Origin of the sequence: uncultured Acidovorax sp., assembly GCF_964021665.1 — a bacterium.
GTDB lineage: Bacteria > Pseudomonadota > Gammaproteobacteria > Burkholderiales > Burkholderiaceae_C > Acidovorax > Acidovorax temperans.
In genome coordinates this window covers 1-56260 of record NZ_CAXIAK010000014.1, presented here as the reverse complement: position 1 = coordinate 56260, position 56260 = coordinate 1, and the positions used below count along the sequence as shown (strand labels likewise).

The 56260-nt window shown below is 62.3% G+C and carries 52 protein-coding genes and 1 tRNA gene (1 of these 53 cut by a window edge); 22 read left to right on the top strand and 31 right to left on the bottom strand.

All coding sequences use genetic code 11. From position 1 onward, the window contains the following. The 4 genes from AADJ04_RS05240 to AADJ04_RS05225 all read right to left on the bottom strand — a co-directional run. Positions 1-539, bottom strand: partial view of an N-6 DNA methylase gene (locus AADJ04_RS05240; protein WP_341238976.1) — the start only. 922 nt of this gene lie to the left of the window's left edge; 539 of the gene's 1461 nt are visible here — the first part of the coding sequence; the start codon lies at positions 537-539; the stop codon falls past the left edge of the window. Between the two features lie 6 nt (positions 540-545). Then, complete coding sequence (locus AADJ04_RS05235; protein ID WP_341238975.1) at positions 546-1805, bottom strand: ATP-binding protein; 1260 nt, start codon at positions 1803-1805, stop codon at positions 546-548. A gap of 141 nt (positions 1806-1946) precedes the next feature. Beyond that, positions 1947-5435, bottom strand: a complete 3489-nt coding sequence (gene hsdR, locus AADJ04_RS05230; RefSeq protein WP_341238974.1) for a type I restriction-modification system endonuclease — start codon at positions 5433-5435, stop codon at positions 1947-1949. Positions 5436-5547: 112 nt separating this feature from the next. Beyond that, positions 5548-8031, bottom strand: a complete 2484-nt coding sequence (locus tag AADJ04_RS05225) for a UvrD-helicase domain-containing protein (protein ID WP_341238973.1) — start codon at positions 8029-8031, stop codon at positions 5548-5550. 29 nt (positions 8032-8060) lie between these two features. Here AADJ04_RS05225 and AADJ04_RS05220 point away from each other — a divergent pair, with 29 nt between their 5' ends. Together AADJ04_RS05220 and AADJ04_RS05215 are read left to right on the top strand one after the other, a co-directional pair. Further along, positions 8061-8774: a hypothetical protein gene (locus tag AADJ04_RS05220; protein WP_207373936.1), complete on the top strand. Its 714-nt coding sequence runs from the start codon at positions 8061-8063 to the stop codon at positions 8772-8774. A gap of 214 nt (positions 8775-8988) precedes the next feature. Continuing rightward, positions 8989-9966, top strand: a complete 978-nt coding sequence (locus AADJ04_RS05215) for a GMP reductase (RefSeq protein WP_044395995.1) — start codon at positions 8989-8991, stop codon at positions 9964-9966. 55 nt (positions 9967-10021) lie between these two features. On the opposite strand, the gene AADJ04_RS05210 is transcribed toward AADJ04_RS05215, so the two are convergent. Further along, positions 10022-10903, bottom strand: coding sequence for an alpha/beta hydrolase (locus AADJ04_RS05210; protein WP_142083895.1), 882 nt, complete (start codon positions 10901-10903; stop codon positions 10022-10024). A gap of 135 nt (positions 10904-11038) precedes the next feature. Between AADJ04_RS05210 and AADJ04_RS05205 the strand changes: the two genes are divergently transcribed. The 3 genes from AADJ04_RS05205 (at position 11039) to AADJ04_RS05195 (ending at position 13437) form a co-directional block, all read left to right on the top strand. Further along, positions 11039-11923 (top strand): NAD(P)-dependent oxidoreductase, encoded by an 885-nt coding sequence (locus tag AADJ04_RS05205; protein WP_341238972.1) that lies wholly within the window; start codon positions 11039-11041, stop codon positions 11921-11923. Positions 11924-12005: 82 nt separating this feature from the next. Next, positions 12006-12081: transfer RNA gene (locus tag AADJ04_RS05200), tRNA-Lys, on the top strand. 105 nt (positions 12082-12186) lie between these two features. Beyond that, positions 12187-13437 carry a multidrug effflux MFS transporter gene (locus AADJ04_RS05195; protein ID WP_341238971.1) on the top strand — a complete coding sequence of 417 codons (1251 nt, stop codon included), beginning with the start codon at positions 12187-12189 and terminating at the stop codon, positions 13435-13437. Between the two features lie 42 nt (positions 13438-13479). Here the strand turns inward: AADJ04_RS05195 and AADJ04_RS05190 are convergent, their stop codons facing one another. The 3 genes from AADJ04_RS05190 to orn all read right to left on the bottom strand — a co-directional run bounded on the left by AADJ04_RS05190 (position 13480) and on the right by orn (position 17851). Then, positions 13480-14940 carry a sensor domain-containing diguanylate cyclase gene (locus AADJ04_RS05190; protein WP_341238970.1) on the bottom strand — a complete coding sequence of 487 codons (1461 nt, stop codon included), beginning with the start codon at positions 14938-14940 and terminating at the stop codon, positions 13480-13482. Positions 14941-15096: 156 nt separating this feature from the next. Then, on the bottom strand, positions 15097-16938 hold the full coding sequence (locus AADJ04_RS05185; protein ID WP_341238969.1) for a DEAD/DEAH box helicase: 1842 nt from the start codon (positions 16936-16938) through the stop codon (positions 15097-15099). Between the two features lie 334 nt (positions 16939-17272). Beyond that, entirely contained in the window at positions 17273-17851 is a 579-nt protein-coding gene (orn, locus tag AADJ04_RS05180; RefSeq protein WP_066783520.1) for an oligoribonuclease, read from the bottom strand. Between the two features lie 37 nt (positions 17852-17888). Here orn and AADJ04_RS05175 point away from each other — a divergent pair, with 37 nt between their 5' ends. From AADJ04_RS05175 to rsgA, 3 genes are read left to right on the top strand one after another with little or no spacing between them, the layout of a single operon-like run. Next, entirely contained in the window at positions 17889-19190 is a 1302-nt protein-coding gene (locus AADJ04_RS05175) for a M48 family metallopeptidase (RefSeq protein WP_341238968.1), read from the top strand. A 3-nt stretch (positions 19191-19193) separates the two neighbouring features. After that, the gene (locus tag AADJ04_RS05170; protein WP_312783942.1) at positions 19194-19535 is read left to right on the top strand and encodes a 4a-hydroxytetrahydrobiopterin dehydratase; all 342 of its coding nucleotides are present in this window, start codon (positions 19194-19196) and stop codon (positions 19533-19535) included. 18 nt (positions 19536-19553) lie between these two features. Continuing rightward, the gene (rsgA, locus tag AADJ04_RS05165) at positions 19554-20501 is read left to right on the top strand and encodes a ribosome small subunit-dependent GTPase A (protein WP_044395983.1); all 948 of its coding nucleotides are present in this window, start codon (positions 19554-19556) and stop codon (positions 20499-20501) included. 62 nt (positions 20502-20563) lie between these two features. Here the strand turns inward: rsgA and AADJ04_RS05160 are convergent, their stop codons facing one another. The 6 genes from AADJ04_RS05160 to rpsP form a co-directional block, all read right to left on the bottom strand. Beyond that, positions 20564-21553 carry a CobD/CbiB family protein gene (locus AADJ04_RS05160; RefSeq protein ID WP_341238967.1) on the bottom strand — a complete coding sequence of 330 codons (990 nt, stop codon included), beginning with the start codon at positions 21551-21553 and terminating at the stop codon, positions 20564-20566. Positions 21554-21623: 70 nt separating this feature from the next. Then, the gene (locus AADJ04_RS05155; RefSeq protein ID WP_341238966.1) at positions 21624-22340 is read right to left on the bottom strand and encodes a CoA pyrophosphatase; all 717 of its coding nucleotides are present in this window, start codon (positions 22338-22340) and stop codon (positions 21624-21626) included. Positions 22341-22505: 165 nt separating this feature from the next. Continuing rightward, positions 22506-22889, bottom strand: a complete 384-nt coding sequence (gene rplS / locus AADJ04_RS05150) for a 50S ribosomal protein L19 (RefSeq protein WP_044395977.1) — start codon at positions 22887-22889, stop codon at positions 22506-22508. Positions 22890-23016: 127 nt separating this feature from the next. Next, entirely contained in the window at positions 23017-23775 is a 759-nt protein-coding gene (gene trmD / locus AADJ04_RS05145; protein WP_341238965.1) for a tRNA (guanosine(37)-N1)-methyltransferase TrmD, read from the bottom strand. A 23-nt stretch (positions 23776-23798) separates the two neighbouring features. Next, positions 23799-24368, bottom strand: a complete 570-nt coding sequence (rimM, locus tag AADJ04_RS05140) for a ribosome maturation factor RimM (RefSeq protein WP_341238964.1) — start codon at positions 24366-24368, stop codon at positions 23799-23801. Between the two features lie 73 nt (positions 24369-24441). After that, positions 24442-24693, bottom strand: a complete 252-nt coding sequence (gene rpsP / locus AADJ04_RS05135; RefSeq protein WP_010463504.1) for a 30S ribosomal protein S16 — start codon at positions 24691-24693, stop codon at positions 24442-24444. Positions 24694-24828: 135 nt separating this feature from the next. Here rpsP and AADJ04_RS05130 point away from each other — a divergent pair, with 135 nt between their 5' ends. Together AADJ04_RS05130 and AADJ04_RS05125 are read left to right on the top strand one after the other, a co-directional pair. Next, entirely contained in the window at positions 24829-25350 is a 522-nt protein-coding gene (locus tag AADJ04_RS05130) for an N-acetyltransferase family protein (RefSeq protein WP_341238963.1), read from the top strand. Between the two features lie 9 nt (positions 25351-25359). Then, on the top strand, positions 25360-25806 hold the full coding sequence (locus tag AADJ04_RS05125) for a hypothetical protein (RefSeq protein WP_207373921.1): 447 nt from the start codon (positions 25360-25362) through the stop codon (positions 25804-25806). 86 nt (positions 25807-25892) lie between these two features. On the opposite strand, the gene AADJ04_RS05120 is transcribed toward AADJ04_RS05125, so the two are convergent. The 3 genes from AADJ04_RS05120 to AADJ04_RS05110 form a co-directional block, all read right to left on the bottom strand. Beyond that, positions 25893-26903, bottom strand: a complete 1011-nt coding sequence (locus tag AADJ04_RS05120) for an inorganic phosphate transporter (RefSeq protein ID WP_341238962.1) — start codon at positions 26901-26903, stop codon at positions 25893-25895. An 18-nt stretch (positions 26904-26921) separates the two neighbouring features. Further along, the gene (locus tag AADJ04_RS05115; protein ID WP_044395966.1) at positions 26922-27569 is read right to left on the bottom strand and encodes a DUF47 domain-containing protein; all 648 of its coding nucleotides are present in this window, start codon (positions 27567-27569) and stop codon (positions 26922-26924) included. Positions 27570-27749: 180 nt separating this feature from the next. Next, the gene (locus AADJ04_RS05110; protein ID WP_044395963.1) at positions 27750-28112 is read right to left on the bottom strand and encodes a DMT family protein; all 363 of its coding nucleotides are present in this window, start codon (positions 28110-28112) and stop codon (positions 27750-27752) included. 294 nt (positions 28113-28406) lie between these two features. Here AADJ04_RS05110 and AADJ04_RS05105 point away from each other — a divergent pair, with 294 nt between their 5' ends. Then, positions 28407-29018: an outer membrane beta-barrel protein gene (locus tag AADJ04_RS05105; protein ID WP_341238961.1), complete on the top strand. Its 612-nt coding sequence runs from the start codon at positions 28407-28409 to the stop codon at positions 29016-29018. A 99-nt stretch (positions 29019-29117) separates the two neighbouring features. Here the strand turns inward: AADJ04_RS05105 and AADJ04_RS05100 are convergent, their stop codons facing one another. From AADJ04_RS05100 to AADJ04_RS05065, 8 genes are all read right to left on the bottom strand, one after another. Beyond that, positions 29118-29846 (bottom strand): ABC transporter ATP-binding protein, encoded by a 729-nt coding sequence (locus AADJ04_RS05100; RefSeq protein WP_066690892.1) that lies wholly within the window; start codon positions 29844-29846, stop codon positions 29118-29120. A gap of 2 nt (positions 29847-29848) precedes the next feature. Further along, positions 29849-30631, bottom strand: coding sequence for an ABC transporter ATP-binding protein (locus AADJ04_RS05095; RefSeq protein ID WP_341238960.1), 783 nt, complete (start codon positions 30629-30631; stop codon positions 29849-29851). Positions 30632-30653: 22 nt separating this feature from the next. After that, positions 30654-31730: an ABC transporter ATP-binding protein gene (locus tag AADJ04_RS05090; protein ID WP_341238959.1), complete on the bottom strand. Its 1077-nt coding sequence runs from the start codon at positions 31728-31730 to the stop codon at positions 30654-30656. 13 nt (positions 31731-31743) lie between these two features. Further along, a complete protein-coding gene (locus AADJ04_RS05085; protein WP_044395959.1) occupies positions 31744-32673 on the bottom strand; it encodes a branched-chain amino acid ABC transporter permease in 930 nt (309 codons plus the stop codon). Positions 32674-32983: 310 nt separating this feature from the next. Beyond that, positions 32984-34327 carry a replication-associated recombination protein A gene (locus tag AADJ04_RS05080; protein WP_341238958.1) on the bottom strand — a complete coding sequence of 448 codons (1344 nt, stop codon included), beginning with the start codon at positions 34325-34327 and terminating at the stop codon, positions 32984-32986. Positions 34328-34494: 167 nt separating this feature from the next. Beyond that, positions 34495-35127 (bottom strand): outer membrane lipoprotein chaperone LolA, encoded by a 633-nt coding sequence (gene lolA, locus AADJ04_RS05075; RefSeq protein WP_066690902.1) that lies wholly within the window; start codon positions 35125-35127, stop codon positions 34495-34497. A 90-nt stretch (positions 35128-35217) separates the two neighbouring features. After that, on the bottom strand, positions 35218-37536 hold the full coding sequence (locus tag AADJ04_RS05070; protein ID WP_341238957.1) for a DNA translocase FtsK 4TM domain-containing protein: 2319 nt from the start codon (positions 37534-37536) through the stop codon (positions 35218-35220). Positions 37537-37603: 67 nt separating this feature from the next. Beyond that, entirely contained in the window at positions 37604-38281 is a 678-nt protein-coding gene (locus AADJ04_RS05065; RefSeq protein ID WP_066690907.1) for a Crp/Fnr family transcriptional regulator, read from the bottom strand. Positions 38282-38474: 193 nt separating this feature from the next. On the opposite strand from AADJ04_RS05065, the gene trxB reads away from it, so the two are divergent. From trxB to rpmG, 3 genes are all read left to right on the top strand, one after another. Then, entirely contained in the window at positions 38475-39428 is a 954-nt protein-coding gene (trxB, locus tag AADJ04_RS05060; RefSeq protein WP_044395953.1) for a thioredoxin-disulfide reductase, read from the top strand. Between the two features lie 185 nt (positions 39429-39613). Beyond that, entirely contained in the window at positions 39614-39847 is a 234-nt protein-coding gene (gene rpmB / locus AADJ04_RS05055; RefSeq protein WP_015013086.1) for a 50S ribosomal protein L28, read from the top strand. Positions 39848-39858: 11 nt separating this feature from the next. Beyond that, a complete protein-coding gene (gene rpmG, locus AADJ04_RS05050; protein ID WP_008904999.1) occupies positions 39859-40029 on the top strand; it encodes a 50S ribosomal protein L33 in 171 nt (56 codons plus the stop codon). Between the two features lie 238 nt (positions 40030-40267). Here the strand turns inward: rpmG and AADJ04_RS05045 are convergent, their stop codons facing one another. The 3 genes from AADJ04_RS05045 to AADJ04_RS05035 form a co-directional block, all read right to left on the bottom strand. Further along, on the bottom strand, positions 40268-41482 hold the full coding sequence (locus AADJ04_RS05045) for a fatty acid desaturase (RefSeq protein WP_207373915.1): 1215 nt from the start codon (positions 41480-41482) through the stop codon (positions 40268-40270). 135 nt (positions 41483-41617) lie between these two features. Next, the gene (locus AADJ04_RS05040) at positions 41618-42892 is read right to left on the bottom strand and encodes an RsmB/NOP family class I SAM-dependent RNA methyltransferase (protein WP_341238956.1); all 1275 of its coding nucleotides are present in this window, start codon (positions 42890-42892) and stop codon (positions 41618-41620) included. Positions 42893-42985: 93 nt separating this feature from the next. Beyond that, complete coding sequence (locus AADJ04_RS05035) at positions 42986-44836, bottom strand: M48 family metalloprotease (protein WP_341238955.1); 1851 nt, start codon at positions 44834-44836, stop codon at positions 42986-42988. Positions 44837-44915: 79 nt separating this feature from the next. On the opposite strand from AADJ04_RS05035, the gene AADJ04_RS05030 reads away from it, so the two are divergent. Beyond that, positions 44916-45179, top strand: coding sequence for a DUF1653 domain-containing protein (locus AADJ04_RS05030; RefSeq protein WP_341238954.1), 264 nt, complete (start codon positions 44916-44918; stop codon positions 45177-45179). A 363-nt stretch (positions 45180-45542) separates the two neighbouring features. Continuing rightward, complete coding sequence (locus AADJ04_RS05025) at positions 45543-46097, top strand: hypothetical protein (RefSeq protein WP_341238953.1); 555 nt, start codon at positions 45543-45545, stop codon at positions 46095-46097. A gap of 41 nt (positions 46098-46138) precedes the next feature. Here the strand turns inward: AADJ04_RS05025 and purN are convergent, their stop codons facing one another. Next, positions 46139-46720: a phosphoribosylglycinamide formyltransferase gene (gene purN, locus AADJ04_RS05020; protein ID WP_341238952.1), complete on the bottom strand. Its 582-nt coding sequence runs from the start codon at positions 46718-46720 to the stop codon at positions 46139-46141. Positions 46721-46741: 21 nt separating this feature from the next. Between purN and AADJ04_RS05015 the strand changes: the two genes are divergently transcribed. From AADJ04_RS05015 to AADJ04_RS05005, 3 genes are read left to right on the top strand one after another with little or no spacing between them, the layout of a single operon-like run. Further along, positions 46742-47455, top strand: coding sequence for a YceH family protein (locus AADJ04_RS05015; protein WP_341238951.1), 714 nt, complete (start codon positions 46742-46744; stop codon positions 47453-47455). Between the two features lie 47 nt (positions 47456-47502). Further along, positions 47503-48705 (top strand): acyl-CoA dehydrogenase family protein, encoded by a 1203-nt coding sequence (locus AADJ04_RS05010; RefSeq protein ID WP_198845406.1) that lies wholly within the window; start codon positions 47503-47505, stop codon positions 48703-48705. 24 nt (positions 48706-48729) lie between these two features. Further along, complete coding sequence (locus tag AADJ04_RS05005) at positions 48730-49845, top strand: acyl-CoA dehydrogenase family protein (protein WP_341238950.1); 1116 nt, start codon at positions 48730-48732, stop codon at positions 49843-49845. Positions 49846-49953: 108 nt separating this feature from the next. On the opposite strand, the gene AADJ04_RS05000 is transcribed toward AADJ04_RS05005, so the two are convergent. Both AADJ04_RS05000 and AADJ04_RS04995 read right to left on the bottom strand, forming a co-directional pair. Then, positions 49954-50895, bottom strand: a complete 942-nt coding sequence (locus AADJ04_RS05000) for a bestrophin family ion channel (protein WP_341238949.1) — start codon at positions 50893-50895, stop codon at positions 49954-49956. 72 nt (positions 50896-50967) lie between these two features. Then, positions 50968-51525 carry an HNH endonuclease gene (locus AADJ04_RS04995; RefSeq protein WP_341238948.1) on the bottom strand — a complete coding sequence of 186 codons (558 nt, stop codon included), beginning with the start codon at positions 51523-51525 and terminating at the stop codon, positions 50968-50970. A 222-nt stretch (positions 51526-51747) separates the two neighbouring features. On the opposite strand from AADJ04_RS04995, the gene AADJ04_RS04990 reads away from it, so the two are divergent. The 3 genes from AADJ04_RS04990 to lspA form a co-directional block, all read left to right on the top strand. Further along, complete coding sequence (locus AADJ04_RS04990) at positions 51748-52797, top strand: bifunctional riboflavin kinase/FAD synthetase (RefSeq protein ID WP_066785322.1); 1050 nt, start codon at positions 51748-51750, stop codon at positions 52795-52797. 110 nt (positions 52798-52907) lie between these two features. Continuing rightward, positions 52908-55784 (top strand): isoleucine--tRNA ligase, encoded by a 2877-nt coding sequence (gene ileS / locus AADJ04_RS04985; protein ID WP_341238947.1) that lies wholly within the window; start codon positions 52908-52910, stop codon positions 55782-55784. Then, positions 55785-56260 (top strand): signal peptidase II (lspA, locus tag AADJ04_RS04980; protein ID WP_341238946.1); only part of this gene is annotated, 476 nt, incomplete at its 3' end.

Here is a 56260-nt window from a genome sequence, read left to right as displayed (position 1 = left end):
CCACCGGTGCCTGCGGCGGGGTCTTGCACGGTTTCGCCCGCCTGGGGCTTGATGACCTGGATGATGGTGTCAATGAGCGGGCGCGGGGTGAAGTATTGGCCTGCGCCGCTTTTGGTTTCGCTGGCGTTTTTCTCCAGCAGGCCTTCGTACAAATCGCCCAGGCCGTCGCGCTCGGCGCTGAACCAGTCAATGCCGTCCAGGCTTTTGACAAGCTGCTCGAGGTGGCGCGGTTCCTTCAGGCTGGTTTGCGCGTCGGCGTAGATGGCGGCAATGAGGGGGTCGGTGCTTTGGCTGAGCTTGAGCAGCGCTTCTTTGTAGTACAGCAGCAAGTCCATGCCACTGCGCCGCGTGAACTCGCCCCAGCGGGCGTAGTCGGGCAGCTTGTGCTTGTGCAGCACGCCGCTTTCGGTGCTTTCGTGCTCCATTTTGATGAAGAGCAGCAGCACCAGCTCGGTGACGTAGTCGCTGTAGTTGATGCCGTCGTCGCGCAGCACGTCGCACAGGTTCCAGAGCTTCTGGACGATGTCTTGGGTGGTCATGGTTTTTTAGAGTGCAGAGAGGGGAATGGCCCACAGGCCGTTGCCAAATGGCAGGGCATGGGTGCCGTCGTACAGCACGATGCCGGTGATGAAGTCGCTGCCCGCCAGCGCTTGCAAGCGTTTGAGGCCTTTGAAGTCTTGTGGGTTGACCTGTGCGGCAGCCTTGACTTCGACGCCGATGACCTGGCGCAGCGAGTCTTCCAGCACAAAGTCCACCTCCACTTGGTCTTTGTCGCGGTAATGTGAAAGGAACCACATGTCGGCACTGAGGGCGATGGCTTTGCGCAACTCGGCATACACCCACGTTTCGAGGGTTGCGCCCCAGCGATCGCGCTGCGTGAGCAAAAGATCTGGGGAAAGGCGTTGCAGCGTTGCCTGGAGCCCGGCATCCAGAAAGTGCAGCTTGGGCGTTTTGATGAGGCGGTTGCCTTCGTGGCGGCTCCACGCGGGCAGACGCTGAATCAGAAACAGGCGTTCAAGGATGGTGATGTATTTGTCCAGCGTTCGCGTGTTGAGCCCGAGTTGCGCGCCAGTTTGTGTGGCATTCAGGAGTTGACCGCATTGGGTGGCCAGAACGCTCAGCAGCCGTGGCATTTGGCTCAGGTGCTCAATGTGTGCGATGTCGCGCACGTCGCGCTCCACCAAGGTGGTGATGTAGTCACGCGCCCAGGACTGGCGCCTTGCGCTGGTGGCCCGGCGCCGCATTTCCGGGTAGCCGCCCGCGAGTGCATGCTCCACCATGTTGGCTTTGCCAGCAACGGGGGGGATGGCCCAGTCGGCATGGGTGATGGGCCAGTCTTGCTGTTGTGCGCGTTGCAAAAAGTCGTTGGGGCGCCGTTGCAGTTCTGCCTGCGACAGGGGGAGCAGGGTGTGGACCTCCATGCGCCCCGCCAAGCTGTCGGCCATTTGCGGCAAGGCCAGTACGTTGGCGGACCCTGTCAGCAGGAAACGACCTGGGCGCTGGTCTTCATCGACAGCCATTTTCAAGGCCAGCATGAGCTGCGGTGCTCGCTGCACCTCATCGATGATGGCCCTGTCCAGTTGGCGAATCAGCCCCACCGGGTCTTGCTGCGCAAGAGCGGCCATGTTGGGGTCGTCCAGCGTGATGTAGCGCATGTCGCCCCCGAGCTGGCGTACCAGGGTGGTCTTGCCACATTGGCGTGGGCCATTGACCAGCACCACCCGCGTGTCCAGCAAGGATTCCTGAACGTTGTGGGTGAGGTGGCGCGGTATCCAGTCAGCCGAAGGGGATGGAGGGGTGTTCATGGGGGCTGGTTGCTGGGTATTGGTGCTCGTCCAATTGAGCATTGGCAATGCATCCAATGTTGTATTGGTGTTGCGTCCAATTATGCAGTAGACATGCGTCCAATCTGGTATTTAGGCCGTCTGCGGTCAAAAATAAGATTCTCACGCCGCCCTCGGCCACAGCGATTCGGCCAGCTGGTTCATCACGCCATCAAGCTGGCCGCCCAGCAGTTTGTCGAGCTGTTTGGCGCCGCCATCGGTGGCGAAGGCGTCGTTGACGAAGGCGTGGTCCAGCACCAGTTCGTGGCGCAGTTGTTTGCCCAGGCGGTCCAGCCAGCGCAGTTGCACGGGCGTCCAGGCGCGGGACTGGCGGATGGTTTGCATGGCGGCTTGCACGCGCTGGTCAAACGGCACCAGCGCCTCGCCCAGGGCGGCCTGGCGGATGTAGGCCATGATGCCGGCGGCAATGTCCTGGTTGCTTTGGTTGCGCCAGGCGGCTTTGAGCTTGGCTTCGGTGTAGCCCGCTTCGTCCAGCAGCAGGCGCACTTCTTTGAGCTGTGCGCGGGTGAGGTCTTTGGGGCGGTTGACCACCACCGACAGCGCGGCCGACTGGTTGAGCTGCTGGCGCACAAAGGCGGTGAAGCTGTCCAGGTAGTCCGCTGGCTTGGTGTAGCTGCCCCAGCTTTGCTCGCGGGCCACCAGTTCGTCGGTGTGGCCTGAGAGCACGGGCATGTAGGCGGTGCCCAGCAGTTGGCGCACTTCGGCCAGTTGCTGCACCAGGCGGGTGTTGCGGCGCAAAAAGTCTGCCGCTGCGGCGGTGCCTTGTTCTTTGCCCAGCTGGTGCAGGTGGCGGTGCAGTTGCGCGGGGGGCACGCCCCACTGCTCTTGCAGCTGGGCCAGGCGCTCGCGCAGGGCGGGCTTTTTGTCGGCCTTGTGCTCGGCGTCGCGCAGCACGCGCATCACTTTTTGGCCGAGCTGATCGAGCACGTCATCCGCATGGGTGCGGCCGGGGCCGCTGCCGGGGGTGGTGTACGCAGTGGGGTGGTTGAGCTCGTCCAGCAGTTGCTCTACCGTGACCTTCGGGTCTTTGACCAGGGGCTGCATGGTGTTGACGGCCTGCAGCGTGGCGTACAAGTCCACGGGGTCATAGATCTTGAATACGGTTTTGCCGATGGCGTCACACCGGCGGGTGGCGCGGCCAATCATTTGCTCGTACAGGATGCGCGACTTGACGCGGCGCATGAACACGAGGTGGCTGATGGCGGGCACGTCGATGCCGGTGGTGAGCAGATCGACGGTGATGGCGATGCTGGGAAAGCGCTCGTTTTTGTAGCGGCGGATGAGCTGATCGACCTTGTCTGAGGCGCCGGTGATTTTCTCGACCGCCGCCTGGTTGTAGCTGTCGCCGTACAGGTCGGCAAAGGCCTGGCCCAGCAGGCGTTTGACCATGTCGGCGTGGGCGTCGGTGGCACAAAAAATCAGTGTCTTTTCCTCGCCCATCGGGTCCAGCTCTTGCGCGAGCTGCTGGCAGATGACGCGGTTGAAGTCTTCGTTGATGACGCGGCGGTTGAAGGATTCGAGCTCGAAGTGCAGCTCGTCTTCCAGCTCGGCGGATTCGACTTCGCCGGTGGAGAGGTTCAGCGCCTCAACCTGCTGGCCTTTGTCGAAGTGGATGCCGTGGCGGCTGAGCAGGGTTTCGTAGCGAATGGGCGGCTCGTGGTCGATGAGCCAGTCGTCTGCCACGGCCTCGCGGTAGCTGTAGGTGTAGACGGGTTTGCCGAAGATATCGGTGGTGTGCTTGGCGGGGGTGGCCGTGAGGCCAATCTTGACGGCGTCGAAGTAGTCGAGCACGCGGCGGTAGCTGCTGAGGTACTGGGCCGGGTCGCGCAGGGCTTGCTCGCCTTCGGTCATGTCCTGGTCGAGCGTGTAGCCCCGGTGGGCTTCGTCCACGATGATGCAGTCGAACGCATCGAGCGGGGGCGGTGCATCGCTGGCAAAAATGCGGCGCACCATGGCCTGCACGGTGGCCACCTGCACGCGGGTTTCGGCCTCGGCGGCCATGTCGCCCAGCTCGGCCACGTTGTAGATTTTGGACAGGGGCATGCCGCCTTCGAGCGGGGCTTCGTTGAAGGCGTCTTGCGCCTGGTCGCCCAGCGCGGTGCGGTCTACCAAAAACAGGATGCGGCGAAAGCGCTCGGCCTTCAAAAACCGGTACATCAGGCCAATGATGGTGCGCGTTTTGCCCGTGCCGGTGGCCATGGCCAGCAGGCATTGCGACTGGCCTGCGGCCAGGGCGTGCTCCACTGCCGCAATCGCGTGCTGCTGGTAGTCGCGCAGGCGCAGGTAGGCATAGCCTTCTTGCTGAAGCTTGGCCTCGGCCGTGGCGCGGCTGCGCCGCAGCAGGTCAAGCAGGCCATCGGGCGTGTGAAAGCCTTGCAGCGGGCGGGCCAGTTGCGCGGGGTGGCGCAGGTCACGAAACCAGGTGCCGCTGGCCTCGGGGCTTTGGCGGGCGAAGGGGCGGCCGTTGCACGAGTAGGCAAACGGCAACGCAAAGTGCTGGCCCGCGCCATCGGGCCAGGGCTGGTCGCGGCCTTCGGCAACCCAGGGGGCGGCCCATTCGACATCCATGGACAGGCCGCGGGCGTAGCGTTCGGCCTGGGCCATCTTGCCCGCCACGTTCACGTTCAGGCGCTTGGCCTCTACGGCGGCCACGGGCGTGAGGCCCGCAAACAGCACGTAGTCGGCACTTTGGCGGCCCTGGGTGGGCCATTCGGCAATGGCGAGGTGGCGGTGGCGCTCCGGCCGCGTGCCCTGGGCGTGGGTCAGGCGGGCGCTGTCGGCCTCCCAGCCTGCGTCGCGCAGCATCTGGTCGATGAGCAGGCGGGTGGAGGCTTCGTCCATGGCCACCTGCTGGGCGGCCTGGGCCGATCGCTCGGCCCACAGGCGCAGGGCGGCGGCGTCGCCCTTGGCAGGGTCGGCATCGGGCGGGGGGTGCGGGCGCTCGTCCAGCGCCTTTTGCAGCTCGGCCAGGCGCTGGCTGGCTTCTTCGGCCAGTTGCTCGTAAATGGCGCGCTCTTCCTGCGCACGCAGGGCCATGTCGCGCTCTTGCGCGGCCTGGGCTTCAAGCAGTTGGGCGATTTCTGCCTGCGCGGCCTGGGCGGTTTGGGTTTGTTGGAGTTGGCCTTGCAATGCGGCGATTTGCTGCTGCAGGGTGACGAGCTTTTGGCTGGGGTCGTCGGGCAACACAAACGGGCCAGGCTTGAACTGCGGCGCGTTGCCAAAGGTGCGGTGAAACCACAGGGCCAGCTCGCGGGCCAGCTTGATGGATTCGAGCCCCTCGCGGTAGCCAATGCGGTGGTTGACCTGGTGCGCCGCCTCGTTGCCGCGCTGGCGCAGCGCGTGCAATATTTGGCGCACTTGCGGGTCCAGCCCCAGGCGCTGGTCCACGGCGCGCAGCAGCTCGGCCTGGGTGCTTTGGCCCACTGTGAGGCCAATGCGGTCTGCCACCTCTTGCGTGAGGCTTTCGGCCAGCAGGCGCAGTTTGAGGACGCAACTGGCGGGGTCGTAGGGGTAGAGGCGTTCGGCGGTGGCGCCCAGCTCGGCCAGCAGGGGCGAGTGGGCGGACAGAAAACTGAAGTTGCTCGTGCTCATCGGGCCCGCTGGTGTCCAAATGTTAACTGGGCCACAGCATAACCCGCCCTGCCCGGCCCATCACCGAACACAACGCAGCAGGGGCCATTTGCGGTGGCCCCTGCTGGTGCGATCAATCCACCACCGTCAGCTTCGCCACACTCAACGCCAGCCATTTGGTGCCGTGGCGGGGGAAGTTGACCTGGGCGCGGGCGTCGTCGCCCGTACCTTCGATGGCTAGCACCTTGCCTTCGCCAAACTTGGTGTGGAACACAGCGATGCCTGCGCGCAGGCCGTGCGAGGGGGCTGCCTTTTGGGGAGGCACGGGCGGGCTGGCAAAGGTTTCTGACTTGAAGCCAAACGAGCCTCTAGCGCCCGATTGGTAAGCGCTACCAGCTCCTGAATTAGGAGCATACGAGCCAAAACCTTGCTGCTTTGGCGTGATCCACTTCAGGCACTCTTCTGGCAGTTCATCAAAGAAGCGGCTCTTGACGTTGTAGCGCGTCTGGCCGTGCAGCATGCGCGTTTGCGAGTGGCTGAGATACAAGCGCTTGCGGGCGCGGGTGATGGCCACGTACATCAGGCGGCGCTCCTCTTCCAGCCCGTCGCGGTCGCTGGAGGAGTTGTCGTGTGGGAACAGGCCCTCTTCCAGGCCGCCGATGAACACGGCGTCAAACTCCAGCCCCTTGCTGGCGTGCACGGTCATGAGCTGCACGGCGTCTTGCCCGGCCTGGGCCTGGTTGTCGCCCGCTTCCAGCGCAGCGTGGGTAAGGAAGGCGACCAGGGGCGAGAGGGTTTCGCCGGTGTCTGCGTCGATGATGCCTGCGGGGTTGGCGGGGTTGGCGGGGTTGGTAGGTTTGAGCGGCTCATCCAGCACCGGGGCGTTCGGGTCCAGGCCTTGACTGACGGCACTCTGCGTGAGCGGCTGGCCGTGCTCATCCAGCGGCAGGGCCACGGCATCGCGGCCAAAGCCTTCTTGCGTGACGAAGCTTTCGGCGGCATTGACCAGTTCCTGCAAGTTCTCGATGCGGTCGGCGCCTTCTTTTTCGGTACGGAAGTGCTCCACCAGCCCGCTAGATTCCAGCATCTGCTCGATGATGCCGCGCAGCGACTGGCCTTCGGTCTGCTCGCGCAGCACGTCGATCATGGCGACGAAGGCCTTGAAGTTGGTTCCGGCCTTGCCCGGCACGGCGCTCACGGCATCGTGCAACGAGCAGCCTGCGGCGCGGGCTGCGTCTTGCAGCACTTCAATGCTGCGCGCGCCAATGCCGCGCGGCGGGAAATTGACGACGCGCAAAAAGCTGGTGTCGTCGTTCGGGTTCTCCAGCAGGCGCAGGTAGGCCAGCGCGTGCTTGATTTCTGCGCGTTCAAAAAAGCGCAGGCCGCCGTACACGCGGTAGGGCACGCTGGCATTGAACAGGGCCGATTCGATCACCCGGCTTTGCGCGTTGCTGCGGTAGAGCACAGCGATTTCCTTGCGCTCAAAGCCGTCGCTGCGCACCAGTTGCTTGATCTCGTCCACCATCCACTGCGCCTCGGCCAGGTCAGAGCTGGCCTCGTACACGCGCACGGGCTCGCCCGCGCCCTGCGTGGTGCGCAGGTTCTTGCCCAGGCGGCGGCTGTTGTGGCTGATGAGGTGGTTGGCGGAGTCGAGGATGTTGCTGTAGCTGCGGTAGTTCTGCTCCAGCTTGATCTGGTGCTGCACGTCAAACTCGCGAACAAAGTCGGCCATGTTGCCCACGCGCGCGCCGCGAAAGGCGTAGATGCTCTGGTCGTCGTCGCCCACGGCCATCACGCTGGCGTGGCTTTGCAGGCGGCCCGCCACTTCGTCGCCCGCAATCTGCTTGAGCCACAGGTACTGCAGGCGGTTGGTGTCCTGAAACTCATCGACCAGGATGTGGCGGAAGCGCCGCTGGTAATGCTCGCGGATGGGATCGTTGTCGCGCAGCAGCTCGTAAGAGCGCAGCATCAGCTCGCCAAAATCCACCACGCCTTCGCGCTGGCACTGTTCTGCGCCGAGCGGGTACAGCTCGATCTTCTTGCGGCCATCGGCATCGTGCGCGGGCACATCGCCGGGGCGCATGCCCTCTTCCTTGCAGCCCGCAATGAAGTAGGCGAGCTGCTTGGGCGGAAAGCGCTCCTCATCCACATTGAACTGCTTGCACAGCCGCTTGATGGCGGAGAGCTGGTCTTGCGTATCCAGAATCTGGAACGCCTGCGGCAGGCCCGCAGCCTTGTGGTGTGCGCGCAAAAGGCGGTTGCACAGGCCATGGAAGGTGCCAATCCACATGCCGCGCACGTTCACCGGCAGCATGGTGGTAAGGCGCGCCACCATCTCCTTGGCGGCCTTGTTCGTGAAGGTCACGGCCAGGATACCGCCGGGTGTGACGTGGCCATGCTGCAGCAGCCAGGCAATGCGGGTGGTGAGCACGCGCGTCTTGCCCGAGCCCGCCCCCGCCAGAATCAAGGCGTGCCCGTTGGGCAGGGTGACGGCGGCGAGTTGTTCGGGGTTGAGGCCGGCCAGCAAGGGCGACGAAGCAGGCACGCCCAATGGTGCAGCAGCGGATGGGGGCACCGACTCATCGGGCGCCCCTGAAAACAGATCGTGTGGGAACATGCAGCCATTGTAGAAAGGCCACCCCCACCATGGTCCGCATTCAACCCCTTGCCCTTGCTGCCGTCGCCCTGGCAACCTGTTATGTGCCCCCTGTGGCGGCGCAGGCCAGTTGCAGCAGCGATGGCGTGCCCCGCCCCACGGCGGTGTTCGAGCGCTTCATCAGTGCCGATTGCGAAGCCTGCTGGGCCGACCCGGCCACGCCCGCGCCAGGGCCATCGGCGGTGGTGCTGGACTGGATCGTGCCCACAGCCCTGGGGGATGAAGCCCCCTTGGCCGCAGCCGCCACCAACGACGCGCTGCTGCGGCTGCAGGCACTGGGCCGTGCTGCGCCTGGCACCACCGATGTCGCGGTGCTTGCGGTGGAAGGCACTTCCGCCCACCGCGCGCGCGTAGCCCACGGCCTGCCACTCAATGACTACCTGGGTACCGGCATCGCCTTCAAGCCGCACCGAGCCAACCCAGCCGACACCTGGCAATACCACTTGCTGCTGGTGGAGTCCGTGCCTGCAGGTACGGAAGGCTCCCCTGTGGAACGGAATTTGGTCAGAAACGTGCTCCAAGGCACATGGGAAAAGCGCCACCAGCTATCAAAAACAGAGCGATCAAGAACCCGCTTTGCCTGGATGGAAAACCGCCCCATGCGCATTCCTGAAGGGGCCAAGGCAGAGCAGTTGCACATGGTGGGCTGGGTGCAGAACGCCCAGGGCGACGTGGTGGCCGCCGCCCGGTCAGCATGCCGGTAATACAGGTCATACGGATGGCGTTATGACAGCGCCGCGCCATGCGCCTAGAATCAATCACCGGGCCCAAGTTTCTTGACGCCCGGTTTTTTTGTGCCTGTGCAACCAGGGTTCGGTATTGGCTCCTACGCCCATCCCCACAAAGCCGGTCCCAAGCCAAGCGCCCCACGCTGCCGAAATGGTTCGGCAGTGCCTTTTCAAAGGAGCTTGGAATCTCATGGAAATCTTCGACTACGACAACATCCTGCTGCTGCCACGCAAGTGCCGTGTGGAAAGCCGATCGGAATGCGACGCCGGCGTGGAGCTGGGCGGACGGCGCTTTCGTCTGCCGGTGGTGCCCGCCAACATGAAGACGGTGGTGGATGAGCGGATCTGCGAGTGGATGGCGAAAAACGGCTACTTCTACGTGATGCACCGTTTTGATCTGGACAACCTGCAGTTTGTGAAAGACATGCACGCCAAAGGCTGCTACGCGTCGATCTCCCTGGGGGTGAAACAACCCGACTACGACACGGTGGACCAGCTCGTGGCCCAAGGCCTGGTGCCCGAATACATCACCATCGACATCGCCCACGGCCATGCCGACAGCGTGAAGAACATGATTGGCTACCTCAAGCAAAAGCTGCCGCAATCCTTCGTGATTGCCGGCAACGTGGCCACACCCGAGGCTGTGATTGACCTGGAAAACTGGGGCGCCGATGCGACCAAGGTGGGCGTGGGCCCCGGCAAGGTGTGCATCACCAAGCTGAAGACCGGTTTTGGCACCGGCGGCTGGCAGCTCAGCGCGCTCAAGTGGTGCGCCCGCGTGGCCACCAAGCCCATCATTGCCGACGGCGGCATCCGCAGCCATGGCGACATTGCCAAGAGCGTGCGCTTTGGCGCCACCATGGTGATGATCGGCTCGTTATTTGCCGGGCATGAAGAATCCCCCGGCAAGACGGTGGAAGTGGACGGCGAGCTGTTCAAGGAATACTACGGCTCGGCCTCGGACTTCAACAAGGGCGAATACAAGCACGTGGAGGGCAAGCGCATCCTGGAGCCCATCAAGGGCAAGCTGGCCAACACGCTGATTGAAATGGAGCAGGACGTGCAAAGCTCCATCAGCTACGCCGGGGGTACCAAGCTGATGGATATCCGCAAGGTGAACTACGTCATCCTGGGCGGAGACAACGCAGGCGAACACCTGCTGATGTAAGCCCGGCGTGCGGTGCTAGCCAGCACCGCACTGCCGCCAACACTGCGGGCTCTTTTCAGGCGCGCAGCAAATTCAGCGCCATATGGTGCAGGTCATGGCCCGGTTTGGTCAGGGCATCCAGAATGCTGAAATGGTTCAAGCCCGGCAGGATCTGGCAACGCGGCACGACGTGGGTGCCCCAGGCATCCTGAATCAGCCGCGCCTGGCGCGCAAACTCCTCACTCTCATCGGCCCCTGCCACGCTGTACAGCAGCCCCTGGGCGGGAGCCTGCAAGCGTGCCGGGCTGGCGTCCTGCACGTGCTGCTCGGTCAGGTGCAAGGATTGCTGCAGGAATGGAGCGTGCATGACGGGCTCCAGATCATGCAGCCCCGAAATGGACAGCGCACTGCGCACCAGCCCGTCAGGCAAATCAGAAGCCACCAGCGGCCACACGCTGGTCAGCAGCCAGGCGGCCAGCTGCCCACCGGCGGAATGCCCGGCCACGGTGATGCGACGGCGGTCTCCACCATGCTGCCCGATGTGGCGCCACACCCAGGCCAGTGCGGCCTCCATTTGGCGGCCAATGTGGGACACGGTGACCGGGTGTTCAGGGGTGCCTGGGCACAGCGCATAGTTGACGACCACCACGCAGTACCCCGCCAAGGTGAAAGGAGGCGCCACAAAGGAATGGTCGGACTTGTCGAGCGAGCGCCAGTAACCGCCGTGGATGAAAACCAGCACGGGCGCCAGCGCTGCGCCGGGGCGTGTCGCGGGGAAGACATCCAGGGTCTCGCCAGCCTCAGGGCCGTAGACCAAGTCCAGCGCACAAGGGCAGTTGGCGCGCACCTGCGCGGAGTCCTGGGCCCAGCGCTGCAGGTAATCCATGTAATCAGGAACCAGCGCGCGGTTGTTGTACATGCGCTCCAGCCAGGCTGGGTCGTGCAAGGGAATCGACATCGTTCTTATCTCCTCAGAAGCGCCACATCATCCCGCCAAACCACTCCATGCTGCAAGCTACGTGACAGGCTGCTCGTTCCAAATCGGCCCATCATTCAGGACGCAGTTCAAACATCTCACGCATCCAAACCAAGCATGACCACTCCTTCGCTTCGTATCGCCGTTCTGGGCATCGGCATGATGGGAAGTCCCATGGCACGCCGCCTGCAACAGGCCGGGCATACCGTGCACGCCTGGAACCGCACCCAATCCAAAGCCGATCCGCTGGCAGCGTTGGGCATTGCTGTGCATGCCACCGTCGCAGAGGCGGTAAGGCAAGCTGACATCGTGGTGAGCCTGCTGGAAAACGGTCCAGCAGTAGAGCATGTGCTGTTCCATGCGGGTGCCGCGCAAGCCATGCGCCCCGGCACCCTGTTCATCGACATGGCGTCGATCCAGCCCCGCGAGGCGCGCGACCATGCCGCACGGCTTGGTGAAATGGGCCTGGCGCACCTGGATGCTCCAGTGTCTGGCGGCACGGTAGGGGCCGAGAACGGCACCCTCGCCATCATGGCCGGGGGCCGGGCAGAAGATTTCGCTCGCGCGCAACCGGTGTTCGCCGCACTGGGTCGCGCCACCCATGTGGGGCCGCACGGCAGCGGGCAGCTCGCCAAACTGGCCAACCAGATGATTGTGGGCATCACCATCGGTGCCGTGGCAGAAGCTTTGCTGTTTGCCGCCAAAGGCGGCGCCGACATGGCGAAAGTGCGCGAGGCCATCCAAGGCGGGTTTGCCGACAGCCGCATCCTGCAATTGCACGGCCAGCGCATGGTGGACCGCGACTTTGCGCCCAAGGCACGCATGGGCGTTCAACTCAAGGACATGCGCAATGCGCTGGGCACTGCCAAGGAAATAGGTTTTGACGCACCGGTCACGACCTTGTTTGAAGCCCTGTACGCCGAAGGCGTGGAACACGGCCTGGGCGAACTGGACCACAGCGGACTGTTTGTGGAGCTGGCCAGTCGCAACGCAATGCAATAAATTTTTTGCACGACTTGCGGACAACGCAAAAAATCGTGCATAATACGAGTCTCTGCAGCGATGCAGACAACTTAAAAAGTTTGGGTTCTTAGCTCAGTTGGTAGAGCAGCGGACTCTTAATCCGTAGGTCGAGTGTTCGAGTCACTCAGGACCCACCAAACAAAAAAAGCCGAAGCTACATCGTAGTTTCGGCTTTTTGCATTTCAGCGCCTCTGTATCAATTTCTAACGCGCGGCGTTTCTCTTCCTGATCTGATCACGGCAATGAATCCACAAGCCAATATGCTCTGGACCGGCCCCAAATGGGCCTTAGCGGTTCTGCTCGCCGTTCTGGGCATGCTGGGGCCGTTTTCGATTGATACCTATCTGCCAGCCTTTGCCGGCATTGCCACGGCCCTGGGCGCCACGCCCATTGAGATGCAGCAAACGCTGTCGGCCTACCTTTTCGGGTTCGCTTTCATGAACCTGTTTCACGGCGCCCTGGCAGACAGCTTTGGCCGCCGGCCGGTGGTGTTGTGGGGCATTGCGCTGTTCACCATCGCCTCTGCAGGCTGCGCCCTCTCGCAAAGCATCGGACAGCTGGTGTTCTTCCGCGCGGTACAAGGGCTGTCCACCGGGGCAGGCATTGTGGTGTCACGCGCTGTGATCCGCGACATGTTCCCGCCAGCGCAAGCCCAGCAGGTGATGAGCCAGGTCACCATCTACTTCGGGGTGGCACCTGCCGTGGCACCCATCGTAGGCGGGTGGCTTTTTGTGCACACCGGCTGGCACAGTATTTTCTGGTTTCTGGCACTGGTGGGGGCCATTCTGTGGATCACCAATTTCCGGCTGCTGCCCGAAACCCTGCACCCAAGCCACCGCCAGCCCTTCAACGTGCGGCACTTGATGCGCGGGTATTGGGCGCTGGGCTCCAGCCCCAAGTTCCTCTTGCTGGCACTGGCCAGTGGGGTACCGTTCAACGGTATGTTCCTGTATGTACTGTCCGCCCCAGCATTTTTGGGCGAACATCTGAAACTCGAACCCACCCAATTTTTCTGGTTCTTCGTTCTGACGATTTCTGGAATCATGGGGGGCGCCTGGCTGAGCGGACGCCTCGCAGGGCGCATCGCACCCAAACGGCAAATCCGCCATGGGTTCGTGATCATGTTCTTGGTGGGCATCGCCAATGTGGCGCTCAACACCGTCCTTGCGCCTCATCCAGCCTGGGCGCTACTGCCCATCGCCATTTTTTCCTTCGGCTGGGCGCTCATGGTGCCCGTGGTCACGTTGCTGGTGCTGGACCTGGTGCCCGAACGCCGAGGGATGGCATCGTCGCTGCAGGCTTTCGTGGGCTCTACCGCGAATGGGGTGGTGGCTGGCGTGATTTCCCCCCTGGTCATGCATTCCGCCCTTGGGCTGGCCACAGCGTCTTTGCTGATGATGTGCATTGGGCTGACATCATGGATGTACCTGCACCACCGCTGGCCTGAAATTGGCAGCCACGCGGGCGTAACGGGCGTAACACCCGGCGGCTGAGCGCCACCTTCACCCCTTCATGAAGAAGTGAGCAGAAGCTGGTCAGCGTCTGCGCTCCAGGCCCTGCTGATGGTAGTAACGCTTCTTTTCCTCGTACATGGCCTGGTCGGCCTTGTGCAAGGCAGACTCCACTGCCGCGCCCGATTGACAGCACGCCATACCCATGGCCAATCCCAACGGCTGCCCTGAGTAGAACTGGTTGTTCAACTCCACCAGCGACTGAATGCGGTCACGCATGGCAGCAGCGCCTCGCTCATCCGCCCCCGGCAGCAACACCGCAAATTCATCGCCTCCCACCCGGGCCGCGCAAGCTGGCGCATCAACTGCCTTGGTCAGCACTTCGCCAGCGCGGCGCAGCATGGCATCACCTGCGGCGTGGCCCTGCTCATCATTGATGGCCTTGAGGCCGTTGAGATCGATGGCAATCACCGCAAACGGCCACGGCCCCTTGCGCGTGAGGCGATTGAGTTCTTCTGCATAAAACGCGCGGTTGCGAAGCTGGGTCAGCACATCGTGCTTGCCCAGGTACTCCAGATAGGCCTCCGCCTTCTTGCGAGCCGTGATATCCACCAGCGAGAGCAGCACCAGGCTCCAGTCGTCCTGATGACCACCCAGCACAGAAAACTGCATGTGGATGTGCACCGCATCCCCCGACAGCGAGTAATTGGTGACCTCACGCAGCTGCACGGTCTTGCCTTCCCACAAATCCTGCAACTGCTCAGCGAACGACTCCGCCATTTCACCCCGAAACACCTGACTCAGGTTGTTGAGCAAGTGATCTTTGGATCGGGCGCCGAACATTTCCAGCGTCTGCTGGTTCACGTCGATCACACGTATTTCTTGCATACACCGAGAAACGAATTCCGGATGTACTTTGAGAAAGGTTTTGAAATCCGCGATGCCCTGCGCACGCACGCCATCAAGCAACATCTTGATGGTGCTGAAGTCCTCAACCCACAACGACACGGGGGAGTATTCAAACAAGCCGCGGGCATATTGCTCGCTACGTCGCACCTGGAGGGCATCCTGCATTTGCCGCGTGATGTCTTCCAGTGAAACAAGCGCCCGGCTCCAGTTCTCCTCATGGCCGGGGAGCACCCGCACATTCACCCTTACATCCAGGCGCCGCCCGTCCAAGGCGTAGTTCACGCTCTCATTGGAATATTCCAGCCGCCCCTCCCAACGCTCTACCAATTCGCGTACCAGGGAGTGGTGCATGTCATCACGAAAAATCTGCCCCAGCTGTGCGACCAAAGTGAGCTGATCAGGCGCAGCAAACAAATCCAGGGTGCGCTGATTGACCTGAAGCACCCGCAAAGCCGCACTGCACTGCGCCAACAACGAGGGATCGGCACGCAGATAGGCTTCCAGGTCATCGACCCCCTCTTCTCGCCAGCGCTGGTACAAAGCCTTCAAGGCACTGCAGTCCTCCAGCCATAGCGATACGGGCGCCAGGTTGAACATGTGCTCAAAATCTGCACCAGAAGAAACATAGGGCTGCACGTTGAATCCTTTCGTCGCCCCTTATGCGAGCCTGGGCTACGCCTCCATCCAATGTCGGTGACTCTCTCGCCAAGCGATCAGGCATAAAAAAACCGCCTCATCAGAGGCGGCTTTCATGCGATGTACCCACCAAAGGGTCAGGCACTTGGCAGAGTATCAGCGAGCTGGGCGTGCAGGACGCTTGCGCGCATCGTGGGGCGCAAACGGCTTGCCGCCTGCAGGCTTGGCAAACGCAGGCTTACGGGGAGCAAAATCGCCACGGTCTGCACCACGGGGGGCGCCCATGTCACCACGCGGGGCAAAGCCACGCGGGGCGTTGTCGCCAAAGCCGGGCTTGCGGCCATAGCCTTCGTTGTCACGGCGTGGAGCAAAGCCACGATCTTCCCGAGGTGCAAAGCCCTCACCGCCACGGGGAGCAGGACCGCCACGGCCGGCAAAACCACCACCGAAACCACCGCGATCGTTACCGCCACGGTCATTGCCACCACGTGCTGGACCACCAAAACGGCGATCACGCGACGCGTAGTCACGACCTTCAAAACCGCCAGAGCGGCCACGGCCACCAAAATCGCCACGAGGCGTTTGGGGAGCGCGCTGTGCAGGCTCCAGACCCGGAATCACTTCCGACTTGAATTGCTGACGGCTGTAGCCTTCAATGTCGAAAATCTTGCGGCGGTCGCGGAATTCGGCGAACGTCACAGCCAAGCCATCGCGACCAGCACGACCGGTACGGCCAATGCGGTGGGTGTAATCCTCAGCCTTCATGGGCAGGCCGAAGTTGAACACGTGAGTGATAGTGGGCACGTCGATACCGCGTGCAGCCACATCGGTTGCCACCAGGATTTGCACCTGGCCGCTGCGCAGAGCCATCAGTCGGCGGTTGCGCAAACCTTGGCTCAATGCACCATGCAGCGCCACAGCAGAAAAGCCTTCTTGCTGCAGGTCATTGGCCAAGCCATCGCACTCCACCTGCGTGCTTGCAAACACGATGGCTTGGTTGATGGAGGTATCACGCAGCCAGTGGTCCAGCAGCTTGCGCTTGTGTTGCGCGTTGTCTGCCCAGTACAGCATCTGCTTGATGTTGGCGTGCTTCTCTTGTGGAGAGTCAATCGTCACCTTTTGCACCGATGCGCCGCCATCGTGCATCACACGCATGGCCAGTTGCTGGATGCGCGGGGCAAACGTTGCGCTGAACATCATGGTCTGCTTGCGCTGGGCCGTGAGCTGGTTCAACTCAGCCAGGTCGTCAGAGAAGCCCAGATCCAGCATGCGGTCGGCTTCGTCCACTACCAGGAATTGCACCTTGTCGAGCTTGATCTGCATCGAGCGTTGCAGGTCCAGCAGGCGTCCAGGCGTAGCCACCACGAGGTTTGCATTCTGCAGCTTGGCGATTTGCAATTGGTAAGGCATGCCGCCCACCACATTGGCTACGCGCAGGCCACGGCAGTGCTTGACCAAGTCGATCGCATCGTGCGCCACTTGCTGGGCCAGCTCACGGGTGGGGCACAAGATCAGTGCGCCAGGCGTAGCAGCCTTGAAGTTGCGTGAATTGGTGGGATCCTTGCGCTTGGCACGCTTGGGAGCTGGCTCGCCACGGGCTGCAGCCTCGGCGACAGCACGCTCAAACGCAGCGCGCTCTTCAGCTTCAGCAGCAGCTTGCTGCTGAATCAGCGTGTGCAACACAGGCAGCAAGAAGGCGGCGGTCTTGCCGCTGCCTGTCTGGCTGGACACCATCAGATCGATGAAGCTGGTGGAATCATTGCCGCTGCCCATTGCCAATGGAATGGCCTTGAGCTGCACACTGGTGGGTTGGGTGTAACCCAAATCAGCCACTGCCTGCACGAGTTCTGGAGCCAGGCCCAGTTCGATAAAGCCGTTAGGCTCGGCAGTGACTGCGTCAGCAGCCGCATCAGCCACCACGGCAGCAGCCAGGGTTTCAGCCGCAAAAGAGGATTCAGCAGGCGCGAATTCGCCCTGCACTTGCAAAGTGTCGGTCATATTTTTCTCACACGAGACCTGCCGCAAGCGGGCGCCTGCGGTGGTTTCGTCAATGGTTAAAAAACATCAACCATCAAACGAAACCTGCCATGAACTTGGTCGTAGCGGGTGGGCGAAGAATGCAAAAACTGTACTGCGATGGCAGCGAGCTTGCGAGCCCAGTGTGTGAGGGGAGATGCACAATCTGCAGCAGAAAACTGCGCAGCCCTAGATTATTACACGTTCAGGGTTTCCCCGCAATAGACGCGTGCAAACGGCGGTGATAAGCCCTTGTCGGACTTTCACCAGCCTCCTTCGCCAGCGCAACCAGCGCCGGAAAAATCTTGGCCCTTTTTCAGACGGCCAGGAAGTGGGTTCGGTAATGTGCCAGCTCGTCGATAGATTCATGAACGTCTGCCAGAGCCGTGTGCTTCTGCGCCTTCTTGAAGCTCGAATAGGCTTCCGGCTTCCAGCGCTTGGCTAACTCCTTCAGGGTGCTCACATCGACATTGCGGTAGTGAAAGAACGCCTCCAGCTTGGGCATGTAGCGCACGAGGAACCTTCGATCCTGACCAATGCTGTTGCCGCACATGGGTGCAACACCCTTGGGAACGTACTGCCGCAGAAAGGCCAGAATTTCCGCCTCGGCCTGCTCTTCCGTCAGGGTGGATGCTTTCACCTTGTCCGTGAGTCCGCTGCGGCCATGGGTTCCACGGTTCCAGGCGTCCATCTTTGCCAATTGCTCATCAGACTGGTGGATGACCAGCACGGGGCCTTCAACGCGAGGCTCCAGCGAAGGGCCTGTCACCACCACGGCGATTTCCAGCAAGCGGTCGTTCTCGGGGCTCAGGCCCGTCATTTCACAGTCCAGCCACACAAGGTTTTGGTCTGATTTTGATAGCACGGCGGGGGTTGGGGTGTTAGCTTCTGACATGGGGCGCATTGTCGCCGATGACCTAAACTCGCCGCACATGGCCTCTTCCGACGCAATTTCCCCTTCCCTGCTGTTCACACTTCTGTTTGCCTTTGCGCTGAGTGCGGGCATGCTGCTCAAACTGTGGCTCGCTTCGCGGCAAATACGCCATGTGGCACGACACCGCAATGCTGTTCCCGCGCCATTTGCCGAGCGCATCACCCTGGCTGCTCACCAAAAGGCGGCAGACTACACGGTAGCGAAGGCACGACTGGAGCTGCTGGAGCTGGCCCTGGGCACCGCCGTGCTGCTGGGCTGGACTTTGCTTGGCGGGCTGAATCTGCTGAACCAGGCGCTGCTGCACTGGCTGGGTGGCGGCATGTGGCAGCAATTGGCGCTGCTGGCGGCTTTTGTGCTCATCAGCGGGCTGATCGATTTGCCGGTGTCGCTGTACAAAACATTTGTGCAGGAGAAACGCTTCGGCTTCAACAAAATGACCCCGGCCCTGTGGCTTGCAGACCTGTGCAAGTCGATATTGCTGGGAGCTGCCATTGGTCTGCCGATTGCAGCAGCCATCCTGTGGCTGATGGGCCAGGCAGGCCCCTACTGGTGGGCCTGGGCCTGGGCCGTCTGGATGGGGTTCAACCTGCTGCTGATGGTGATTTTTCCCACCTTCATCGCCCCACTGTTCAACCAATTCAAGCCACTGGAAGACGAAGCCCTCAAACAACGCGTGTCGCATCTGATGGAACGCTGCGGCTTTGCCGCCAAAGGGCTTTTTGTGATGGACGGCAGCCGCCGCAGTGCCCATGCCAATGCCTACTTCACAGGTTTTGGCACTGCGAAACGTGTGGTGTTTTATGACACGTTGCTGCGCCAGCTCTCCGTGGGCGAAGTAGAGGCCGTACTGGCGCACGAGCTGGGGCATTTCAAGCACCGGCACATCATCCAGCGCATCGTGAGCATGTTCGCTTTCAGCCTGCTGGGCTTTGCGCTGCTGGGCTGGCTGTCCACCCAAAGCTGGTTCTACACGGGGTTGGGGGTGTACCCTGCCATGGGCTTGTCTGCAGACTGGGGCAGCGCGCCCAACGATGCCCTGGCGCTGCTGCTGTTCATGCTGGCCACGCCCGTTTTTACCCAGTTCATCTCGCCGCTGTTCTCGCAACTCTCGCGCAAGCACGAGTTCCAGGCCGACGCCTACGCAGCGGCACAAACGCAGGCAGCAGACCTGGCTTCAGCGCTGCTCAAGCTGTACGAAGACAACGCCTCCACCCTGACCCCTGACCCGGTCTACGTGAAGTTCTACTACTCACACCCACCCGCCTCCGAGCGGCTGGCACGCCTTTCCTACACCCCCTGAACCATGACCTCCATGTTGAAGAAAAAAGACTGGTCCACCCAGACCCGCCGTGCGCTGAAAGCTCCTGAAGTTGTAGCAAAACTGGCTCAACTGGATGGCTGGAGCCTGAGTGGCGATGGCGAGAACGTCGCCATCGAGAAGACCTATCACTTCGCCAACTACTACGAGACGATCTCGTTCGTGAATGCGGTGGCCTTCATCGCGAATGCACAAGACCACCACCCGGACTTGTCCGTGCACTACAACCGCTGCGTGGTGCGTTTGAACACCCATGATGTGCAAGGCATCTCGATCACCGACATCGAGTGCGCGGCGCAGTTTGACCAACTGCTGGTGCTGGCATGACCTTGGCAGCCCCCACCCATGGCTGAGCGCAGCGCCCTCATGCAAGGAACCGTGGTGGCCAGCCACGGCCGACATTGTGTGGTGGAGACACCCGACGGCCAGCGCCGCATATGCCACCCCCGGGGCAAAAAAAGCCATGCTGTGGTGGGCGACCATGTGATGTGGCAAGCCGCCCCCCAGGGCCAGGGAGATGAAGGCACGATTGAGAAGGTGCTTGAACGGCGCAACCTGTTCTACCGTCAGGATGAGATCCGCACCAAATCGTTCGCAGCCAACATTGACCAGGTGCTCATCCTGATTGCGGCGGAGCCGGTTTTTTCAGAGAGCCAGCTGGCCCGTGCCCTGATCACGGCAGAGGCCACGCACATCACCCCACTGATCGCGCTGAACAAAAGCGACTTGGTGGAACCGTTTGCCCGCGCCTGGGAACGCCTGCAACCCTACCGCCACATGGGCAAAGAAGGGCAGCATTACGGCGTGCTGCCCCTGTGCCTGACGCAATCGAACGAGGTGGATCGGGAAGTGCTTTTGCAGCACCTGCGCGGCAAAGTCACGCTGGTGCTGGGGCCTTCCGGCTCAGGCAAAAGTACCCTCATCAACCTGCTGGTGCCAGGCGCCACTGTACTGACAGGGGAAATCTCGCAGGCCCTCAACTCCGGCAAGCACACCACCACCAGCACCCATTGGTACTGGGTGGATGCCGAGCGCACCACGGCACTGATCGACTCCCCCGGCTTTCAAGAATTTGGCCTGCACCACATCGCCCCTATGCAGCTGGCCAGTTGCATGCCCGATATTGCCGCCCATGCCAATGACTGCCGCTTTTATAACTGCACCCATTTGCATGAGCCGGGCTGCGGTGTGCTGGATGCACTGAAAATGCCACCTAGCGCAGGTGGGATAAGCGCAACGCGCTATAAAATTTATAGTGATTTATTCGCTGAACTGAGCCAGCCGCGCTACTGAAAAAAGAGGCGCTTGCAGCGGGTGTAGCGCGAGCCATCACGCTGCCTGCCGCGCGCCTTCTGCTACCCCAGAAGTCGGGCCAAGGTCAGCAAGGCGAGCAGCAGCATCCAGACCACCACAGACCGCCACACCAAGCCCACCACGCTGCGCAAATGCCCCACCTCGGGGGCTACACCTGGCGTGGAATCGCTGTCGCCCAACTCGGCATCCATCTCCAGCCCATGCTGCACCGCGGTGGGTTCTGAGCGCGCCTTCAGAGCCTCTCCGCCCAGACGCACGTTGATGGCTCCCGCCGTGGCCGCCAGCACCACCCCATCGTTGTCATTGGGAAAACGCTGGGCATGAAAGCGCCAGCCTTCAATGGCCTCTTCAAAACTACCAACAACGGCGAAGCTCAGCGCCGTCAGGCGCGCGGGCAACCAGTCAATCAACCACCAAGCCTTGGCCGAGGCAGTCTGCAGCGCTTCGCTGGCCTGCGGTGCCACAGTCTGGTGGCGGTGATGCCAGTAGCGGGAGACAAACTCAGCCATGCGATAGAGCACCGCACCGGTAGGCCCCAGGCCCAACGCCGCCAGAATGGAGAACCAGGCCAGCACGCCAAAGACATGGCGGTGTGCCGAGATGACCGAGTATTCAATGACATGGCGCACGATTTCGCTGCGGGGCAGCATGCCGGCATCTACCTGCTGCCAGTGCGCCAGGCGCTCCCGGGCCGCGTCTTCCTGACCGTCTTCCAGTGCATCGCGGATGCCCGTGAAATGGTGGCTGAACTGGCGAAAACCCAGCGTAACGTAAAGCACCGCCACACTCCAGAGCACCGCAAAAGGCCAGCCCAGCCCCCACATCAAAGCCCCATGGATGGCCAAAGTCACCAACGCGGGCGCCACCACCGCCAAGCTCCAGGCCACCCAGCCGTGGTGGGTTTTGCCGGCGTCGAAATTGCGGCTCACAGACAGCGCCCATGCACGCAAGCCGGCATGGATGGGATTGGTTCGGGCCAGAGGGCGTGCCTGCTCGATCAGCAGAGCGAACAGGATGGCAAAGAAACTCATGCGGCCAATGATAGCGGGGCCTGACGAGCCACCAAGCCCTGCGCCACCCGCATCCAGTCGCGATGGCTACTCAAGCGCTCAGGAATCGATAGAAATTGCGCAACATGCCTGCCGTGGCGCCCCAAATGAAACGAGACTTGGAGCCATCTTGATACGGCATGGAAAACCACTGCCGCTCAACGCCCCCGCTCTCAAACACATGCCTGCGATGGTTTGCCGGATCCATCAAAAACGCCAGAGGCACCTCGAACAGATCGGCCACCTCGTAGGGGTTGGGACTCAGCTCACAGTCGGGAGCAACCAAGGCCACCACCGGCGAGATGATGAACGAGGATCCAGTAACGTAGGTGGGCAGCACCCCCAACACCTCCACGTGCCGTGCGGCCAGACCCACTTCCTCTTCGGCCTCTCTGAGCGCAGTGTGCGCCGGGCTGGCGTCTTCTGGATCGGCACGCCCGCCAGGAAACGCCACCTGCCCCGAATGCGTGGAGAGGTGGGCGGTGCGCTCGGTCAGCAGCACCATGGGCTCATCGCGCAGCACGATACCGAGCAACACCGCAGCCCGTGCCGGTGAACGGCTGGCGTACGACTTTTCGAGCACCACCTCTGGCTCCCACTGTGGCGGGGCTACAAAGCGCTGGCGCAACGCCTCTGGGGTGAGGGCCGCACGAGGAACGGCTGGCAGATGAATATCGACCGCGGCAATGGGCACTTGGCGCGGATCAAAATCCGGCAAGGTCGTGGGTGACGCTGCCGCAGGACGATCTGAAGGGCTGGTGGGACTCACGGGTGTGGGCGGGTTGGCTGGCCTGAAGCGGGCACGAGGGCCTGCTCAAACCTCCTGGTGGTTCGCCAAAAGATTGGCTCTGGCAACCATCCAGGCATCAGAAACGAAAAAACCGCTACAGGCCTAGGCACTGTAGCGGTTTGCGTATCAGGGGATGCCTGCGCCTTAAGCGGCAGTGGCAGCAGCCTTGACGCGCGAAGGCAGCTTTTCCTTGATACGTGCCGACTTGCCGCTGCGGTCACGCAGGTAGTACAGCTTGGCACGGCGCACGTCACCACGACGCTTGACTTCGATGCCAGCGATCAGCGGGCTATAGGTTTGGAACGTACGTTCCACGCCTTCGCCGCTGGAGATCTTGCGCACGGTGAAGCCGCTGTTCAGGCCGCGATTGCGCTTGGCAATCACCACGCCTTCGTAAGCCTGCACGCGCTTGCGGTTACCTTCCACCACGTTCACGCTCACGATGACGGTGTCACCAGGGGCGAATTCGGGGATGGTCTTGTTCAAGCGGGCGATTTCTTCCGCTTCCAGGGTCTGGATCAGGTTCATGTTGATATCCAACGATCTTGTCCGCGCCACAAATGGCTGCGTCGGGATTGACGTTCAGGTTTTGCCGAGGTGAAACCTCTCACAAAACGGCCGGCCAGAGGATCGAAAAGCCTGCCATTATAACCCGTTAGCGCGATTTGGCGAGTATCGCCTCGTCGGCTGGCTGCAATGCGCCCGCAGCGCGGGCTGCATCGATCAGGTCGGGCCGGTGACGGGCCGTGATCAGCAGCCGCTGGTCCCGCCGCCAGCGCTCGATCTGCGCATGGTGGCCCGACATCAAAGGCGCCGGAACCGCCCTGCCCGCCCACTCTTCGGGCCGCGTGTAGTGGGGGCAATCCAGCAAACCATCCAGCGCCGGGTTGAAACTGTCGAACTGGTGGCTGCCTTCATCGCTCAACACCCCTGGCTGCAAGCGGGCCACGGCATCCAGCAACGCCAGCGCCGCAATTTCGCCACCCGACAGCACAAAATCGCCCAAGCTCAACTGCACGGTGACATGCGCATCGATGAATCGCTGGTCCACCCCTTCGTAGCGACCACACAGCAAGATGGCACCAGCGCTGGCAGACCAACCCTCTACCTCCGCATGGTTGAGCTTGCGCCCAATGGGAGAAAAAAGCACCAGCGGCGCTTGCGTATCCAGTGCTTCGCCACGTTGTTCACGGATGTGGTTCAGACACCGCTCCAGGGGCTCGGCCATCATGACCATGCCTGGCCCGCCACCGAAGGGGCGGTCATCCACGCGCCGGTAATTGCCCTCAGCATGGTCGCGCGGGTTCCACAAGTGCACATCCACCTGGCCACTGGCGTAGGCACGCCGCGTGATGCCCGCCGTCAAAAACGGGGCAAACAGCTCGGGAAACAGCGTGATGACATCGAAACGCATGGCGGGGTGCGAGCTATGCGGCTTCAATAATCAGGCTGCCAGTCCACGGTGATGCGCTTTTCCGCCAGCTCCACCTTGTCCACGAAGGCAGACACAAAAGGAATCATCCGTTCCTGTGCTTTCCCGTCCTGCTCATAGGCAAGCACCAGCACGGTTTGCGGCCCGGTGGACATCAATTCACGCACCTGGCCTAGCGCAACCCCCTCGCGGTTGACCACCTGCAGGCCGATCAGATCCACCCAGTAGTACTCGTCCGTACCAGTCGATGGAAAGCTGGAACGCGGCACAAACACTCGGGCGCCCCGCAGTGCTTCTGCGGCATCGCGGTCATCCACACCTTCGGCCCAGGCAACCACGGTGTCGGAATGGTCCTTGGCCTGGCGGATGTTGAGCAACACGGTACCGGCGAACGCCTTGGCGCCTCGCTCAGAGGGTTGCAAAAACCAGCGCTTGGCAGAAAACAAGGCTTCAGGGGCGGCACTGTGCGGCACGACCTTGAACCAGCCCTTCACCCCCCAGGCGTCGGCAATGCGCGCCACTTCAATGGCATCTTCGGGCAGGTTTGCGGCTTCGAGGTGGAGGGATGTGGCCATTTTTCGTTCAGACAAAAAGAAAAGGGCGGGATCCGCCGGGAAAACCCACGGAACCCGCCCTTCTCGAGGGACTTTAAGCAGCCTTCTTGGCAGCTTGCTTGATCAGGCGGTCCACGGTAGGCGAGGACTGGGCGCCCACGCTTTGCCAGTAGGTCAGGCGGTCTTGCACGATGCGCAGACCTTCTTCGGTTTCCTTGGCGGTGGGGTTGTAGAAGCCGATACGTTCGATGAAACGGCCATCGCGGCGCACGCGCTTGTCAGCAACAACGATGTTGAAGAAAGGACGGCCCTTGGAGCCGCCGCGAGAGAGTCGAATAACGACCATGATTTATCCTTCGGGTGGTGAGCCAACGTCAAAATGCGCGGGCCACGGAAATTTCGCAACGTTTGAGACACGCGACATGACCACCCGGCCAGCGACACGTTGCAAAGCCTGCAATTATATCCACAACCCTCTTGTATGCCCATCATCCGCCCGAGCACTGACGCAGACCTGCCTGCCATTACTGCCATTTATCGCCACCACGTTCTTCACGGCACTGGCACTTTTGAGATAGACCCGCCTTCCGAAGCTGATATGGCTGCCCGCCGCGCTGACGTGCTGGGCCGCAACCTGCCCTGGCTGGTGGCCGAGAAGGACGGCGAGGTGCTGGGCTTTGCTTATGCCAACTGGTTCAAGCCCCGCCCGGCGTACCGCTTCTCGGCAGAAGATTCGATTTATGTGGCTGACGCTGCCCGGGGCATGGGCGTGGGCCGCAAGCTGCTGGCCGAGTTGGCCGTGCAAGCGGAAGCTGTGGGCGTGCGCAAGCTGCTCGCGGTGATTGGAGACTCTGCCAACGCTGGCTCCATCGGAGTGCACCGCGCGCTGGGGTTCACCGATGTGGGCGTGATGCGCTCGGTGGGCTGGAAATTTGGCGCCTGGCGCGACATCGTGCTCATGGAAAAGACCCTGGGCGCGGGGGACACCACCTCACCGGAATAATGCGCCCCCATGAAGAACAAAACCCTGGCCGCCTGGCTCGCCTTCGTGGGGGGGCCCTTGGGCCTGCACCGCTTTTATCTGCACGGCCTGACGGACATGCTGGGCTGGTTGCTGCCCATCCCCACGGCGCTGGGCCTGTATGGCATTCAGCGGGTGCAGCAGTTTGGGCAAGATGACCATTACAGCTGGTTCTTGATCCCGCTGCTGGGCTTCACCATTGCGGGCTGCGCACTGCGGGGGATTTTGTACGGTCTGCAAACCCCGGAGCGTTGGAACGCGCGCTACAACCCCACCGCCCCCGAGCAGGCGGCTGCGGGCCAAACGCGGTGGCTGACCATCGGGGCGATGGTGGTGTCGCTGCTGATGGGCACCACGGTGCTGATGGCCAGCATTGCCTTCAGCTTCCAGCGCTACTTCGAATACCAGATCGAAGAAGCCCGCAAAATCTCGCAGTAAAAACACAACGCCCTGTTTGGCTTGGCAACCAAACAGGACGCTGGCGCTTTATTGACAAGCGCAGGCAGCTATCTTTTCAGTAGCAATCAATACAACTGCAGGCTCACCCAGTAAGCAATGGCCGCAACAAAGGCGCTGGCTGGAATGGTCAAAATCCAAGCCCAGACGATGTTGCCAGCCACCCCCCAACGCACCGCGCTGGCGCGCTGCGTAGAGCCCACACCGACGATGGCCCCGGTGATGGTGTGCGTGGTGGAGACTGGGATGCCCAGCGTGGTGGCCAGGAACAAGGTCAACGCGCCACCGGTTTCGGCACAGAAGCCGCCCACGGGCTTGAGCTTGGTGATCTTCTGCCCCATGGTCTTCACGATACGCCAGCCGCCAAACATGGTGCCCAAGCCAATCGCCACGTAGCAGCTGATGATGGTCCAGGTGGGCGGAGATGTGTCTGCTGCGGTCGAATAGCCGGTGGCAATCAGCAGCAGCCAGATGATGCCGATGGTCTTTTGCGCATCATTGCCGCCGTGGCCCAGGCTGTAGGCGCCGGCAGAAACCAGTTGCAAGCGGCGGAACCACTTGTCCACCTTGCTGGGGCGGGTTCGCCGGAAAACCCAGGCCACCCCCACCATCATGAGTGAGCCAAGCAGGAAGCCCAGCAGGGGCGACACGAAGATGAACGCCACCGTCTTCAAAATGCCGGTGGACACCAAAGCACCCGCACCGGCCTTGGCAATCACCGCACCCACAATGCCGCCGATGAGGGCGTGCGAGGAGCTGCTGGGAATTCCGTAGTACCAGGTAATCACGTTCCAGGTGATGGCGCCCACCAAGGCACCGAACACCACGTGCGTATCCACCACGCCCGGCTGCACGATGCCCTTGCCCACCGTGGCAGCCACGCTGAGGTGGAACACAAAGATCGCCACAAAATTGAAAAATGCCGCAAAAAGCACCGCCTGGGCGGGCTTGAGCACACCGGTGGAGACCACCGTGGCAATCGAGTTGGCCGCATCGTGGAACCCGTTCATGAAGTCGAACAGGAGCGCCAACGCGACGAGCAGAACCACAACCCACAGGGCTGTCTGTACGGTTTCCATGTCAGTCAGTCCGGTGGATCAGGAGTTTTCGAGGACGATGCCCTCGATGCAGTTGGCCACGTCTTCACACTTGTCGGTGATGGTTTCCAGCAGCTCGTAAATGGCCTTGAGCTTGATGACCTCACGCACATCAGGCTCTTCGCGGAACAGCTTGCTCATGGCGCTGCGCATCACGCGGTCAGCATCTGATTCGAGACGGTCGATTTCTTCGCAGGTCTTGAGCGCGGCCTCAGCCACGGCGGGGTCGGCAATCTTGTCGAGCAGCTTGACAGCATCGCGCAGGCGCTCGCAGCACTTGAGGCTCAGGTCCGTGAGGCGGGTGATTTCTTCGGTCATGTGGCGCACGTCGTACAGCGCCATGGTTTCGGCCGAGTCCTGGATCAGGTCAGCCACATCGTCCATGGTGTTGATGAGCGCGTGGATCTGCTCACGGTCGATGGGCGTGATGAAGGTCTTGTGGATGGCCTTGTTCACATCGTGCGTGACACGGTCGGCAGCGCGTTCGGCGTTGTCCACGTCCTGGTTGTATTTGTCCCGCAGGTGCGGATCACCGTAGTTGGCCACCAGTTGCGAAAAAGCACGCGCGGCTTCGACGATGCGCTCCGCATGCTGGTTGAACATTTCGAAAAAATTGCCTTCGCGTGGCAACAGCTTGGCAAACAGCATGCGGGCTCCTGGTGGGAATTTAAAGATACAAAAGAACGAACGCCACAGGGTATCGTGACGGTTTTGTGACACGCCGAGTTTAACCGTGCGCGTTTGTCCGCTGGCATGGCAAACGCTCACTTAGAACCCGACCAACACCCAGCCCCGTTCACTGCCCCCGCTCAACGCCAGCCTGACGGTTCAAGCGCTGCGAAAGATGAAATACACGGCGCCCACCAGGCAAAGCCCTGCCCACAGGTAATCCAGCTTCAGCGGCTGGTCCATATAAAACACCGCGAACGGCACAAAAACGCTCAACGTGATGACTTCCTGCATGATCTTGAGCTGCCCCACGTTGAACTGCGTGTGGCCAATGCGGTTGGCCGGCACCTGCAAAAGGTATTCAAACAGCGCAATACCCCAGCTGACCAGCGCCGCCACGTACCAGGGCGAAGACGCAAGGTTCTTGAGGTGCCCGTACCAGGCGAAGGTCATGAACACGTTGCTGGCAATCAGCAGCAACACGGTTTGCAAAGAAATGGGCAAGGACTGGAGCGTTTGCATAAAGTAGTCGGGGGCAAGCGTGGATGCGATTGATTTTAGTGAAAATGGCCTCCAGCGCTTATGCAGCAAGCGCCTACAGCTATACAAAAAGTAGCATTCAGCGTTGATAGACATTGCATCAGAAGACCACCCCCTTGCCTGCCGCAGGATAGGACGGCTCTGACAGCCACATCTCCCGACCTCCCACGCCTGCCAGTCGGAGCATTTTCTACAGTGAGCTTTCGCTCAGCGCTGGAATGCTTCGTTCGCACTCCGCGCCATCGTCCCCCGCTAAGACCACCAAGGAACTGATCCATGAAGTCCGCATTTCGCCTTCTCCCCGTGGCGCTGGTTGCCACATTCGCCGTGGCTGGCGCCCAGGCTCAGAGCAGCAACTCCTACCCCAGCCAGTCCGGTGAACGCGCATCGATGCTGCCCTACACCCACAACGGCTACACAGGCATCAGCGCCGGGCGCTCGAAATATGACCTCTCCACCGGCCCTGCAGGCATGGCGTATGACAACTCCGACACGGCCTTCAAGATCTACACCGGTGGGTTCTTCCACCCCAACTGGGGCGTGGAGCTGGGTTACCTCAATGCAGGCAAGGCCCGGCGGCTGGGCGGTGACACCGAGGCCCACGGCTTCAACCTGAGCCTGGTAGGCCGCGCGCCCGTGAACGAGCAGTTCGACCTGTTCGGCAAGGTGGGCACGACCTATGGCCGCACCCGCACCTCCGGCGCCAGCGGCCTGGGCGTGCAGACGGGCAAGGAAGATGGCTTCGGCCTGTCGTACGGCGTAGGGGCGCGCTGGGCATTCACCCCGCAGTGGGCCGCCGTGATCGAATGGGAAAACCACAAACTCAAGTTTTCTGACGGCAAGCAAGACGTGAAGATGACCACGGTGGGCTTGCAATACCGCTTCTGACCCCATCACGGCTGAGCGAGCATCACAGGCGACTCCGCCAAGAAAAAAGGGACGCGGTGTTAAAGCACCGCGTCCCTTTTTTGTGTCCGCTGAAACGGCTTATTCGCCCAGGTAGGCTGCGCGCACCTTGGGGTCGTTCAGCAGTTGCTGGCCGGGGCCGGTCATGGTGATCAGGCCCGACTCCATCACGTAGCCACGGTCGGCAATCGCCAACGCACGGCTGGCGTTCTGCTCCACCAGCACGACGGTCACGCCAAGGGCGTACACATCGCGCACCACTTCAAAGATCTTGTCCACCATGATGGGCGACAGGCCCATGGAGGGCTCGTCCAGCAGCAGCACCTTGGGCTGGCTCATCAGCGCGCGGCCCATGGCCAGCATTTGCTGTTCACCGCCCGACATGGTGCCGGCCAGCTGGTCCTTGCGTTCGCGCAGGCGCGGGAAGATGGTGAACATCTTCTCGATGTCGGCCAGGATGCCCGCCTTGTCCTTGCGGATGTAGGCGCCCATCTGCAGGTTCTCGGTGATGGTCATGCGGGCGAACACGCCGCGGCCTTCCGGCACCATGACCAGGCCCTTCTTCACCAGATCCCAGGCGCCTTTGCCTTTGATGCTCTCGCCCAGGTATTCGATGTCGCCATCGTTGATGGGCAGTGTGCCGGTGATGGCCTTCATGGTGGTGGTCTTGCCCGCACCGTTGGAGCCGATCAGCGACACCAGCTCGCCTTCGCGCACTTCAAAGTCCACGCCCTTGACGGCCTGGATACCGCCGTAGGCCACCTTCAGGCCCTTGACCTGCAGCAGTACCTTGTTGGATTTCTCGGCCATTCTCAATGTCCTCCGGTGCCCAGATAGGCCTCAATCACTTTTTCGTTCTTCTGCACGGTGGCAGGGGTGCCTTCGGCAATCTGCTTGCCGTAGTCCAGCACCGTCACGCGGTCGCACAGGCCCATCACCAGCTTCACATCGTGCTCGATGAGCAAGATGGTGCGGTTGTCGTTGCGAATGCGGTCGATCAGCTCGCGCAGCTGCACCTTCTCGGTGGCGTTCATGCCGGCAGCGGGCTCGTCGAGCGCAATCAGCTGGGGGTCGGTGGCCAGTGCGCGGGCGATTTCCAGGCGGCGCTGGTCGCCATAGCTCAGGGTGCGGGCCTTGTAGTCGGCAAACCTGCCAATGCCCACGTAGTCCAGCAACTCTTGTGCACGCTTGGCAATCGCAGCCTCTTCTTCCTTGAAGCTCTTGGTGCGCAGCACGGCGCCCAGCAGGCCCGAATTGGTGCGGATGTGGCGGCCCACCATCACGTTCTCAAGCGCCGTCATTTCGGCAAACAGGCGAATGTTCTGGAAGGTGCGGGCAATGCCCGCCTTGGCCACTTCGTGCACCGCAGTGGGCTCGTAGGGCTTGCCTGCCAGCTCAAAAGTGCCGCTGTCAGGGGTGTACAAACCGGTGATCACGTTAAAAAACGTGGTCTTGCCAGCGCCGTTGGGGCCAATCAGGCCATAGACCTGACCGCGTTGAATGGTGATGCCAACATCAGAGAGGGCTTGCAGGCCGCCGAAGCGCTTGGAGATACCTGCAACCTTGAGCACCACATCGTTGGTTTTTTCTGCCATGTTCTAACTTTCTGCGATGGGTTCAAGTCTTTTGGGTCAGGCTCTTGCCGTGCTCTGGCGCAGGCCACAGGCCACGGGGACGCAGCAGCATGATGACGATCATGGCCAGAGCGATCAGCAGCTGGCGCAGGATGGCGGAGTCCAGACGGCCGTCGGTCATGGCCTGCAGAGGGCCTGCCACATAGCGCAGCACTTCAGGCAGCGCGGCCAGCAAAACGGCACCCAGAATCACGCCGGGGATGTGACCAATACCGCCGAGCACCACCATCGCGATGATCATCACGGACTCCATCAGGCTGAACGACTCAGGCGAGACGAAGCCCTGGAAGGCGCCGAACATCGCACCCGACACACCACCGAACGAGGCGCCCATGCCGAAAGCCAGCAACTTCATGTTGCGGGTGTTGATGCCCATGGCCTTGGCGGCGATTTCGTCTTCGCGGATGGCCATCCAGGCGCGGCCGATGCGCGAGTCCTGCAGGCGGTAGCAGATCACCACGGTGAAGATCACCAAGATGAGGAACAGGTAGTAGTACAGCGTGACGGAGTTGATGTCATAGCCGAACAGTTCCAGGCGCTTGCCCAGGTCCAGACCGAAGATCTTGACCGAGTCGATCTGGCCGATGCCCTTGGGGCCGTTGGTCAGGTTGACGGGGTGGTCCAGGTTGTTCAGGAAGATGCGGATGATTTCGCCAAAGCCCAAGGTCACGATGGCCAGGTAGTCACCGCGCAGCTTCAGGGTTGGCGCGCCCAGCAAGGCCCCGAAAAAGGCCGCTAGCACCGCCGCCAGCGGAATCACCAGCCACAGCGAGGTGTGCAGGCCGTTCGGGAACATGGCGGCAAAGGCCGCAAAGTTGTCAGCCAGGTGCGGCGAAGCCATCAGGCCAAACAGGTAGGCGCCCACGGCGTAGAACGCCACGTAGCCCAGGTCGAGCAGGCCAGCGTAGCCCACCACGATGTTCAGGCCCAGAGCCAGCATCACGTACAGCAAGGCCAGGTCGGCAATACGCACCCAGGCGTTGCCAAAGTACTGCAGGACCAGCGGGAGGATCAGGAGCGCAATGCCGCCCAGGACCCAATTGATTTTGGTGTTCTTCATGGTGTGAGGCTCCTCAGGCGCGATCGGCCACACGCTCACCCAGCAGGCCCGAGGGGCGCAGCGTCAGGATGATGATGAGCACGATGAACGCAAAGATGTCGGTGTAGTGGCTGCCCAGCAAACCGCCCGTGAGCGTGCCGATGTAGCCCGAGCCAATGGCTTCGATGAGGCCCAGCAAGATGCCGCCCACCACCGCACCGGCCAGGTTGCCGATGCCGCCAAACACGGCTGCCGTGAAGGCCTTGAGACCGGGCAGGAAGCCCATGGTGTGCTGCGCCGTGCCGTAGTTGGAGGCGTACATCATGCCGGCGATGGCGGCCAGGATGGCGCCGATGATGAAGGTGGCAGAGATCACCATGTCGGGCTTGACGCCCATGAGCGAGGCCACGCGGGGGTTTTCCGCCGTGGCGCGCATGGCGCGGCCCAGGTTGGTGTGGTTCACCAGATAGACCAGCGAAGCCAGTGCGATGGCCGTCACGCCCAGAATCAGGATCTGCGTGGGGGTGATGAAGGCGCCGCCCACCTGGAAAGGCGTGCTGGGCAACATCGTGGGATAAGGCTTGTAGTTGGGCTTCCAGATGATCATGGCCAGCGTCTGCAGCAAGATCGACATGCCGATGGCGGTGATCAGGGGAGCCAGGCGCGGGCTGTTGCGCAGCGGCCGGTATGCCACTTTTTCAATGACAAAGTTCAGGCTGGCGGCCACGATACAGGCGATGAGCGTGGCCAGAAGCAGGATGACCCAGCCTGGCGCGCCGGGCATGGCCCCTTGCATCAAGCCAATACAGCTCCAGCTTGTGAGTGCACCGATCATGAGCACTTCGCCGTGGGCGAAATTGATCAGTTGAATAATGCCGTACACCATCGTGTAGCCCAAGGCTATCAAGGCGTACATGCTGCCCAATACCAGACCGTTGATGATCTGCTGCAGCAAAATGTCCATAAGAAAAGTCCTTCGTTTGTGACGTACCCATCGTGCAGACACCGGAATCGGTGCAGCCTTTTGGGCCCGACTGCCATCTAGCAAAAAACCCGCCAGAAATGCAGCTGTGCGGGTTTGTGGTCGCGATTGTAGCGAGTACTCGTTCGGCTCCACGCCAGCAGTGGCGGGGTTTTCCCGCGGATTTGCGCTTCATCAGCCGCAAAAGCAATCCATAAGGAATTTTGATGCACCACCCGCAACCGATGTGTGAACTTATTACCCAACTCATGCACAATCGGCATAAGGGGTCGCACAGGCTCTCGAAAAGGGATTATTCACCGCTCGGCGGGTGCGAAAGGTCTGCAGCGGCGTTGCGCTCGCGCAGGTCGCGCAGCTTCTGGGCGATCTTGATTTCCAGACCACGCTCCACCGGCTCGTAAAAGCCGGGGTCGGCCATGCCGTCGGGCAGATAGCGCTCGCCCGCCGCAAAGCCGCCCTCTTCGTCGTGCGCGTAGCGGTAGCCCTTGCCGTAGTCGAGCTGCTTCATCAGCTGCGTAGGGGCGTTGCGCAAATGCAAGGGCACGGGCCGGGTGCCGTCCTGCTTCACCCAGGCCTTGGCAGCGTTGTACGCCTTGTAAACCGCGTTGGACTTGGGGGCCACCGCCAGATACACCACGCATTCAGCCAGGGCCAGTTCGCCCTCGGGCGAACCCAGGCGTTCGTACACCTCGGCGGCATCCAGCGCCAAGCGCAGGGCGCGCGGGTCGGCCAGGCCGATATCTTCACTGGCCATGCGCACCAGACGGCGAGCCATGTAGCGCGGGTCGGCACCGCCGTCGAGCATGCGCACCAGCCAGTACAGCGCCGCATCGGGATCAGAGCCGCGCACCGATTTGTGCAGCGCGCTGATGGTGTCGTAGAACTGCTCGCCGCCCTTGTCGTAGCGGCGCATACGCTCGCCCAGCACTTTCAGCAGCCAGGCGTCGGTGATCTCTTCCAGCTTTTCCTGGGTGGCCGCCATGGCCAGGGTTTCGAGCGTGTTGAGCAGCTTGCGGGCGTCGCCATCGGCATAGGCCACCAGGCGATCGATTGCTATGCTTTCCATAGCTGGTACCGCTTGATGGGATTGCGCCAGGGCCACAATTTGCTTCAAATCGTCGGCGGACAGCGGTTGCAGCACGTACACGGCCGCACGCGACAGCAGGGCCGAATTCACCTCGAACGATGGGTTCTCGGTGGTGGCCCCAATGAAGGTGAACAGCCCGCTTTCGACATGCGGCAAAAACGCATCTTGCTGGCTCTTGTTGAAGCGGTGCACCTCGTCCACAAACACCAGGGTGCGCTGCTGCATGAGCCCATCACGCGCCGCCTGGGCGCGCTCCACCGCATCGCGAATGTCCTTCACGCCGCCCAGCACCGCGCTGATGCTGATGAACTGCGCATCAAACGCGTCGGCCATCAGCCGGGCAATGGTGGTTTTGCCCACGCCCGGCGGGCCCCACAGGATGCAGCTGTGCGGGCGGCCCGACTCGAACGCCAGCCGCAGCGGCATGCCCGGCCCCAGCACATGCTGCTGGCCCACCACCTCGGCCAGTGTGCGCGGGCGCAAGACTTCTGCCAGGGGCTGGTGCAAGCCCAAGGGGGAAGCGACGGGGTCAGTGGGTTTTCGGGTCATAAAGTGAAGTGCACACGGGCCGGGGCGGCTATTGCACCACAGGCCATGCGCACTTGAAGCAAAAACAGCAGGTAGCGCTTTATCTACAAGCGCAGGCAGCTATTGAAATCATAGCATTCACCACTCCCCTCACCACGCCCACGGCCGGGGCTGCCAGTCCACCGGCTTTATTGCTTGACGATGTCTGCACCGGCCGGTGGCTTGAACTGGAAGGTGCTGGCGGGCAGCGCCGGGTTGACCTGCATGCCCTTGAAACGAATCGCCGAGCGCTGGCCGAAGCTGTCCACAATGTCCAGCGCCGCCAGTTGTTCACCCGCAAATCCCACGCGCACGCTTTGCAACTGACCATCTTTGGCCTTGGGGGTGGCCTGCACCCACTGCAGTCCATCCTGGTCAGGCGCTGCGGCCAGTGTGAAATCAGCCCGCAGGGCCGACAGGTCTGCCGCCGAGGCAATCAGCGAAGCAGGCGTGGAGCCCAGTGCCTGCGCCTGCGAACGCTGGGTGACCTGGTTCAAGTCCACATCCAGCAGCCACAGGGTTTGCCCATCGGCCACGATGGTTTGCTCAAACGGCTTTTGGTAGACGAACTTGAAGCGCCCTGGGCGCTGAAATTCAAAGGTGCCGCTGGATGTCTTGCTGCGTGCGGCTTGTCCGTCTTTGGGCGGAGAGGTCACCACCTGCGTGAAATCGGCCCGCCCGGTCTGCGTGCCTTTCATGAAGTTTTCAAGGCTTTTTAGCCCATCAGCGCTTGCCAGGCTTGCGCTGGCAGCTATCAAAATTGCAGTGAAAATCTTTTTCAACAAAAACTCCTAGAACGCGATGCTCGCCCCCCTGCTGGCCCACAGACCCTCGCGGGCCGGGGCTGCCACGGGCTACGGGCTGGGTGCAGATCAGCCCTCGCGCGCAGGCACCAGCACTTCGCGCTGGCCGCTGGCCGTGAGGGCGCTGACCAAGCCGGCTTTTTCCATGTCTTCCAGCAGGCGGGCCGAGCGGTTGTAGCCAATGCGCAGCTTGCGCTGCACATAAGAGATGCTGGCCTTGCGGTCTTTCAGCACCACCTCGACGGCTTGGTCGTACATGGGGTCCTTCTCGCCACCTTCACCCCCCTCTGCCGACAAATCGCCGTCGCCCTCTACAGTGCCACCTTCCAGCACCCCTTCGATGTAGTCCGGCTCCCCTTGTTCCTTGAGGTAACTGACGACACGGTGTACTTCCTCGTCTGACACGAAGGCGCCATGCACCCGAATGGGCAGGCCCGTGCCGCTGGCCATGTAGAGCATGTCGCCCATGCCCAGCAGCGCTTCGGCGCCCATCTGGTCAAGAATGGTGCGGCTGTCGATCTTGCTGCTCACCTGGAAGGCGATGCGGGTGGGAATGTTGGCCTTGATCAGGCCGGTGATCACGTCCACGCTGGGGCGCTGGGTGGCCAGAATCAGGTGAATGCCGGCCGCGCGGGCTTTTTGCGCCAAGCGTGCAATCAGCTCTTCGATCTTCTTGCCCACCACCATCATCAGGTCGGCCAGCTCGTCGATGACCACCACGATGTGCGGCAGGCGCTGTAGCGGCTCGGGCTCTTCAGGCGTCAGGCTGAAGGGGTTGTAGATGAACTCTTCCTTGGCCTTGGCTTCGTCGATCTTGGTGTTGTAGCCCGCCAGGTTGCGCACGCCGAGCTTGCTCATCAGCTTGTAACGGCGCTCCATCTCGGCCACGCACCAGTTCAGGCCGTGGGCGGCCTGCTTCATATCTGTCACTACCGGGGCCAGCAGGTGCGGAATGCCCTCGTAGACCGACATTTCCAGCATCTTGGGGTCGATCATCAACAGGCGCACATCGCGCGCCTCCGCCTTGTAGAGCAGCGAGAGAATCATGGCGTTGATCCCCACCGACTTGCCCGAGCCCAGCACGTGCGGCATCTTGGCGAGATCTGCCACCACCGGGTTGCCCACGATGTCCTTGCCCAGGCCCATGGTGAGCATGCTCTTGGCGTCGTGGTAAATCTGTGAGCCCAGGATTTCGGACAGGCGAATCGACTGGCGCTTGGCATTGGGCAATTCCAGCGCCATATAGTTTTTGCCGGGAATGGTCTCCACAACGCGGATGGACACGAGGCTGAGCGAGCGCGCCAGGTCTTTGGCGAGGCCCACGATCTGCGAGCCCTTCACGCCCGTGGCGGGCTCGATCTCATAGCGTGTGATCACCGGACCGGGCATGGCCGCCACCACGCGCACTTCCACGCCAAAGTCTTTGAGCTTTTTCTCGATGAGGCGGCTGGTCATCTCCAGCGTGTCGGAAGAAACGGTTTCCTGCTTCTGTTGCGGCCCGTCCAGCAGGTCCACCATGGGCAGCTTGCTGTCAGGCATGTCGGTGAACAAGGGCTTTTGCCGCTCTTTCACCACCCGTGCGCTCTGGGGGGTATCCACCAGCACAGGCTCGATGATCTGCACGGGCTCGGGGTGGTGCTCTTCGCTCTCGGTGCGCTCTTCGCGCACCACCACCGCACGTTCGCGCGCGGCCTTGCGGCCCACGGCCACGTCCTTGGCCACTTCGCGCTGCGCCAGGCGCGACTGCACCAGCGCATCAATGCGCCCACCAAGCCACTCGGCCACATGCCCCCACGAGAAGCAAAACACCATGGAAGCGCCCACCACTAGCAGCACAATGCTCACCAGGCCCGAACCGGTGAAGCCCAGCCACTTCATGGCACTCAAGCCCACCGTGTAGCCCAGTACTCCGCCACCGTGGCCGCCTGGCAGGTACGACTCGAACCGGTACAGGCGCGACCATTCCAGTGCGGCACTGGCACAGACGAGCAAAATCAGCCCCACCCAAAACACCAAACGGCGCATGGCGGGCGATGGAGCGCCTTCGGGCACTTCACCACCGCGCATCCACCGCGCCAACGACGCAAACCAGGCGCACACGGCTGCGGCCACGCACCACCACACCGAAAAACCCAGCGCAAAGTAGCTGCCATCAGCCAGCCACGCCCCCAGGCGCCCCGCCCAGTTGGCCACCATGCGCGACGAGCCCACGCCCGATGAGGACCAGGATGGGTCTTGCGCCGAATAGCTGACCAAGGCCAGCAACCAGAAAATCAGGGCCAGCAGGCCCACCAGCAAACTGACCTCATGTCCGAACCGGGCCGCGCCGGTGCGGGGGGGCGACTTGGCCGCCGCAGAAGCATTCAAAGTATTGAGGGAATAAGTCATAACGTGCCGGGCAAGCTTACCCCATGGACAAGGACAGACCGCGCCCGCAGCGGTACGGACATGGCCTTCAATTGAGGGAGTTCAGGCGCTCTTTGAGCAGGGTCACGCCATTGGGCAGGGTCTGGATAAAGGCACGCTCTTCCAGGTCTTTCATCACGCGGCTGACCATCTCGCGCGAGGCGCCCACCATCTTGGCCAGATCCTGGCGCGAGATTTTCTCGCGAATGACCCACTGGCCCTGAGCATCCTGCACCGCAAACTCCAGCAGGGCATGGGCCACGCGTCCATACACATCCAGTAACGCCAGTGACTCAATTTTGCGATCGGCATGGCGCAGGCGCTTGACCAGACCGCGCATCACCACCAGCGACATGGAGGCGTTTTCCGCCAGGCAGCGGGCAAAGTCCGCCCGGCCGAGCAGCAGCACATCGGTCTGCACCTCGGCCCGCACCGTGGCCGAATGCGGCTCGTTGTCGATGATGCTCATCTCGCCGATGTAGTCGCCCGGCCCCAGCGTGGCCAGAATCACCTCGCGGCCCCGGCTGTCGGCCGATACCACGCGCGCCCTGCCTGTCAGCAAAATGGCCAGGGCATTGGACTTTTGCCCTTGTTCGACCAGCACCTCACCGCGCTTGTAGCGTTGCTTGGTCACCGCCCCGCTGATCACTTCCGCCTGCGTCACCGTGAGCAGCGAGAACAATGGCACCCTGCGCAGCAGGTCCAGGTTGGACAACATGGTCGACATGGAAAAGACTTCTCCTCAACAGCAAAACGAACCCATCCCGACCACCCCGGTTTTGATGGGTTCTTACAATCACCACGATTGAAAACGGCCTGTTCCTGTGTGCCGCCCCTCGGCGGATACTTGGTGGGCTCTCTTTTTATTTTCCAACAGCGCCCAGCCTCCCTGGCAGGCGCGCACAACACAGGCTTGTACCATGTCTATCACCCAACACGCGAAAGTTCTGATCCTCGGCTCTGGCCCTGCCGGCTACACCGCCGCCGTTTACGCTGCGCGTGCCAACCTGAACCCCGTGCTGATCACCGGCATGGCGCAGGGCGGGCAGCTGATGACCACCACCGAAGTGGACAACTGGCCCGCTGACGTGCACGGCGTGCAAGGCCCGGACCTGATGCAGCGCTTTCTGGAGCACGCCGAGCGCTTCAAGACCCAGATCATCTTCGACCACATCAACAAGGTCGATTTCAGCAAGCGCCCCTTCACCCTCACAGGCGACAGCGGTACCTACACCTGCGACTCCCTCATCATCGCCACCGGCGCATCGGCCAAGTATCTGGGCCTGCCCTCGGAAGAAGCTTTCATGGGTCGCGGCGTGTCGGGCTGCGCCACCTGCGATGGTTTCTTCTACCGCGACCAGGACGTGTGCGTGGTGGGTGGCGGCAACACTGCCGTGGAAGAGGCGCTCTACCTCTCGAACATCGCCCGCAAGGTCACGCTGGTGCACCGCCGGGACAAGTTCAAGGCTGAGCCCATCCTGGTGGACAAGCTGAACGAAAAAGTGGCCGCTGGCAAGATTGAGCTGAAGGTGTTCCACACCCTGGATGAAGTGCTGGGCGACGACACCGGCGTGACGGGCATTCGCATCAAGAGCACGCAAGACGGCAGCACCCAGGACATTGAGCTCAAGGGCTGCTTCATTGCCATTGGCCATGCGCCCAACACTGAAATCTTCCAGGGCCAGCTGGAGATGGACAACGGCTACATCGTCACGCAGGGCGGGCTCAAGGGCTTTGCCACCCAGACCAGCGTGCCCGGCGTGTTTGCCGCAGGCGACGTGCAAGACCACGTGTACCGCCAAGCCATCACCAGCGCGGGCACGGGCTGTATGGCCGCACTCGATGCGCAGCGCTTCCTGGAACAAGAGGCTTGATCGAAAAGCAGGCCGCAGGCTATAATCTGCGGCTTTGCTGAATCCTGCCCGCCGTCCTGGCGGAACTTCAGGTTCAACAATCGGGTTACCGCCACCCTTTCTGGCGAGGTGAGACCGCTAGCGAGCCCTGCGCACTTTGCCAGGGCGCCCGCAAATGGTCGTTATAAAAGTATCGGAGTGTCCTGATGGCACGCGTCTGCGACGTAACGGGCAAGAAGCCCATGACTGGGAACAACGTTTCCCACGCCAACAACAAAACCAAGCGCCGGTTCCTGCCGAACCTGCAATACCGCCGTTTCTGGGTTGAGAGCGAAAACCGCTGGGTGCGCCTGCGTGTTTCGAGCGCTGCCCTGCGTTTGATCGACAAGAACGGTATCGACTCGGTGCTCGCAGACCTGCGTGCCCGTGGCCAGGCTTAAGGAGTAGCACCATGGCAAGCAAAGGCGGACGCGACAAGATCAAGCTGGAATCCACTGCGGGTACCGGCCACTTCTACACCACGACCAAGAACAAGAAGACCATGCCCGAGAAGATGCTGATCATGAAATTTGATCCAAAAGCTCGCAAGCATGTGGAATACAAGGAAATGAAGCTGAAGTAATTCAGCCCTCTTCCCCAAAAACCGCCCGGCAGCAATGCCCGGCGGTTTTTTTATGTCTGCGCTATTTGCATCTGACTTGCTGGCGGCCAATGAGGGCAATTACCTCAAGACAACGCTTCTGGAAATCCTGAGTACCGGACTGCCATGCCAATACGGCAGCCCATGTACTTCACCGCAGCAGTCTTTAGCGCCAGCAGAGGCCCCTAGGCAACCGAGCCTTTACGGAGCGCCGGCTAGATCAGGCCTGCACGGAGCGCAAGCGCAAAGAGAACTCGCGCAGCGCGGCAATGCCGCTTTCTTCAGCGCGGCGACACCAGGCCTGCAAATCTACAGTGAGCTGCTCGCGCGAGTGAGAGGTGTTAAGCCACAACTGGCGCAGTTCTTCGCGCATGGTGACCATGGTGTCCAGCGCAGGGTACGCGGCACGCACCTGGGCCAGTTGGGGCAAGGCCTGCGCAGGCACTTTCTCGGCGTCGCGGTGCAGCCAGCGCTTGGCGGCCTTGAGCACGGACACATCGCCATGGCGCGCCTTCAAGGCAGCGATTTCATCCTTGCACGCCTGGCGCACACCCCGGGCATAGCCCGCCATCACCTCGTAGCGGTTGGCGATCAAGGCTTCCAGCGTTTTCTCATCAGCCACAGGCTTGGGGGCACCCAACTGCAGCTTGGGCGGCACCTTCTTCACCGTGGCCCAGCCCACCTTTTGCATCAGGCTGATGTACAGCCAGCCGATGTCGAATTCAAACGGCTTGACCGAGAACTTGGCCGCCGTGGGGTAGGTGTGGTGGTTGTTGTGCAACTCTTCCCCGCCAATCAGGATGCCCCAGGGCGAGAGATTGGTGCTGGCGTCTTGCGCCTCGAAGTTGCGGTAGCCCCAGTAGTGGCCCACGCCGTTGACCACCCCGGCCGCCCAGAACGGAATCCAGGCCATCTGCACCGCCCACACGGCAGCGCCTGCAGCGCCGAACAAGGCCAGATTCAAAATCAGCATCAGGCCCACGCCCTGCCAGCCAAAGCGGCTGTACACGTTGCGCTCCACCCAGTCATTGGGGGTGCCATGGCCAAATTTCTGGAGGGTTTCGGGGTTTTTGGCCTCAGCGCGGTACAGCTCGGCGCCGCGCCACATTACGGTATCCAGCCCACGCGTTTGCGGGCTGTGTGGGTCGTCCGGCGTTTCGCACTTGGCGTGGTGCTTGCGGTGAATGGCCACCCATTCCTTGGTCTGCATGCCCGTGCCCACCCACAGCCAGAAACGGAAGAAATGCGAGGGGATGGCGTGCAACTCCAGCGCCCGGTGGGCCTGTGCGCGGTGCAAGAAGATCGTCACCGCCGCGATGGTGATGTGCGTCGTAACCAGCGTGTACAGCACGATCTGCCACCAGGTCAGGTTCCACAGGCCATGGCCCAGCCAATCAATGATGGCGTCCAACACCGCCCAATCAGGTAACAACATATTCACACTGCCTCTTCCACACACAAAACAGCCCACGCGGGGCACTCGACACAAATTCTAGGACGGCATTCCATTTTTGGGGATCGGGGTTCCCCGCGAATGGACGCCGCCAGGGGCAACACAGTTGCCCGGGGATCAACCCTTGCGCGTCCACACGGCGGCGAAGAAGCCGTCCGTCTGGTGGCGGTGGGGCCACATGCGCAAATAGGCTGTGCCAGTCTCGCCACCGCTGCACAGGCTGGCGGCCTGCTCCACTTTCAGCTGGCCCAGAACTTCACCCGCATCCAGCGGCACGAAATCCGGGTGGGCTGCGGTAAATGCTTCGGCAATGGCCTCGTTCTCCTGCGGCAAGATGCTGCAGGTGGCATAGACCAGACGCCCGCCCGGTTTGAGCAAGCGGGCGGCGCTGTCCAGAATGGCGGCCTGTTTGACCACCAGCTCTTGCACCGCCTTGGCAGACTGGCGCCATTTGAGGTCAGGGTTGCGGCGCAGCGTGCCCAGGCCCGAGCAAGGGGCGTCCACCAGCACGCGGTCGATCTTGCCGGCCAGGCGCTTGATGCGCTCGTCGCGCTCGTGGGCAATGGCGGCGGGGTGGATGTTCGACAGGCCGCTGCGGGCCATGCGGGGCTTGAGGGCATCGAGCCGGTGGGCCGACACATCAAACGCGTAAAGGCGGCCCGTGCTGCGCATGGTGGCGCCAATCGCCAGGGTCTTGCCACCAGCACCGGCACAAAAGTCCACCACCATTTCGCCGCGCTTGGCGTCCAGCAGCAATGCCAGCAGTTGCGAGCCTTCGTCCTGCACCTCGATGGCGCCACGGGTGAAGGCGTCGAGCTTGGTCAGTGCGGGCTTGCCCTCAATGCGAAGGCCCCACGGGGAATATGGCGTCGCTACTGATTTGATAGCTGCCTGCGCAAGCTCCTTCTGCACATCAGCCCGTTTTTCCTTCAAAACGTTGACGCGCAGGTCCAGCGGCGCGTTCTGCGCCATGCTTTCAGCCAGCGGCCAGAACTCATCGCCCAGCTGGTCCTTGAGGGGCTGTACCAGCCACTCGGGCAGGTTGTGGCGGTGGCGCTCCATCAGGTCGGCGGGGTTGATGGCGTCGCACTGGTCAAGCCAGTTCTTTTCCTGCTCGGTCAGCGCACTCTTCAAAAAGTCACGCGGGCCATGAAAGCCCAGGATAGCCAGGCGCCGCTCCTTGGAGCCAGAACCCGAGGGCGCGAGGTGGTCAAACAAGAGCTTTTTGCGCAGCACGGTGTACACCGTTTCTGCCAGGGTGGCGCGCTCGCGCGGGCCCAGGCCGCGGTTGTCGCGAAAAAAGCGGGACACCACGGCGTCGGCCGGGTGTTCAAACGTGAGGGTCAGCCGCACCAGCTCGGCACAGGCGTCAAGAAGAACTTTGGGATGCATCCCCCGATTGTCCCACTATGGCCCCAGGCCGACCTGCGCCGGGCCCACCCTACCCCGCCAGAGCCCCTGGCCTTTGCCAAAAGCAGGGGCCCTTCAACGCGAAAACACCGGCTCGAACGCCGAGCGCCGAATCTCCTGCAGCGTGGGCGATTCACCCGCCCACAGCGCCAGCACCGGGCCGGGCAGCCCGAGCGTGCGCTCCAGCGAGCGGCACAGCTCATAACGGTCTTCATCGTCCATGCCGGGCAGCTCCACAAACAACAGGTAGGCACGGCGCTGAGGGTGCTCGCGCAGGTTCTTGCGCACCAGCCAGGCACGTGCGATGGGGGTGCAGCGGGCCAGCTCGGCCTGAAACTCCCCCAGCTCGAACTCGCTCAGGTCGTGGCGTGCGATGTGGCTGAAGTAGGCCGGGTGGCTCAACTCTTCCCAGGCGCGCTCCTCCGATTCCTGGGCGCGCTCCAGCCGCTTGCGCCATTGCTTGAAGGCGGCTGCGTCGTGGTCATAGCCCATCCGGGGGGTTTCCAGTTCGGCCAGCGCCGTGCGGGCGGCCCACCAGCGGTCGTTGCTGCCCACGTCCCACAAACGGTGCAGGCAGGCCAGCTTGGCTTCGCGGTCGCCCTCTGGCAGCGCCTGCACCAGGCCCCGCAAGGCACCTGGGTGTTCGGAACTGCGTTCCAGCGCCAGTTCGTACAGCGGGCGCACGTCGGCGCGTGGATCCAGGTGTTTGCGCAAGCGGGCCAGCTCCACCAAGTCGGCAGCGCTGGCCTGGGCCATGCCAGCCTGCAGGGCCTCGGCACGGGCACACACGCGCTGCAGCCAGGCGTGGTGCAGCTTCCATTCGGTGGCGTTGTCGGCACACCATTGCCGGTCAAAGCGGGCGATCCAGGCTTTGTATTCAGGCCCCAGCAGGGCCAGGGCGCTGCCGCGCGACCATTCCGGAAGCGTGCCTGCGGCATCCAGCGCTTCCAGCCGGTCACGCAGGCCAGGGTGGGTGTCGTCCAGGTTGCTGATGCGTTTGAGCGCCTGGCGCAAGGCATCGTTGGCAAATGCGGCTTCGGGGGCGCGGGCCAGCAGGCGCCGCAAGCCACGGAAAGGCCCCACGGGCAACGCCTGGCTGGCTGCCATGCACCAATGGTCACGCCAGAACTCGGTTTGCAGCCAGCGCCCGCGAATCTCCACCTCGATCAATGCCGCAGCCATGACTTCGCGGCCCGCGAGGCGACCGGCAATGTGGTCGGCCTCGTATTCATCCTGCCGCGCCATCGCAAAGGTTTTGGCGGCAAAGCGTGGAAAGTACCAGCGCAGAAACGCCTGCGTCGCAACCCCAGCCACGCCGGTATCGTCACCCAGGTTCTTGTTCAACTGCATCCAGGACCAGCGGGTGCGGTAGATCCAGGCGCCAAAGCGGCCATGGTCGCCGCGCAGGTGGCCGTATTCATGAGCCAGCACCGACAAAAATCGACCACGGTCCAGCGCCATCAGCAGTGGCAGGCCAATCACCAGGTAATTGGTGCCGCCACCGAACAGTCCATAGCGCGGAATCTGCTGGATGCTGGCGTTGAACTCATCGCTGAGCAGCACATGGTGAATCGCCGGGCCTTTCACCTTGCGGCGGATGCGCTCCAGCGCCTGGAACAGTTCCGGGGCGTCTTCGGCGGTGATCTCTTCGCCCTCAGGCGGCGCAATGCGCACCCACAACGCCCGCAGGCTGACCCATAGCAGGCTACCCGCTGCCAGCAGCAACACCAAGCCGAAACGAAAACGCCCTTGCAGCAACTGCGGCAACGCCCAGGCCACCAACGCCAGTGCGACGACGGCGCAGCCCACCACCCAGGCGTAGCCCAGGGCGGCAAAAGCGGCTACGCTGCGCCGGTACGCACTGCTGTTTTCGGCGCTGTCTTGCTCGCTGGTGCGCACCAGATGCACAAAATCTGCCCATTCCATGGCCTAACCCCTCCCTTTTTTTATTTTTTTAGCGGTACCGCCGTGGTCGGCGGCCGCAGCACAACCTTCCATCCTAACCATGAACGAAACCCTTCCTCCCTTGCCCCCCACACCCCCGGGCTTGTACCGGCACTACAAAGGCAACCTGTACGAGGTGGTGGGCACCGCCCGGCACAGCGAAACGCTGGAGCCCATGACCGTGTACCGCGCCCTGTACGGTGAACACGGCTTGTGGGTGCGCCCGGCCGCCATGTTTGCCGAGCAGGTCACCATCGACGGGGTGCTGCGCCCGCGCTTCGAAAAGTGCGCAGATTCCATCCCCGCCAGCCCATCCAACATCTGATTTGCTATATTTTTAATAGCTAGCAGCGCTTTCTGGTAAAGCGCCAGAGCCCATTTTTCGGCTCTTCTAGCGAATGCTAGTGATGCACTCGATAAATGTCGTACGTCGAAATCGTCGTTTACAGACGTGCGGCGATTTCCATCACTACTATTCGCTAGAAGAGCCCATTTTTCTCCAAAGCACACGATCCGCAGCACAAAGGCTGCCTACCGGAACGGCTTGGCCCGTCCTACAACCCTGCTGCACCCTCCACGCTAATTTGAAACCGTCCGCTTGGCCAAGCTGCCGGGCCTGGGTGCCCCTACGGTCCCGCCCCACACCGCAGCGGCCAGGCTTGTTTCATTCCCCACGCTGGAGGTAGTGATGGCTTATTTGCTTCAAGGGCTGTTTGGAGAACGTTCCCTCACCAAGGTCGCTGGCCTTTATCCACAAAAAGGCCAGGCCGAATCATCGATGGCTGCTGTGATGCGGCTGGGCGGCATCCAGCCGGGCCAGGTGCGGCTGCTGGGCCCGCACGATGCGAAGGCACCGCACCATGAAATTTTTTCGTACGCGATGGAACCTGAGCCCCAGGGCATCGCCCGCACGTTTTATCAAGCGCATCTGGTGGGTGGCATGGCGGGGGCTGTTGCAGGGCTGGCCCTGTATGCGTGGTTTTGGCGCGCGGGGCACCCCATGATTGCCAGCAGCCCGCTGCTGGCCTTGATCGCACTGGTGGGCTTTGGCACCACGTTTGGTTTGCTGGCAGGCGGGCTGCTGTCGATGCGGCCGGACCACATTCGCCTGATCACCCGCGTGCGGTCTGCGCTGCGCCAAGACCACTGGGCGATGGTGGCCCACCCCACCACGCCAGAGCAAGCGGCCCAGGTCAAGGCCGTGCTGCATGGCAGCGCCGCCGAGGTGGTGTCCACCCTGTAAGAACCTGCTGAACTGCGGGTGCCATTCAGCATCAGGCTTGATTACAAAGCCCGCACCAAGTTGCGCACCGCGCGGGGGTAAATGATGTGCTCCTGCGTCAGCACGCGCGCCGCCAGGGTTTGGGCGGTGTCATCCGGCAACACGGGAACCACGGCCTGGGCCAGGATGGGACCCACGTCCAGCTCGGCCGTCACCTGGTGCACCGTCACGCCTGCAAACTTGCAGCCAGCGTCGATGGCGCGCTGGTGCGTATGAAGACCGGTGAAAGCGGGCAGCAACGAAGGGTGGATGTTGATGAGCCGCCCGGCGTAGTGCTCCACAAAACCGGGCGTCAGGATGCGCATGAACCCGGCCAGCACCACCAGGGCAGGCTGGTACTGGTCAATCGCCTGGGCCAGTGCCGCATCAAAAGCCTCGCGGCTCTCAAACGCCTTGTGGTCTAGCACGGCGGTGGCAATACCGTGCTCGCGGGCAAACACAAGGCCTTTGGCATCGGCCTTGTTGCTCACCACGGCAGCAATGCGCACACCGTACGCGCGCGCCCACTGTTCCTGTTGCGCGGTTTTGACGATGGCTGCCATGTTGGAGCCGCCGCCGGAGATCAAAATCACGATGTTCTTCATTTGCCCGTGATTATCCCAGCCATGTCCACCCCCTTCAGCCCCGCCACCCGCCCCCTCACCCCCAACGAAGCCCGCGTGCTGGCGACGTTGATGGAAAAAGCCCGCACGGTGCCCGACAGCTACCCCATGTCGCTCAATGGTCTGGTCACCGGTTGCAACCAGAAAACCAGCCGCGACCCGGTGATGCAACTGACGGATGCCGAAGCGCAAGAGGCGCTGGATTCGCTGAAGCTGCTGACCCTGGTGTTTGAGAGCAGCGGCAACCGCACCACACGGTGGGAACACAACTTTCAGCGCGGCGTGGGCGTGCCCGACCAGTCCGCCGCGCTGCTGGGCCTGCTGATGCTGCGCGGGCCGCAAACGGCGGGTGAGCTGCGCATCAATGCCGAGCGCTGGCACCGGTTTGCCGACATCTCGTCGGTGGAAGCATTTTTGGACGAATTGCAAAACCGCAGCGCAGAAAAAGGCGGCCCGCTGGTCGTGCTGCTGCCCCGCGCGCCCGGCGCCCGCGAGCCGCGCTGGGCCCACCTGCTGTGCGGGCCGGTAGACACCAGCCAGCAGGCCTACGGCGGCCACCCGGCCCCCTCACTGGACACCCCTGCCCCCGCCCTGCAAGCCCGCGTACAAGCGCTGGAGGCCGAAGTGGCAAGCCTGCAAGCCACGGTGCGCCGCCTGTGCGACGAGCTGGGCCTGGTGCCTGGGTTGACGAGCATGTCACCACCCGGACAGGACTGAAACGAACGACCGTGCTACAAACACAAAATCAATAGGAGACAAGCTGCATGGATCTCGCATTCACCCCCGAAGAGCAGGCCTTCCGCGAGGAAGTCCGCACCTGGGTTCAAGCCAATCTGCCCAAAGAAATCTCCCACAAGGTGCACAACGCCCTGCGCCTGACCCGCGACGATATGCAGGGCTGGGCCAAGATTCTGGGCAAAAAAGGCTGGCTGGCCTTTGGCTGGCCCAAGGAGTTTGGCGGCCCCGGCTGGACGGCCGTACAAAAGCACCTGTTTGAAGAGGAGTGCGCTCTGGCTGGTGCGCCTCGCATCATCCCCTTCGGCCCCGTCATGGTGGCCCCGGTGATCATGGCGTTTGGCAATGCCGAGCAGCAAAAACGCTTCTTGCCCGGCATCGCCAGCGGCGAAGTGTGGTGGAGCCAGGGCTACAGCGAACCGGGCTCGGGCTCGGACCTGGCCAGCGTCAAGACACGCGCCGAGCGCGTGGGCGACAAGTACATCGTCAACGGCCAGAAGACCTGGACGACCCTCGGCCAGCACGGCGACTGGATGTTCAACCTCGTGCGCACCAGCACCGAAGGCAAGCCGCAGACCGGCATCTCCTTCCTGCTGGTGGACATGAAGTCCAAGGGCGTGACCGTGCGCCCCATCAAGCTGCTCGATGGCGAGTGCGAAGTGAACGAAGTGTTCTTCGACAACGTCGAAGTGCCCGCCGAAAACCTGATCGGTGAAGAAAACAAGGGCTGGACCTACGCCAAGCACCTGCTGAGCCACGAGCGCACCAACATCGCCGACGTGAACCGCAGCAAGCGCGAGCTGGAGCGCTTGAAGCGCATCGCCAAGACCGAAGGCATGTGGGACCCTACCGAAGGGGGCGCTGATGCGGTGCGCTTCCGCGACCAGATCGCACTGCTCGAAGTGGACATCGTCGCGCTCGAAATGCTGGTGCTGCGCGTGCTGTCGGCCGAGAAATCGGGCAAGAACTCGCTCGACATTGCGGGCCTGCTCAAGATCAAGGGCAGCGAGATCCAGCAACGCTATGCCGAGCTGATGATGCTGGCCGCAGGCCCCTTTGCCATGCCCTTCATCGAAGAGGCCATGGAAGCCGGCTGGCAGGGCAACTTCCCCGGCGGCGTGGTGGCCAACGCGCCGCTGGCATCCACCTACTTCAACCTGCGCAAGACCACCATCTACGGTGGCTCCAACGAAGTGCAGCGCAACATCGTGGCTCAGACCGTGCTCGGCTGATCCCAAGTTCCAGGAGACAAGAACATGGATTTCGATTTTTCTGACGACCAGGAACAACTGCGCGACGCCGTACGCAAGTGGGTGGACAAGGGCTACACGTTCGAGCGCCGCCGCGCCGCGGTGGCAGCAGGTGGCTTTGACCGCGCCGCATGGAACGAACTGGCCGAACTGGGCCTCACGGCCCTCACCGTGCCCGAAGCGCAAGGCGGCATGGGCCAAGGCGCCATCGACGCAATGGTGGTGGCCGAAGAACTGGGCCGCGGCATCGTGCTGGAACCCATCGCGCAGTCTTTCATTGCCAGCGCTGTACTGTCCCACTACGCCCCCGCCGAAATGCAATCGGCGTGGTTGCCCCGCGTGGCCAGCGGCGAAGCGGTGGTGGTGCTGGCGCACCAAGAGCGCAAGGCACGCTACCGCCTGGACGTTTGTGAGGCAAAAGCGGCTCCTGCGCAATCAGGATATGCGGTAACAGCTATCAAAAGCGTAGTGCCTGCGGGTGACAAGGCGGATGCCTTCATCGTGCCCGCACAGCTGGACGGCAAGATCGCCCTCTTCTTGGTCGAGCGTACTGCGAGTGGCGTGACCACCCAGGGCTACGTCACGCAAGACGGCAGCCGCGCGGCCGAAGTGCACCTGGTCAACACCCCCGCCACGCTCATCACCACCGACGGCCTGGCCGCGCTGGAACTGGCCGTGGACACCGGCATTGCCGCCACCTGCGCCGAAGCCGTGGGCGTGATGGACAAAACGCTGGCCATCACCGTCGAATACATGAACCAGCGCAAGCAGTTTGGTGTGTTCATTGCCAGCTTCCAGGCCCTGCGCCATCGCGTGGCAGACATGAAGATGCAGTTGGAGCTCGCCCGCTCGATGAGCTACTACGCCAGCCTCAAGCTCGGCTCCCCCGCAGAAGAACGCCGCGCTGCCATGGCCCGCGCCAAGGTGCAGTTGGGCCAGTCGATGCGCTTCGTCGGTCAGCAGGCCGTGCAACTGCATGGCGGCATTGGCGTGACAGACGAGTACATCGTGAGCCACTACTTCAAGAAGCTCACGCAGCTGGAAGTGGCGTTTGGCGACACGCTGCACCACTTGGGCGAGGTTTCTGCGCGGATGCAGGATACGGCGGGCGTGTTTGCCTGAGCGCGGCATTCGCGCAAACGGCCTATGGGTCATCCAACCCATAGGCCGATCCCCTGGCTGGTAGCCACTCGGCCACGAATCAGACGGGCTTATCAGCGATGCCCTGTCTCACGTCAGCAAGTAGTCCACCGGCAACAATGGGGGGGGCAAATCAGTTTCACCCAGGGACTCACGCAGGTTGATTTCCATCGCCCGGCACAGAGTGTCCAGCGGCAGATCGTTGCTCTCCAAACCAAAAGGCTCTTCAATTTCATCGCCCAGCGCATCCAGCCCAAAGAAGGTGTAGGCCACGATGGCGACGACAAAGGGCGTCATGAAGCCGGTGGTATCCACCAGACCAAAGGGAAGCAAAAAGCAATAGAGGTAAGCCGTGCGGTGCAGCAGCAGGGTGTACGAGAACGGCACTGGTGTGTTCCGGATCCGCTCGCACGATGCGGCGGAGGCCGTCATGGCTGACAAGGTCGTGTCGATGCCCGCCGCCAAGCAGGGATCGATGCGCCCCTCGCGCAGGCACTGGCGCAAGTCTTGGCCCAGCCCCTGCATGATCGCCTCGGGCCGCACGCTGGACTGGGCCACGCGTGGCCAATCCTGCGCAGGCAGCCAGCGCTGCAGCAAGGCATCGTCGCTTTGCGAGCGCAAGTGCAGGCGCAGGGCGTGAACAAACGCAATCGCTCGGTGCACCATGCGCACCCGCACATCCCCGGCGCGGTTGGCAGGGTCCACGGGCTGGTCCAGCTCAATCAGGCTCAGGCATTGGCGCGACAGGTTGCGCGTGCGCAATACCAACTCACCCCATAGCTTGCGCCCTTCCCAGTAGCGGTCATAGGCCGTGGTGTTGCGAAAGCCGAGAAAAATCGCAAGCGGCAGACCCATCAAGGTAAAGGGGATGGGAGTGAGCGTGATCTTGAAAGTGAACAGGTTGCCGTGCGCCAGCGTCACGGCCGTGGCCAGCAGGGTGTTGAACAGCAGTGTCCAGCGGATGCGCTGCAGGATGGACCCACGCAGCAGCAAAAACAGACGCAGGCCGGAGGGCCGATCGCGAACGATCATGGGAGGTTTTCAGGGAAAACCCTGATTCTCCCACAGGGTTTACCGCGCCGCAGTGATGCGGTGCAAAGGATGCTAGGCCGCCAGCCGCGACGACTTGGGCACATGTGCCAACAAAAACTCCATCTGGTCGGCAAGGATGCGGCGGTTGCGCAGGATGAAATCTTCCCACAGGCTGGGCACATAAGGGGCATACAGCAAAGGCATGTGAGCCTGCTCGGGCGTACGCGGCCCTTTTCGGTGGTTGCAGGCACGGCAGGCCGTGACGACGTTCATCCAATGGTCCTGCCCCTGGTGGGCGAAAGGCACGATGTGTTCGCGCGTCAATTCTTCCTCGTGAAAATGCCCACCGCAATAGGCGCAGATGTTGCGGTCGCGCGCGAACAGCTTGCTGTTGGTCAGGCCTGGTTTCAGTTCAAACGGGTTGATGCGTGGGACGCCTTTGGTGCCGATGATGCTGTTGACGGCAATTACCGATTGCTCGCCCGTGATGGCGTTGTGACCGCCACGGAAGCGGGCAATCTGGGCGCCCGACTCCCAGCGCACTTCGCCTGCAGCGTAGTGGATGACTGCTTGCTCCAACGTGATCCACGATTGGGGCAGCCCCTGGGCTGACAGCTTCAAGACCTTCAAAACACGCCTCCTGGAAACTTACGCTACACAAGGATTCGGAACTCGGATGTCTCGGCGGAAGGCACTGCGCTGGTGCGCTTCCAGTCGGCCTGCAACCCTCGGGTGCCAGGCAATGCCGCCTGACGGGCGGGTGTCGGTCACAATATACTCTTTTTCCATGACAAATTGGCGTCTTGCGCTTGATCCACTTGCGCAGGCTGCTATCAAAAAGATAACAAGCCGATGAAGATCTTTCGCGGATTCCACCACCCTGGCATCGCCAGCGCCTGCGCGCTGACCATCGGTAATTTCGACGGCGTGCACCGGGGGCACCAAGCCATGCTGGCGTTGCTGAACAACGAAGCCGCCCACCGGGGCGTGGAGAGCTGCGTACTCACGTTCGAGCCGCACCCGCGCGACTATTTTGCTGGCGTGGCGCGCAAGCCCGAACTGGCCCCCGCACGCATTGGCACTTTGCGCGACAAGCTCACCGAGCTGGAGCGCTGCGGCGTGCAGCAGGTGGTGGTGCTGCCCTTCAGCGCGCGGCTGGCCGCGCAAACGCCCGAGGCCTTCATCAACGAAGTGCTGGTGCAAGGCCTGGGGGCACGCTACGTGCTGGTGGGCGACGATTTCCGCTTTGGCGCCAAGCGGGCGGGCGACTACGCCATGCTCGACGCGGCTGGGCAAGCCCAGGGCTTTGATGTGGCCCGCATGAACAGCTACGAGGTACGCGGCCTGCGGGTGTCCAGTTCAGCCGTTCGCCAGGCCTTGGGCGCAGGTGACATGGAAGCTGCTGCCGCCCTGCTGGGGCGGCCGTACACCATCTCAGGCCATGTGGTGCATGGCCGCAAGCTGGGGCGCGCCCTGGGCGCCAGCGCCGACGGCGCGCAAGACGGCTTCCGCACCCTGAACCTGCGCTTTGCCCATTGGAAGCCTGCTGCCAGCGGCATTTTTGCCGTGCTGGTGCATGGCCTGGGCGACACCCCCCTGCCCGGTGTGGCCAACCTGGGCGTGCGACCGTCACTCGACCCGAACGATGTGAATGGCGGCCGCGTGCTGCTGGAAACCCATTGCCTGCAATGGCCGGACAGCCTGGGCGCCGAGGGGGCGTACGGTAAAATCATCCGCGTGGAACTTCTGCACAAACTGCACGACGAGCTCAAGTACGACGGTCTCGATGCCCTCACTGCCGGTATCGCCAAGGACTGCGCCGATGCGCGCGCCTACTTTGCCTCTGGCCACGCCCGCTCGTACACCGAGACCCGGCGCCAGACCACCCGCGACCGAATTTAGAGGGCTGCCTTTGCGCAGCGCCCGTGCTTGCGGGCCAGCTTCTCTCGTCCCAGTCACTCCCGTTTTTCGCGCCGGGTACGCCCCGGATTGCACCGTTCTAAGGTACTTTCATGTCCGATAACGCCAGCTCCACCCCCACGAACAGCACGCCTGCCGTGGACTACCGCGCCACGCTGAACCTGCCAGACACTTCCTTCCCCATGCGCGGCGACCTGCCCAAGCGTGAGCCCGGCTGGGTGAAGGAGTGGGAAGACAAAGGCATCTACAAAAAGCTGCGCGATGCCCGTTGTGGTGCACCCAAGTTCATCCTGCACGACGGCCCCCCCTATGCCAACGGGCAACTGCACATTGGCCACGCGGTCAACAAGATCCTCAAAGACATGATCACCAAGGCGCGCCAGCTCGAAGGCTTTGACGCGCTGTACGTGCCCGGCTGGGACTGCCACGGTCTGCCCATTGAAAACGCCATTGAAAAGCTGCACGGCCGCAACCTGCCGCGTGACGAAATGCAAGCCAAGGGCCGTGCCTTTGCCACCGAGCAAATCGCACAACAGATGGCCGACTTCAAGCGCCTGGGCGTGCTGGGTGATTGGGACAACCCCTACAAGACCATGAACTTCGCGAGCGAAGCCGGCGAGATCCGTGCGCTCAAGAAGGTGATGGAGCGGGGCTTCGTGTACCGCGGCCTCAAGCCTGTGTACTGGTGCTTTGACTGCGGCTCGTCGCTGGCCGAGTTTGAAATCGAGTACCAAGACAAGAAGAGCACCACGCTGGACGTGGCCTTCAAGGCCCACAACCCTGCCGCGCTGGCGGCGGCTTTCGGTGTGCCTGCATTGACGCAAGATGCGTTTGCCGTGATCTGGACCACCACGGCCTGGACCATCCCCGCCAACCAGGCGCTGAACCTGAACCCCGAGCTGCCTTACTCGCTGGTGGAAACCGAACGCGGCCTGTACGTGATCGCCGAAACACTGGTCGATGCCTGCATGGAGCGCTGGGGCCTGCAAGGCAAGGTGCTGGCCACCGTTCCGGGCGAAAGGCTGGGCGGCATCGAGTTTGAGCACCCACTGTACGACGTGGCCAGTGAAGACGGCAGCCATGGCTACCGCCGCCTCTCGCCCGTGTACCTGGCCGACTACGCCACGGCCACCGACGGCACGGGTATCGTGCACTCGTCGCCTGCCTACGGCGTGGACGACTTCAACTCGTGCGTGGCGCACGGTATGAAGTACGACGATATCCTGAACCCCGTGCAGGGCAACGGCACCTATGCGGCCGACTTCCCGTTGTTTGGCGGTCAGCACATCTGGAAGGCCATCCCCGTCATCATCGAAGCTCTGCGCAATGCGGGCCGCCTGATGGCTACCAAGGACATCACCCACAGCTACCCGCACTGCTGGCGCCACAAGACGCCCGTGATCTACCGCGCCGCCGCCCAGTGGTTCGTGCGCATGGACGAAGGCGAAGGCGTGTTCACCACCGACAAGGCTCCGGGCACGCTGCGCCAGACGGCCCTGGCGGCCATCGAGCAGACCAGCTTCTACCCAGAAAACGGCAAGAGCCGCCTGCGCGACATGATCGCGGGCCGGCCCGACTGGTGCATCTCGCGCCAGCGCAGCTGGGGCGTGCCCCTGCCCTTCTTCCTGCACAAGGATTCGGGCGAGCTGCACCCGCGCACCATGGAAATCATTGACCAGGCGGCAGCCATCGTCGAAAAGGGCGGCATCGAGGCCTGGAGCCGCGTGACAACCGAAGAAATCCTGGGCGCAGAAGACGCGCCACACTACACCAAGAGCACGGACATTCTGGAAGTGTGGTTCGACTCGGGTTCCACCTTCTGGCACGTGATGCGCGGCACGCACGGCACCATGCACCACGAGACTGGCCCTGAGGCCGACCTGTATCTGGAAGGCCATGACCAGCACCGCGGCTGGTTCCACAGCTCGCTGCTGCTGGCCAGTGCCATCTTTGGCCGCGCGCCCTACCGCGGCCTGCTGACCCACGGCTTCACCGTGGACGGCCAGGGCAAGAAGATGAGCAAGTCGCTGGGCAACACCGTCTCGCCGCAAGAGGTGAGCGGCAAGCTGGGTGCCGAAATCATCCGCCTGTGGTGCGCCTCGACCGACTACTCGGGCGACCTGGCCATTGACGACAAGATCCTGGCCCGCGTGGTCGATGCGTACCGCCGCATCCGCAACACGCTGCGCTTCCTGCTGGCCAACGTGAGCGACTTTGACCCGGCCACCGATACCGTGCCGGCTGATCAGTTGCTGGAAATCGACCGCTACGCCCTGGCCCGCGCCAGTCAGCTGCAGGCCGACATCCTGGGCCATTACGAGGTGTATGAATTCCACCCCGTGGTAGCCAAACTGCAGGTCTACTGCTCGGAAGACCTGGGTGCGTTCTACCTCGACGTGCTCAAGGACCGCCTCTACACCACCGCGCCCAAGAGCCTGGCACGCCGCAGCGCTCAGACCGCGCTGTACCAGATCACCCACGCCATGCTGCGCTGGATGGCGCCGTTCCTGTCGTTCACTGCAGAAGAAGCATGGAAGGTATTCGGCAAATCCGAGACCATCTTTGTGGAGAAGTTCTGGGACTTTGGTGCCACCGATGCTGCGCTGCTGGACAAGTGGGACCGCATCCGCGCCGCCCGTGAAGTGGTGAACAAGGAGATCGAAGCCCTGCGCGCCGACGGTAAGGTGGGCGCATCGCTGCAGGCCGAGGTCACGGTGACCGCCAGCGGCGAACTGCTCGAAGCCCTGCGCAGCCTGGGTGAAGACCTCAAGTTCGTGTTCATCACCTCCGCAGCCACGCTGGCCGAAGGCGAAGCCCTGGCCGCCAGCGTGACACCGAGCAACCATGCCAAGTGCGAACGCTGCTGGCACTACCGTGAGGACGTGGGCCAGGACGCGGCCCACCCCACCATTTGCGGCCGCTGCACCAGCAACCTTCACGGCACCGGTGAAAACCGGGTGTGTGCCTGAATGGCCGCGGTTCCAGCCGTGGGCGGCAACCAGTCCACCACCCGCAGCATGGCGTTGTGGCTGATATGGGCCGTGGTCATTGTGGCGGCAGACCAGTGGACTAAAGAGCTGATCCTGCGCAACTACCAGTGGGGCGAAGCCACGACCATCACGACTTTCTTCAATATCGTGCGCGCCCACAACACCGGTGCAGCCTTCTCCTTCCTCTCGAACGCAGGGGGATGGCAGCGCTGGCTGTTCACCGGTATTGGTACCGTTGCCAGCCTTTTCATCATCTGGCAGCTCTACAAGCACCCCACGCAAAAGCTGTTCTGCTTTGCACTGGCCAGTGTGATGGGCGGTGCCATTGGCAACGTGGTGGACCGCTTGATGCACGGCTACGTGGTCGATTTTCTGGACTTCCACGTCATGGGCTGGCACTTCCCGGCATTCAATGTGGCCGACTCGGCCATCACGGTCGGCGCGGCACTGCTGCC

What these genes read in the sequence shown, in the direction of transcription:
- AADJ04_RS05235 (WP_341238975.1), bottom strand. Translation starts at nt 1,805, where the DNA reads ATGAACACCCCTCCATCCCCTTCGGCTGACTGGATACCGCGCCACCTC.
- hsdR (WP_341238974.1), bottom strand. Translation starts at nt 5,435, where the DNA reads ATGAGCACGAGCAACTTCAGTTTTCTGTCCGCCCACTCGCCCCTGCTG.
- AADJ04_RS05225 (WP_341238973.1), bottom strand. Translation starts at nt 8,031, where the DNA reads ATGTTCCCACACGATCTGTTTTCAGGGGCGCCCGATGAGTCGGTGCCC.
- AADJ04_RS05220 (WP_207373936.1), top strand. Translation starts at nt 8,061, where the DNA reads ATGGTCCGCATTCAACCCCTTGCCCTTGCTGCCGTCGCCCTGGCAACC.
- AADJ04_RS05215 (WP_044395995.1), top strand. Translation starts at nt 8,989, where the DNA reads ATGGAAATCTTCGACTACGACAACATCCTGCTGCTGCCACGCAAGTGC.
- AADJ04_RS05210 (WP_142083895.1), bottom strand. Translation starts at nt 10,903, where the DNA reads ATGTCGATTCCCTTGCACGACCCAGCCTGGCTGGAGCGCATGTACAAC.
- AADJ04_RS05205 (WP_341238972.1), top strand. Translation starts at nt 11,039, where the DNA reads ATGACCACTCCTTCGCTTCGTATCGCCGTTCTGGGCATCGGCATGATG.
- AADJ04_RS05195 (WP_341238971.1), top strand. Translation starts at nt 12,187, where the DNA reads ATGAATCCACAAGCCAATATGCTCTGGACCGGCCCCAAATGGGCCTTA.
- AADJ04_RS05185 (WP_341238969.1), bottom strand. Translation starts at nt 16,938, where the DNA reads ATGACCGACACTTTGCAAGTGCAGGGCGAATTCGCGCCTGCTGAATCC.
- orn (WP_066783520.1), bottom strand. Translation starts at nt 17,851, where the DNA reads ATGTCAGAAGCTAACACCCCAACCCCCGCCGTGCTATCAAAATCAGAC.
- AADJ04_RS05175 (WP_341238968.1), top strand. Translation starts at nt 17,889, where the DNA reads ATGGCCTCTTCCGACGCAATTTCCCCTTCCCTGCTGTTCACACTTCTG.
- AADJ04_RS05170 (WP_312783942.1), top strand. Translation starts at nt 19,194, where the DNA reads ATGACCTCCATGTTGAAGAAAAAAGACTGGTCCACCCAGACCCGCCGT.
- rsgA (WP_044395983.1), top strand. Translation starts at nt 19,554, where the DNA reads ATGGCTGAGCGCAGCGCCCTCATGCAAGGAACCGTGGTGGCCAGCCAC.
- AADJ04_RS05160 (WP_341238967.1), bottom strand. Translation starts at nt 21,553, where the DNA reads ATGAGTTTCTTTGCCATCCTGTTCGCTCTGCTGATCGAGCAGGCACGC.
- rplS (WP_044395977.1), bottom strand. Translation starts at nt 22,889, where the DNA reads ATGAACCTGATCCAGACCCTGGAAGCGGAAGAAATCGCCCGCTTGAAC.
- trmD (WP_341238965.1), bottom strand. Translation starts at nt 23,775, where the DNA reads ATGCGTTTCGATGTCATCACGCTGTTTCCCGAGCTGTTTGCCCCGTTT.
- rimM (WP_341238964.1), bottom strand. Translation starts at nt 24,368, where the DNA reads ATGGCCACATCCCTCCACCTCGAAGCCGCAAACCTGCCCGAAGATGCC.
- rpsP (WP_010463504.1), bottom strand. Translation starts at nt 24,693, where the DNA reads ATGGTCGTTATTCGACTCTCTCGCGGCGGCTCCAAGGGCCGTCCTTTC.
- AADJ04_RS05130 (WP_341238963.1), top strand. Translation starts at nt 24,829, where the DNA reads ATGCCCATCATCCGCCCGAGCACTGACGCAGACCTGCCTGCCATTACT.
- AADJ04_RS05125 (WP_207373921.1), top strand. Translation starts at nt 25,360, where the DNA reads ATGAAGAACAAAACCCTGGCCGCCTGGCTCGCCTTCGTGGGGGGGCCC.
- AADJ04_RS05120 (WP_341238962.1), bottom strand. Translation starts at nt 26,903, where the DNA reads ATGGAAACCGTACAGACAGCCCTGTGGGTTGTGGTTCTGCTCGTCGCG.
- AADJ04_RS05115 (WP_044395966.1), bottom strand. Translation starts at nt 27,569, where the DNA reads ATGCTGTTTGCCAAGCTGTTGCCACGCGAAGGCAATTTTTTCGAAATG.
- AADJ04_RS05110 (WP_044395963.1), bottom strand. Translation starts at nt 28,112, where the DNA reads ATGCAAACGCTCCAGTCCTTGCCCATTTCTTTGCAAACCGTGTTGCTG.
- AADJ04_RS05105 (WP_341238961.1), top strand. Translation starts at nt 28,407, where the DNA reads ATGAAGTCCGCATTTCGCCTTCTCCCCGTGGCGCTGGTTGCCACATTC.
- AADJ04_RS05100 (WP_066690892.1), bottom strand. Translation starts at nt 29,846, where the DNA reads ATGGCCGAGAAATCCAACAAGGTACTGCTGCAGGTCAAGGGCCTGAAG.
- AADJ04_RS05095 (WP_341238960.1), bottom strand. Translation starts at nt 30,631, where the DNA reads ATGGCAGAAAAAACCAACGATGTGGTGCTCAAGGTTGCAGGTATCTCC.
- AADJ04_RS05090 (WP_341238959.1), bottom strand. Translation starts at nt 31,730, where the DNA reads ATGAAGAACACCAAAATCAATTGGGTCCTGGGCGGCATTGCGCTCCTG.
- AADJ04_RS05085 (WP_044395959.1), bottom strand. Translation starts at nt 32,673, where the DNA reads ATGGACATTTTGCTGCAGCAGATCATCAACGGTCTGGTATTGGGCAGC.
- AADJ04_RS05080 (WP_341238958.1), bottom strand. Translation starts at nt 34,327, where the DNA reads ATGACCCGAAAACCCACTGACCCCGTCGCTTCCCCCTTGGGCTTGCAC.
- AADJ04_RS05070 (WP_341238957.1), bottom strand. Translation starts at nt 37,536, where the DNA reads ATGACTTATTCCCTCAATACTTTGAATGCTTCTGCGGCGGCCAAGTCG.
- AADJ04_RS05065 (WP_066690907.1), bottom strand. Translation starts at nt 38,281, where the DNA reads ATGTCGACCATGTTGTCCAACCTGGACCTGCTGCGCAGGGTGCCATTG.
- trxB (WP_044395953.1), top strand. Translation starts at nt 38,475, where the DNA reads ATGTCTATCACCCAACACGCGAAAGTTCTGATCCTCGGCTCTGGCCCT.
- rpmB (WP_015013086.1), top strand. Translation starts at nt 39,614, where the DNA reads ATGGCACGCGTCTGCGACGTAACGGGCAAGAAGCCCATGACTGGGAAC.
- rpmG (WP_008904999.1), top strand. Translation starts at nt 39,859, where the DNA reads ATGGCAAGCAAAGGCGGACGCGACAAGATCAAGCTGGAATCCACTGCG.
- AADJ04_RS05045 (WP_207373915.1), bottom strand. Translation starts at nt 41,482, where the DNA reads ATGTTGTTACCTGATTGGGCGGTGTTGGACGCCATCATTGATTGGCTG.
- AADJ04_RS05040 (WP_341238956.1), bottom strand. Translation starts at nt 42,892, where the DNA reads ATGCATCCCAAAGTTCTTCTTGACGCCTGTGCCGAGCTGGTGCGGCTG.
- AADJ04_RS05035 (WP_341238955.1), bottom strand. Translation starts at nt 44,836, where the DNA reads ATGGAATGGGCAGATTTTGTGCATCTGGTGCGCACCAGCGAGCAAGAC.
- AADJ04_RS05030 (WP_341238954.1), top strand. Translation starts at nt 44,916, where the DNA reads ATGAACGAAACCCTTCCTCCCTTGCCCCCCACACCCCCGGGCTTGTAC.
- AADJ04_RS05025 (WP_341238953.1), top strand. Translation starts at nt 45,543, where the DNA reads ATGGCTTATTTGCTTCAAGGGCTGTTTGGAGAACGTTCCCTCACCAAG.
- purN (WP_341238952.1), bottom strand. Translation starts at nt 46,720, where the DNA reads ATGAAGAACATCGTGATTTTGATCTCCGGCGGCGGCTCCAACATGGCA.
- AADJ04_RS05015 (WP_341238951.1), top strand. Translation starts at nt 46,742, where the DNA reads ATGTCCACCCCCTTCAGCCCCGCCACCCGCCCCCTCACCCCCAACGAA.
- AADJ04_RS05010 (WP_198845406.1), top strand. Translation starts at nt 47,503, where the DNA reads ATGGATCTCGCATTCACCCCCGAAGAGCAGGCCTTCCGCGAGGAAGTC.
- AADJ04_RS05005 (WP_341238950.1), top strand. Translation starts at nt 48,730, where the DNA reads ATGGATTTCGATTTTTCTGACGACCAGGAACAACTGCGCGACGCCGTA.
- AADJ04_RS05000 (WP_341238949.1), bottom strand. Translation starts at nt 50,895, where the DNA reads ATGATCGTTCGCGATCGGCCCTCCGGCCTGCGTCTGTTTTTGCTGCTG.
- AADJ04_RS04990 (WP_066785322.1), top strand. Translation starts at nt 51,748, where the DNA reads ATGAAGATCTTTCGCGGATTCCACCACCCTGGCATCGCCAGCGCCTGC.
- ileS (WP_341238947.1), top strand. Translation starts at nt 52,908, where the DNA reads ATGTCCGATAACGCCAGCTCCACCCCCACGAACAGCACGCCTGCCGTG.